The organism is Sciscionella marina DSM 45152 (genome assembly GCF_000379465.1).
Lineage (GTDB): Bacteria > Actinomycetota > Actinomycetes > Mycobacteriales > Pseudonocardiaceae > Sciscionella > Sciscionella marina.
Genome location: NZ_KB905380.1, coordinates 113,761 through 169,896, shown reverse-complemented (window position 1 = coordinate 169,896; position 56,136 = coordinate 113,761). Strand labels below are relative to the sequence as shown.

Genomic DNA, 56,136 nt, shown 5'->3' with positions numbered 1-56,136 from the left:
GCCACCGCGCAGCTCGGCGCCGTGCTGGTGCCCACGAATCCGCGCTCGACGGCGGCGGAATTCGCGCACGTTCTCGCCGATGCGCGGCCCCGGATCTCCATCGCGACCGTGGAAACCGCGCTGGACGCGCCGAGGCTCTCGCCGGAGGAGATCGTGCTTCCGGGCGCGGAGGTTCCCGCGGCACCGGTCGAAGCCACCGATCCGGCCGCCATTCTCTACACCTCGGGCACCACGAGCCTGCCCAAGGGCGTCATGGTCACCCACGCCAACTACCGCGCGGTCGGGTGGGCCGTGGCCGAACATCTGGCCCTCACCGCGGCGGATCGCTGGTTCATCGCGCTGCCGCTGTTCCACGCCAACGCCCAGTACTACTGCACGATGTCCGCGCTGCTGCGCGGTGCCTCGGTGGCCCTGGCACCATGGTTCTCCGCCTCCGGCTGGGGCACCCAGGCCGCCCGGCTCGGTGCGACGCTCGGCAGCCTGTTCGCGGCGCCGATCCGGATGATCCTGGCCAATCCACCGACCGGGGAGGAGGCCGTGCTGCGCACGGTGTTGTTCGCGCAGAACCTCGCCGAGGATCAGGCCGCCGAGTTCGAACGGCGGTTCGCGACCAGGCTGGTGCAGATCTACGGCATGACCGAGACCGTGCTACCCACGATGAACCCGGACAGCGCCGATCGCCGGTGGCACAGCATCGGCCGCCCGCTGCCCGGTGTTTCCCTCGTGCTGGCCGGCGCGGACGGCGCCCCCGTTCCGGACGGGCAAGCCGGCGAGATCCGGGTGCACGGGGTGCCCGGCGAGACCATCGCGGCCGGGTACTGGTGCGATCCCGCGGCCACCGAGGCCGCGTTCGGCGGTGGCGTGCTGCGCACCGGGGACCTAGCGCACCGGGACGCGGACGGGTTCCTGTACTTCGTGGACCGCGCGAAGGACATGATCAAACGCGGTGGGGAGAACGTCGCCACCGGGGAGATCGAACGGGTCGCCGGGGAACATCCCGCGGTGGCCGAATGTGCCGCGGTCGGTGTCTCGGATCCGGTGTACGACGAGGCGATCCTGCTCGCCGCGGTGCTCGTACCGGGGGCCGAGCTCGGCGCCGAGGAACTCATCGCCTGGTGCCGGGAACGGCTCGCCGCTTACAAGGTGCCCGCACAGGTGCGGTTTCTGTCCGGCCTGCCGCGTACCAGCGTCGGCAAGATCCGCAAGGGCGAGCTACGCCGAACAGAGGAGTCGCCATGACCCAGGAAATCCCGTACACCAAGGGACTGCACCGGCTTTCCGAGCAGTGCTGGGTCTGGCTGGTGCCGGACGGTTCCTGGGGCTGGAGCAATGCCGGACTGGTCACCGGTGAGCGTGAATCCCTGCTCGTGGACACGCTGTTCGATCTGGGACTGACCAGGGAGATGCTGGACGGGCTCGCGGCGATCACCGCGGAGCATCCACTGTCCACTGTGGTCAATACGCACGCCAATGGGGATCACTGGTTCGGCAATGAACTGGTCACCGGCGCGGAGATCATCACCTCCGCGGCGACGGCGGCGGAGATGCCCGACAACGGCCCGGAGCTGCTGCAGGGTGTACTCGGCCAGGACGGCCCGATCGGCCGGTTCGGCAGGCACATCATGGGGCAGTTCGACTTCGAGTCGATCACGCCGACCTACGCCACGAGGACCTTCACCGAGCAGTTGCGGCTGGATATCGGCGGCACCACGGTGGAACTGCACTGTCTCGGGCCCGCGCACACCGAGGGGGACAGCGTGGTGCTGGTGCCCGGAGAAGGCGTGCTGTACGCGGGGGATCTGCTGTTCATCGGCGGCACCCCGATCAGTTGGGCCGGCCCGGTCACCAACTGGATCGCGGCCTGCGATCGGATGCTCGCCATGGACGCCGACCGCATCGTGCCCGGGCACGGACCGGTGACCGACAAGAACGGGGTGCGGGAGGTCCGCGACTACCTCGAGTGGGTGCACACCGAGGCCGTCGAACGGCACCGGAGGGGGATGTCCGCCGAGGACGCGATGCGGGACATCTCGCTCGGCCGGTTCGCCGAACTCAATGAACGCGGCAGGCTCGCGCAGAACATTCTCGCCGTATACTACGAACTCGATCCCGGGATGGAACGGGTGGACACTCGCGAGGTGTTCCGCCGGATCGCCGAACTGGAGGGATTCTCCTGACCGGCGACAGGCGGTGCGCGCTCAGCGGTGCGGGGTCAGCACGACGATGGGAATCGGCCGCTCGGTACGGTGCTGATAGGCCGAATAACGTCCTCGGTTGACGGCGTCGCACTTGGCGAGCAGGGCCGCATGACGGTCGTCGTCCCGGGACACGATCTCCGCGGTGGCGGGCCTTCGTCTCCGGCCGATCTGGATCTCGCATTCGGGTTCGGCCCGCAGGTTGTGCAGCCACGCCGGGGATGTGCGGGCGCCGCCGTCGGAGGCGACGACGAGGTAGGCGTCGTCCTCGCGCGCGTAGACGAGCGCGGAGGTGCGCGCTTGGCCGGAGCGTCGGCCGATCGTGCGCAGGAGCAGGGTCGGCATGCCGAGCAGCCGGTGCCCCAGCGCGCCGCCGGTCTTCTCGTAGATTCGCTGATGGGTGCGCAGGACCGCGAGGTAGAGGTCGGCCATTCGTTCTCCCGGTGACGGGTTCCCGGCGAGACTCTACCCGGTACGAGCGAATGTATCCGATGTCTACATCGCGGCCGATGGGCGGGTCACCCGGTCTGGCCGCTTCCCGGGCTGGCGCTGCCGTCGGCGGTGTAGGAACGGGCACCGGTGCCGGCGAGCGCACCGCCGTCGACGATCAGGTACACCTCGCGGATGGCGCGCCCGGCGAGGAAGTCCTCGAGGATTTCGCGCGTTCCCGCCGCGTAGCGCGCCTGCGCCGAGAGGGTGGTTCCGGAGACGTGCGGTGTCATCGCCTCGTGCGGCATGGTCCGCCACGGGTGGTTCGCGGCCGGTGGTTGCGGGTACCAGACATCGCCGGCGTATCCGGCCAGCCGTCCGGACTCCAGGGCCTCGACGACGGCGTCGCGCACCACGATCTCGGCGCGTGCGGTGTTGACGATGTAGGAGCCCCGGCGCATCGAGCCGATCAGCTCCGCGTCGAACAGGTGATGGGTCTGCGGATGCAGCGGAGCGTGAATGGAGACCACGTCGACCGAACCGGCGAGTGAGCGGGCATCGGGATGGTAGGTCAGCCCGAGTTGTTCCTCCAGTTCGGTGGGCAGTCGATGGGTGTCGAAGTAGTGCAGGCGCACGCCGAACGGGGCGAGGCGGCGCAGCACGGCCTGGCCGATGCGGCCCGCGGCGATCACTCCGACATCCATCCCCTCGAGGTCATAGGCCCGCTCGACCGAGTCGGCGATGTTCCAGCCGCCGGTGGCCGCCCAGTGGTGCGATGGGAGCAAATTGCGCACAAGCGTGAGGATCTGCATCACCGCGTGCTCGGCGACACTGATGCTGTTGCTGTAGGTCACCTCGGCGACGGTGATCCCCGCTTTCACGGCGGCATCCAGGTCCACGTGATCGGAACCGATGCCCGCGGTGAGCGCCAGCTTCAGCTTGCGCGCCTTGGCGATCCGTTCGGCGGAAAGGTAGGCGGGCCAGAACGGCTGGGAGATGACCACATCGGCGTCCGGCAGTTCCCGCTCGAACTCCGAATCGGGGCCGTCCTTGTCGGAGGTGACGATCAGTTCGTGGCCCTGGGCTTCGAGGAACCCGCGCAGTCCCAGTTCTCCGGAGACCGAGCCGAGCAGCTGCCCGGGGGTGAAGTCGATCGCCGAAGGAGAAGGCTGGGTCTGGCCGTCCGGATAGTCGCCGAGTGCCGGGATCGAATCGCGGGCGTAGACCGGCGGGTACCCGGTCACCGGATCCGGGTAGAGGACACAGAGAACCTTGGCCACGATGACTCCTCGCTACGAGCGGTGCGGAACGGCCGGAACCCGCGAAACCCTTGCGGTACGGCTGCTTTCAGTCTCGCGCGAGCGCACGGAGTTGTCCAAGACACAGTGTCGAACGGCCGATAGGCGGCACCGATCGAGACTCAGCCGGGCGGGCAGTGCAGCGCCTCGGTGATGCCGGTGCTCCGCGCGGTCGCGGCGAAGGCGCTGGTCAGCACCGATCCCGGCTCGGCCGCACTGGTGACCAGTCCGATGAGCGCGGAGACGGGCGGATCGTCCAGCCGGAACAGTGCCGCGCCCGGTGGCGGCCGCAGCGAACGCAGCCAGCCGCCCGGGAGGATACTCGCCCACCGTCCGGTGCCGACGTGAGTGAGCAGGGCGACCACGGAGTCCGTCTCGATCTGCGGGGTCACCGCGAAGCCCCGGGCGGCGAGCGCGTCATCGATCAGCTGGCGGCCGCGCATTCCCTTGTGCAACAGGCAAAGCGGCAGTTCCACCGCATCCGGCCAGCCCATCGCCTCCCGGCGTCCGGTCAGCAGGCCGCTGCCGGCGAGCAGGACGTGCTGCTCCTCGTAGAGCGTCGTGACCGTGAGGTCGGTGGTGTCCTGGCCGCTGGTGTAGATGATCCCGGCGTCCAGTTCGAACCGGCGCACCCGGTCCACGATATCGGCTGAGCGCAGGCTCGTCTCGAGGCGCACGCGCACCAGGGGATGTTCCGCGCAGAACGGGTCGGTGAGCAGCGCGACCGTGCCGGAAGCCGCCGGGATCACCCCGAGCCGCAGCTCGCCGGACAGGCCGGTCTGCAGCGCCGTGACCTCCTGCTTGAGCGCATCGTGGTCGGCGAGGATACGCCGCGCCCACAGCACCAGCCGCTCGCCTTCGGGGGTGAGGCCCTCGAAGTTGTGCCCGCGCCGAACGAGCGGAACCTTCAGCTCCTGTTCCAGTTTGCGCACCGCCTCGGACAGCGCGGGCTGGGACACGTAGCAGGCCTGCGCGGCGCGGGCGAAATGGCGCTCCCTGGCCAGGGCGACGAAGTATTCGAGTTGGCGGAACAGCATGAGCCGCGGTATTCAGCCGGTGCCCATGGGGTGACCCGGCGATCCGCCGGGATTCACCGGATCGATAAGCATGCCGCGACTATAGCGGCCGGGAACGCCGATCCCGGGCCGTGACCCCGGGGGTGTGCCATGCGGAGGGCAGCAGCGCGGAACGGATTCTCCGCCGCCAGGTGCCCTTGGCCGCGGTGACCACGTCGCGGCGCAGTGCGGCGAGATCCGGGAGACGCACAGGGGCCAGCTCGATCCCGGTCGCGGTACGCAGCAGATGGTCGGCGAGCGCGGGATTGCGCGCGAGGACCGGGCCGTGCAGGTAGGTCGCGAAGATCCGACCGTGCACCGCTCCTTCGGTCCCGTCGCCGTTCCCGGTGCCGGTGGTGACCCGCGCCAGCGGCCGGGTCCCCGGTCCGCGTTCGGTGATCCCGGCGTGGTTCTCGAATCCGGTCAGCACGGAATCGGTGAGCCCGAGCGCGGGATCCGCGCAGCCGGTCACCTCGCCGATCGATCGGTGGCGTCCGGGCCGGGTGGCCAGGTCGAGCAAGCCGAGGCCCTCCTGGTGTGCGCCCGAGGCGTCCACGGTCGTGGTGCCGAGGATCTGCAGTCCCGCGCAGACGGCGAACACGGTGCTGCCGTGCCCGGCGACCGCGGGGAACGCGCTCGCCCGCAGCAGCCTGGTCGCCTCGGCCTGTGCCACGTCCTCCCCGCCGCCGAGCAGGTAGATATCGCAGCCGAGCGGGACCGGCGAGTCGCTGGGCACCTCGAGGATCTCGGCGGCGAGCCCGCGCCAGTGCAACCGTGCGGCGAGCACGGTGGCGTTACCGCGATCCCCGTAGGTACCGAGCAGATCCGGTAACAGCGTGGCGATGCGTACCGCCGATTCGGTGCTCACCGGGATCCGTCCCCGGTGCGCCTGCGCAGCTCGGCGAATCCGGAGTAGTCGCTGACCAGATACACCGGTCCGGGTTCGAGTGCGGTGAGCGCGGCGAGCGGATCCGGTTCGGTGCCGTGCGCGATACCGGCGTAGCTCAGCCGAACCCCGAGATCGGCGGCCCTTGCCCCGGTGGCCAGCACCGTGTGCCCGGCGAGCCGTTCGAAGGGCACGTCGTAGAGCCAGGATGTGTCCCGGCCGTCCGCCTCGTTGGCGTTGATGGAGATGATCACCGGGGCGGGGTTCGCGGCGAGGATTTCCAAGGTGGCCGCCCAACCGGCGGGGTTCTTCGCGAGGATCATCCGTGCGGTGTGCCGTTCGGTCCGGATCGTCCGATAGCGGCCCGCGATGTCGTGCACCCGGTTCGCCGCCGCGGCCGCGCGCTCGACCGGAACGCCGAGCAGCCGGGCCGCGGCGACCGCCATCGCCGCGTTCTGTTCGTTGACCCGGCCGGGAAGCACCGGCCGCAGCGGCACCGGCTGCTCCTCAGGGGTCCGCAGCATCGTATCGGGATCCTCCAGGGTGAGCCGCCACTCGGGATCGGGGCGCTCGGTCCGGCAGCGCGCGCACGCCCAGTGCAGCGGGCTCCGTTTGGCCAGCCGATGCCCGCAGGCCGGACAGTTTCCCGTGTCCCCGTCCCATCCGGAGCCCACCGAAACCCAGACCACGCGCGGGAAGGCGGCGGCGATGAACGCGACATAGGGGTCCTCGCAGTTCGCCACGATCCTCAGGGCGGGGAACGAGTCCGCGAGGGCACGCAGCCTTCGTGCGGTGTCCCGCAGTTCTCCCGCCCGGTCGAGCTGGTCGCGGCTGAGGTTGCCGAGCACCACCGCGACCGGGTGCACCCGCTGCACCGCGATGGGCAGGTACAGCTCGTCGATCTCGACGACCACGGTCGGCGCCGGATCGGTGGCCAGCACCCAGGTGAGCCCGTCGAGCATGTTGGCCCCGGTGTCGTTGCTGGCCACCGGGCCCTCGGCGCGCAAAGCGGCGGTCAGCATCGCGGTGGTCGTGGTCTTGCCGTTGGTCCCGGAGACCAGCACGATGCGCCGGCCGCAGGCGAGCTCGGCAAGGCAGCCGGGATGCAGCAGCAGGGCGATCCGGCCGCCGATCACGTGCCCGCCGAAACCGGCGATCCGGGAGAGCCAGGCGACGAACCGCCCGGCGCCGACCGCGAACCGGGTCCGGATCGAGCGGCGCATGTCCGGTTTGCCGGTCTCGCTCCGTTGGGCGCGCTCGAGGGTGGCGGTCATGGCCCCATCGTGGCGGTGGGCAGGTTAGCGGTCGGCAAATCCGGGGTGAGTGTTCGGTTCGGAGGTGACGCCACGGAGCAACAGGGTGAACACCGGCGGGCTGGAGCTGGTGAGCCCGAGCCGCCCGCCCTCGGCCTCGGCGAGGCTGCGCGCCAGGGCGAGCCCGATGCCGTGTCCCCGGCCGGAGCGACGGGTGAACAGGGTGTTTTCCGCGGTGCTGATCCCGGCTCCCTCATCGGCTACATCGATCGCGACCGCCTCGCCCGCGTCCCGTACGCGCACCGTGACCGCGCCCCGGCCGTGCTCGACCGCGTTGTCCAGCAGCACCGTGAGCACCTGGCGCAGCGCCGCGGTGGAGGCGAGCGGCACCGCAACGGCGGGGTCCTGCCGGATGTGCAGCGCGCGGCCGCGTTCGGTCAACTGTCCGCCCCAGCCCGAGCGCACCTCGGCGAGCAGCGCATCGAGATCGACCTGCGCGGCGTGCGGGCGAGCGTCCCTGGCGAGGGCGAGCAGGTCGTCGATCGTGCGCTCCAGCCGGTCGGTGTCCTCGATCGCGGCGCGCAGCGTGGCACCGGGATCCGCGGGCGGGGTGTCCAGTGCGGCCTCCAGCCGTAGCCGCAGGCCGGCCAGCGGGGTGCGCAGCTGGTGCGAGGCGTCCGAGGAGAACGCCCGTTCCCTGGCCACCAGATCACCGAGCCGGGAAGCCGTGCTGTTCAGCGAGCCACCGACCGAGTCGATCTCGGCGATCCCGGAGTGTTCCGCGCGGACGCTGAAGTCGCCGTGGCCGAGCCGTGCCGCGGTGGTGGAGAGCTCCTCGAGCGGCCGGGCCAGCCGCGCGGCCTGGCGTCGGGCCACCACGTAGACGACCCCGATCGCGACCACGGCGAGCCCGGCCATCACCAGCCAGGTCAGCCCGGCGCGCTGGTAGACCTCGCCGCTCGGGGTGGCCGCGCGCACCACGGCGGCGACGCGCCCACGGTCCAGTACCGGTACCGCAACCACGAAGTCCCCGCCCACCACATCGGACTGAGTCTCCCCGTCGCCCGCGCCGGTGACCACCGGATCCGGATCGTGCGGACCGGGACCGAACAGCCAGCGCCCACCGGTGCCGTACACCGCGACGGTGGTCCCCGCATCGGTTCGCGGCAGCCGGGGAACGGGATGCCCGGGCACCGGCTGCGCGGAGACCACCAGCGCTGCCACATCCGCGGCCCGTTCGAGTTCGGTCTTCTCGTCCCCGGTGTAGTAGCGGATCAGGCCGATCGCGAGCGGCACGCCGAACAGGCCGATCGCCAACAGCGCGGAGAGTACGGTCAGCCCGATGATGCGGTTACGCACCCGGATCGCCTTCGGCCGCATCGGATGGCGGTTCGATCCGGTAGCCGTGCCCGCGCAGCGTGCTGATCTGTGGTGCCGCGCCCGCTTCGGCGAGTTTGCGGCGCACCGCGGCGATGTGCACGTCCAGGGTCTTGGTCGAGCCGAACCAGTGCTCATCCCACACATCCGCGAGCAGGGTTCCCCTGCTGACCGCGACTCCCGGTTCCGCGGCCAGCCGGGCGAGCAGGTCGAACTCCTTCACGCGCAGCTCGACCTCGCGGTCACCGAGCCAGACCCGGCGCGCCGCGGTGTCCACCCGCAGCCGCCCGACCACGAGCATCTGCTGGGACTCGGTGCGTGAGACGCCGCGGCGCAGATGGGCGCGCACCCTGGCAAGCAGTTCCCCGAGCCGCACCGGTTTGGTCAGGTAATCGTCGGCGCCCGCCTCCAGGCCGACGACCACGTCCATCTCGTCGTGCCGCGCGGTCAGGATCACCAGCACACACCAGGGCAGCCGCGCCCGCAACCGGCGGCACACCTCGACCCCGTCCAGGCCGGGCAGGCCGAGGTCGAGCAGCACCAGTTCGAAGTCCCGTTCGCCCGCGATCCGCAGCGCGTCTTCCCCCGTCAGGGACCAGCTGACCTCGTGGCCGTGCGCGCGCAAGCTCGAGCGCAACACCGCACCGATGGTGTCGTCGTCCTCCACGATCAGCAAACTCGCCACGGGCAGCAGGGTACTCAGCCGCACCACGGTGAATGTGAAACGCGGCAACGGGTCCGGTTCACCGGCAGGCGGGCGAACCGGCGGCGTGGTCGTGGATACCGGCCTCCGCGCCGACGGCGAGCCGTCCGGGACGCAGCACCGCGAACTTCGCGCCGAACGCGAGACCTTCGGGCGTCCGCCGGTAGGTGGCCAGGGTGCGCAGGGGTTCGGGTCCGGTGCGGGCGGCGGTTTTCTGGTCGACCGTGGTGACCGCACAGCGGATGGCCGGTTTGGCGTAGCCGAGTTCGGCCTCGCCGACGGTGATCCGCAGGGCCGTGTCCTCGAGGTCCGGTCCCGCGCAGCCGTCGAGGACGATGTTGGGGCGGAACCTGCTCATCGGCACCGGAGGACTGCCGTTCGCGACGATGCGCCGGTTGAGTCGGTTCAGCGAGGCCGTGGACAGCAGATGCACCGGGCAGCTGTCCGCATAACCCGAGGTGCCCGGGGTGCGTCCATCGGTGACGCGCGCGTGTTCCGGCGGCACCCGCACCAGCCTGCTGGGCGCACCGAGTACCGCGGTGAGCCAACGGGCGGCCGCGGCGCCCTGGTCGATTCCGCGATACTGGTCGCCGAAGAGGCTGACCGTGCGGCGCGGGCCGTCCCGGTCCACGGTGATCGGGACCGGTTCGAAGCCCTCGGCATACAGGGCGAGCCGGTGCCCGTCCGGGTCGATCTCCGGGCGGATCAGGGCCAGGCGCGGGTCCCGGCGCTGGGAGCGGAACACTCCCTCGGGTGAGACGACCATGAAATCGCGGTCGTTGGCGAGCCCGGCCGCGGTGAGCCGTGTGGCGGGCAGCTCGAGGCCCGCGCAGCCTTTCACCGGATAGGTGAGCAGCGCGGCGATGGTGATCATGCGTTCCCTCCTCGTTCGGAGAGCAACGCTAGTGCAGATGCGGCGCAACACGATGGCAAATATTGCGGCTCTTATCGGCTGTTCGGCAATAATCGGATCATGGATCGTATCGACCGCGCAATCGTGCATCAGCTGCGCCAGGATGCCCGGCTGACCAACACCGAGCTCGCCGACCGGGTAGGGCTCACGCCGGCGCCGTGCCTGCGCCGCGTGCGGAGGCTCGAGGAAGCCGGCGTGATCACCGGCTACCACGCACACGTCGACCCGGATCGCATCGACCGCGGTTTCGAGGTCTTCGTGAACGTCAACCTGGCGGCCAAGGACCGGTCCACTGTGGAGCGATTCGAATCGGCCGTGGCGTCCTATGACGAGGTCGTGGAGTTCCGGCGGATGTTCGGGCTGCCCGACTATTTTCTCCGCGTGGCCACCGCAGATCTGGCCTCGTTCGAGACCTTCGTGACCACCAGACTCGAGGACGTTCCAGGGATCGCGACCGTGGATTCGCATCTCACCATGAAGAACATCAAGTCGGCACGCTGGAGCTGAGGCGCGCCAGATTTCACCTGCGCTGCAACGGTTTCGCGTTGTCGGCGATGAAATTTCGCAACGCCGGAACCGCCCGGGGAACGGGAACGGCTGCCGAAGAGCCCCGATCCGTTCGGTATCGGGGAGTATCTGATCGGCATGCGGCTGGAGAGCTACCGCATGGACGACTTCCTGCCCGCCGTGGAGCCCGGCGGGTACGAGCCCGCACCTGCGAACTCACGATCGGCGGGCTGACCCCGACCATGGCCGGGTGGCCGGACGCCGTGCCCCGGATCACCCCCATCCGGCCGTACCGGGTTTTCAACGAACGCCTCGCCGTCCGCAAGGAGTCCTACGACACCTCGACCCGCCGTCCCGGCCCCGATCTCGCCGTTGCGCTGAGGAGTTTCAGCATCCGGGAACAATTGTTTCCGTGATCCGTTTCCGAGCATGGTGTGCCGAACGGAAATCGTGCCATTGACGCGGGAGCAGAAAATGTCGTTGACCGAAGTGATCGATGCGACCAAAGAAGCCGTGACGCGGGACGCCGGTGCCGCGGCCGCCCATTTCAGCGTGACGCACGAACTGCGCGCCGGAACCCGGACCGCCGTCGACGTCCGCGCCCGTGGGCATGCCTTCGGCGTGGACGAACCCGCTACGCTCGGCGGCACCGACAGCGCGGCGAACCCGGTGGAGTATGCCCTCGCCGCGCTCGGCTCCTGTCAGGTCATCACCTATCAGTTCTGGGCGGCCAAACTCGGAATCCCCATCGATTCCATCACGGTCACCGTCGACGGCGATATCGACCTGCACGGGTTTTTCGGATTCACCGATTCCACTCGTCCCGGATTTTCCGACATTCAGGTGCGCGTCGAACTGAACGGGCCCGCCGAAGCGCAGCGGTACGAGGAATTGCGTCGTCAGGTCGACGAACACTGCCCGGTACTCGACCTCACCAGGAATCCGACCCCGGTCACCACGACACTGGCCTGAGCGTTCAGTCCTGTTCGTCGACCGGATCGGGCAGGGTCCATCGGTCGCCGCGGCGCGGGTGGATGTAGCCGTAGTAGTACAGGTAACCGATCGCGAAGATACCGAGTGCGATGGCGACCGGAACCCAGTCGGTGAGCAGGTTCTCGTACACCACGACGACCATGGCGGCGAGCAGCAGCAACGGCGGGACCGGCCACAGCGGCATGCGATAGGGCGCCTTCGCAGTCCGCCCGCGTACCCGGCCGGTGAACGCGCCGATGCCGACCAGAATGTAGGTGATCACGAGGCTCGCCCCGGAACCCAATAGCAGCACGGGAAACGGCACGAACCAGTATACGAGTGCGGCGATCACGGTGACGGTGATCGTGGCGGTGAGCGGGGTGCGCAGCCGCGGGTGGATCCGGGACAGCGGCGTACCGACCCGGTCGGGGAGCGAGCGGTCGCGCGCCGCGGAGTAGAGCAGCCTGCCGATCTGCAGCATGATCGCGATGACCGCGTTGATCACGGCGAGCGCGATGCCGAGGCTGACCGCGATGTTCAGCGCGCTACCGCCCCTGGCGAGCAGGAAGTAGTTCATCGGGGCGTCCGCCGCGATCAGGTCCATGGTGTCCGGTGTACCGAGCAGCACCGCGATCAGCGGGATGAGTTCCGCGGCGACGGTGATGGCCAGCGACCACAGGATCGTCTTGCCGATGGTCTTGCTCGCCTGCTTGGTCTCCTCGGCGTAGTAGACGGCGGTTCCGTAGCCGTTGTAGGCGAAGATCGCGGTCGCGGTGAAGGACACGACCACCCCGGCCGCGGCCGCGGTCAGGGTGCCGTTCGGTGCGGCCGTCTGCGCGGTCCAGAGTGTGGCGATCGGCTGGTGCGCGTTGGCGAATCCCAGCACCGCGAGCACCGCGAGAGCGAGCAGTTCGAGCACGAGGAAGGTGCCGGTCACGATCGCGTTGGTGCGGATGCCGAGCACCGCGATCGCCCCGGTGACCAGGATGACGACCACGCCGATCCATCGCCCGCTCAGCGCGGGCCAGGCGGCGCCGAGGTAATCCCCGGTACCGGCGGAGATCACCCCGATGATCAGGATCCCGGTCACGAAGGTGAGTACATAGAGCGCGAAACCGGTGGACTTGCCGACCGTGCGCGCCACGAAGGCGTACTCCCCGCCGGTGATCGGGAACGCGCTGGAGAGCTCGGCATAGCAGAACGCGACCAGAATGCCGACGACCGCGGCGATGAGGAACACGACCGCGGCGGCTCCGCCGACTCCCTTGATCACCGAGGGGACGATGATGAACACGCTCGAGGCAGGAGTCACCGAGGACAGGGTGATCAGCATGTTCTCTTTGAAGGTCAGCGAGCGGGCGAGGTCCTGCCGGTAGGCTCCGGTCCCGGTCGCGCTGGTGGGTTGCTCGACCATCACGACACCTCCGTGGTGTGTGCGGGGAGTTTATTGACACAAGAGTCAAGACCCTAAGATGGCGTCATGTCAATACAACCGGGCAATACTTGACTTTATTGGCGTCGATGTCAGACGATGATTGGCATGGCGCGTCCGAGTAACAAACCGGTGCGCCGCGAGCAACTGGTCGGCGCCGCGACGAGAGCGATCGGCCGGCGCGGTCTTTCCGGGCTACGCGTCGCCGATGTCGCGGAGCAGGCCGGTGTGGTTCGCGGCTCGGTGCACTATTACTTTCCCGATCTCGCCGAGCTGCTGCAGGAGGTCTACCGGCAGGCCGTGGAACGGTTCTGTACCAACAGGATCGAGCTGGCCGAGACCTTCGGGGACGCGCGCGACAAGCTGGTCGCCGTCGCCCGTGGCGGGATCCCGTGGAGCGCTGATGACGAACTGGTCAGCGTGCTCTACGAGTTCACCGCGACCGGCAGGCAGGATCCGGTGCACGCCGTGGTCTCGGAGAGCCTGTTCGAGCGGCAGGCCATGATGTACACCGCGATCCTGGAAATCGGGCGGGTGCAAGGACATTTCCTGCGCACCGGGTCCGCCAGAGACATCGCGGCGAACCTCGTCTGCCTGGAGAACGGGTACGGCTTGGAGATCTTCTCGCGCAACGCCGCCATCAGCCCGGAACGCGCCTTCGGCCTGATCCTGTCCTATGCGCGGGATGCCACCGGATGCACCGAGCTGTTCCCCGAGCGGGTATCCCACGAGAAAGGTGACCGGGAATGACACAGACTCGCACGCCGGCCGGGGATCCGAGGGCCCGCGAGCTCGGTATCCGGTTGGACGGCGAGCCGGGAACGTGGAACGCCATCACGGATGTTCCCGGGGTCGAACTCGGCTATCGCACCCTTGTCGAAGGGGAAGGCTCGCTGATGCCCGGTTCGGGACCGGTGCGCACCGGAGTCACCGCCATCCTGCCGCGCGGCCGGGACGAGGTCGGCACACCGTGTGCGGCGGGCCGGTACTCGCTCAACGGCAACGGCGAGATGACCGGGACCGCGTGGATCGACGAGACCGGATCGCTGACCCTGCCGGTCACTCTCACCAACACGCATGCCGTGGGGACCGTGCACCGGGGCGTCATCGACTGGGTGGCGCGCGAACATCCCGGGATCGCCAGGGAATGGCTGCTTCCCGTCGTCGCCGAAACCTGGGACGGCTATCTCAACGACATCAACGGCGCCCACGTGCGGACCGAACACGTGGCCGAAGCCATCGGATCGGCCGCGGCCGGTCCCCTCGCCGAAGGGTCCGTCGGTGGCGGCACCGGGATGTGTTGCTACGGCTTCAAAGGAGGCAGTGGCACCGCCTCCCGGACCGTTCGCCACCACGGGGACGGTTACACCGTCGGTGTGTTCGTGCAAGCCAATTTCGGCGCTCGCCGTGAACTCACCGTCGCCGGGACCCCTGTCGGAAACCGGCTGCTCGACGACAATCCGATGGAAGACGGCGAATGGCTCGCCACCCCGGGAGCCGGTTCGGTCATCGTCATCCTCGCCACCGACGCACCACTGCTTCCCGGGCAGTGCACCGCGCTCGCCAGGCGGATCCCGCTCGGCCTCGCGCGCACCGGAACCTCCGGGGGGCACTTCTCCGGAGACCTGTTCCTGGCCTTCTCCACGGCCAATCCCGGCGCCCTCACCAGTAGCATGACCGGCGCCGCGGCGTACGAACAACTGCGCTTCATCCCGTGGGGGAGCGTGGATCCGTTCTACACTGCCACCGTGCAGGCGACCGAGGAAGCCGTGCTGAACGCGCTGATCGCGAATGCCGAGATGACCGGCCGCGACGGTCACCGGATCCCCGCGCTGCCCCACGACCGGCTCGCGAAGCTGCTCGGTGCCGCGGTCTGCTGACCGCCGCGCGGTGTTTCTCCGGTCACTCGGCGGCCGTTCGTTCTCGCCGTGGGCTTTTGTCCGTGCCGGGCAGTCCGTAGCTCGCGACGACGTGTTCGAAGCCGGCGGCGATGAATGCGAGCAGGCATCAGAAGATCAGCGCGAGTGCCGCCCCGTCGGACCGGGTGCGTGCGGCGGTCCATACAGCAAGGTGGACGAGGAAGGTGCCGGATACGCTACGCAGGAAGGGCCTCGCGGCCCAGGCCGTCCCGCCTGCGGTGAGCACACCGCCGGTCTGCACGAACCGGGTGAACAGTTGCCCCGACTGCGTAACGGTCCCGCCTTCGATTCGGCGACCATTGCCTGCGCGTGCGGGCCTTCGGCGATGGACAAGGGCATCGGTTCGACTCCTTCGCCGGATCCCTGGACCGGGCTCAGCGAATCTGCCGTGTGTTACCGGCTCATCACGCCGTGGTGACCGGCCGGTCAGGTCTCGCCGCCTGCCGATGACCCGCCCCGTGAGGCGGGCTGCGGTGTCTGTTCCGCGATCATGCGCAGTGCCTCGACATGCCGGAGGAACCGCTCGCGCCCTTCCTCGGTGGCCCGGACCGTTGTCTTGGGAACCCGGCCGAAATACGTGCGGCGCTGCGCTACCTGGCCGTCGTTCTTGAGCGTGGTCAATTGCTTGGACAGCGCGGAATCCGATAACGACACGGAGTCTCGTAGAAAAGCGAAATCGCACCAGTCCACCGAGCCGAGCACCGACATGATCGCCAGCCGGGTCGGATCCGACAGCAGACGGTCCAGTCCCGGTGTCTGCCCAGGGGAGGCCGTCATCGGGCCGCCGGTCGCGCGGACCGTGTGGTGAGCGACTGTCCGAGCGCGAACAGCGCGGTGAACACCAGCCCGCACAGCACCCCCATCACGGTGTTCGGATAGCCGGGAAGGCCCACCGCGTTCGCGATCGTATGCGCGAAACCGGTGCCATAGTGCAGAAGCAGCCATGTGACGGCCGCGTCCACGAACAGCGCCAGTCCGAAGACCCGTGGCAGTAAGGATTTCCGGGCCTCGACGCCGCGAATCCGGCTCAACGGAGCCGAGCGGAGGACGAATCCGGCGACCAGCACCACGACGAGCGCCGCCAGCACGAAGACCGCGATCAGCTTGCTCCCGCTCACACTCACGAAGTCATTGCTCGCCCCACCCGCGACGGCGAGCACGAACATCGCCGCGTACACCCACCAGGGCAACCGGGCCGCCCGCCGCGCACGATCCTGTTGCGCCTCGGCGATCACCAAGGCTTCCGCCGCCTGTCGTTCGTCCATCACAGCTCCTTTGACTACTTGCCTATCTGGAATATAGTCACTGCTTTCCAATTAGGCAAGTAGCCGTGGGCTGGCCGAGGAGCGGAAAGGCGCACCTTTTCCGGCGACATGGTGCTGCCGTGCGCCCACCGTCGCGCACTCATCCATCACAGCGGCTGGGAAGTCCGGACATACAACGGCTGGCTTTGAAGTCACCCGTCCGAATTTCATCCCACCCGAATATCGTCATGCTTCATGCGGTGGCGCGGGCATCGGTCGTGTCCTGGTGCGCGCGTTCTGAACGGGCGGACCGCTCAGTCCAGGGCGGCGGCGAGCTGGGCGCCGCGGGCGGTGATCGCCTCCATATCGCCGGGCACCCCGGGTTTCCACGGTGGTACCAGCGGATCACGGTCGGTATCGGTGTAGCGCGGGATCACGTGCAGGTGGAAGTGGAACACGCTCTGCCATGCCTCGGCGCCGCAGCAGTTGAGCAGATTCACTCCGTCCGCGCCGAGCGTGCCGATCACGGCTTTGGCGATCCGCTGCGCGGTGAGTGTGACGGCGGTCAGGTCTTCGGCGGCGATCTCGAGCAGGTCGTTGCTGTGCCGCTTGGGAATGACCAGCAGGTGCCCGTCCGTACCGGGATTACGGTCCATGAAGGCGTAGGTCGAGTCGTCTTCGGTCACTCGCGCATGCGGGACATTACCGGTCACGACACCGCAGAACAGGCACTCAGCACTCATGTCGGCCGAGCATAGTGCCCGCGGAGTCGCTCGATGATGTGCGGCCGGATCCGTTTCGGCCGTGTTTATCGCTGGTGACTGTGGTAGACATTTCGATAGTCAACAGCGTAGACACGCGATAATCGGAAGGGGTGGGGCAATGGCACCGGCGAAGGGGCGGTCCGGTTCGCGCCCCCGGCGTCCGCGGGACAGCCTGAGCCGGGAGAAGATCCTGGCCGCGGCCGAGGAATTGGCCGCGGAGGGAGGTTTCTCGGCGCTGACCTTCCAGGCGATCGGGGACAAGCTGCGGGCCCATCCGACCTCGATCTACCGGCATTTCCGGGACAAGGACGAGTTGCTGCTCGAACTGGTCGATTCGCTGCGCGCCAGGTCGTATTTCCACGATCTGGTGGCGACCGATGACTGGCTGGACGACATCCGCCGGACCGGTCAGCTGATCCGGGCGCATTATCTGCGTTATCCCGCGTTCGCACTGGAGATGGCCATGCGGACGACCCGGCGTCCCACGGAGTTCCACAATGTGGAGTTCACCCTGGACGCGTTGCGCCGCGGTGGGATCCCGGACGATGAAGCGGTGGTGTTGATGCGGGCGATGGGGAACTTCCTCCGCTCGATCGCGAGCGCGGAGGCCGCTTACCGGGCCATGGACGAATCGCTGCGCCAGCGGGACGAGGTGGCCTGGCAGCTGGAGTACCGGCAACTCGATCCGGGGGAGTACCCGAACATCACCCGGGTCGCGGACAAGCTGCTGAACCTCGGGGACCCGATGGGCTTCGAGACCGCGCTGGAGTTGGTGCTCGAAGGGATCGCCGCGCACGCCCGCGCGGCGACCGGGCAGTCAGCCGACTGATCCACGCAGTGCCGTGACCATTCCGGCGATGAGCCGAGCCTGTCCGGGCAGCGCGGGCAGATCGATCCATTCGTGCTCGGCGTGCGCACCGTCGCCGAGCGCGCCGAGCCCGTCGAGGGTCGCAATGCCGAGCGCGCTGGTGAAATTGCCATCCGAGGCGCCGCCCACGTGCGCCTCCTCGACCGGTTCGAGGCCGAGCTCGACCGCGACGGAGCGGGCCAGCTCGAGCAGTTTCCCGGTGTGGCCCGGTTCCAGGGGATAACGGTTGACCCCACCCCGCACCTCGAGGGCGATCTCGGCGTTCTCCGGTGCCAGTCCCCGGATTTCGGTGTTCACCCGGTCCAGCTCGCTCGCCGTCCAGCCGCGCACGTCCACGTCGAGTGTCGCCTGCGCGGCGACGGCATTGATGGCGCTGCCCGCGTGAGCCACGGTCGGGGTGACCGTCGTCCGGTGTTCGGTATCCGCGAGTCCTTCGATGCGCGGAACCAACCGCGCGAGTTCACTGAGCGCGTTGATCCCGGACTCCGGTTCGAGCCCGGCGTGCGCGGCCCGGCCGGTGAGGTGCACGCGGTAGATCCCCGCGCCCTTGCGTGCGGTCTTGACCGCGCCGTGCTGGCTCGGCTCCAGCAGCAGCACCGCTTCGTAGTCCGCCGCCACCCGTTCGATGAGCGCGCGCGAGGTCGCCGAGCCCTGCTCCTCATCGCTGGTGACCAGGAATCCGACGTGTCTGGTGTCCTCGGTGATCTCCAGTGCCTCGATTCCCAGGACCAGCCCGGTTTTCATGTCGAAGATCCCCGGACCGGTGCCGCGTCCATTGTGGACGGCGAACGGCCGCCGTTCCAGGGTGCCCAGCGGCCACACGGTGTCCACGTGGCAGAGCAGCAGCACCTTGGGATCCTTGGCCTGCCACAACAGATGGGGCATGCCGTCTTCCTCGATCACGGTGCCTGCCGAGCCGAGCACCGGTGCCAGCCATTGCCGCAGCAGGGTGAAGCAGGCGCGCACGCCCGCAGTGTGCCCGGTCGGTGTCTCGATCCCGACCAGCTCGCCGATCCTGTGCACCATCCGCTCCGGATCGAGGTCCGCGGACCTGATCCGCTCAGTCCAGGAATGCTCCGCGCCGCTCGCCACAACCGTCCTCCACCCTGATCAGAACTGTAGTCAATGTCATTGACTATGACATCGGGATGTCGCTTCGATCAAGCATCGGTACTGTTCGTAGCGCTGATCGTCGTTGTCAGTAGTCATGACTATAAAGTTGTCTACTAGGGTTGCTGTTTCGCTCGCGAATGGCCACACTGAGCCGATCGACAGCTCATGCGAGCCGACCCGAGAGGCCCTCAACGATGAGTATCAGCACCGGGAGTCCACGCTCAGTGGTCCGCAGGCTGGCGTGCCTTTCCGTCGCGGTACTGCTGTCCGGTCTCGCCGGATGCGCGGGCGGCGCCACCGCGGGTTACCGGGAACCGCCGCCGAAGCAGGTGCGTTCCGGTGGCAGCCTGGTCATCGGTTCCGAGCAGGAACCCGGTTGTGCCGATTGGATCGGCAGCTGCTCGGGATCCGTTTTCGGCACCTATGTCATGCAGGTGCAGACGATGCCCGCGGTTTTCCAGTACCGCCCGGTGAACGGGGGCTGGCGGCCGGTGGCCACGGATCTGATGGCAGCCGAACCGAGCACGACGGTGGTCGGCGGGAAACAGCGGATCGTATACCGCTTCAACCCGAAAGCCGTCTGGTCGGACGGGGTGCCGATCGGATCGGCGGATCTCAAGTACACCGCGCTGCAGGTCCGGGACGGCGAGGACATCCTGGACAAGACCGGGTGTTCGCTGATCGAGTCGGTGTCCACACCGGACGCCAAGACCGCGGTCGTCACGCTGAAACGGCCCTATGTGGATTGGAAAGCGCTTTTCAGCGGATTCGGCAATGTGCTGCCAGAACATCTGCTCGCCGGGCAGGACCGGGACAAGGCGATGCGGGACGGCTACAGCTGGAGCGGCGGGCCGTGGAAGATCGCCGCGTGGAAACGGGGTTCCTCGGTGACCCTGGTGCCGAACGACCGGTACTGGGGCAAGCGCCCGAAACTCGACAAGGTCACCTTCGAATTCACCGCGAACACCTCCTCGCAGTTCCTCGCGTTCCGCAGCGGACAGCTCGACGCCATCTACCCGTCGCCACAACTGGAAGCGATCAACGAGGTCGAGGAAGGGATGCCGAACGCCCGGCTGGCGCTCGAGGCCAGGACCACGAACGTCGAAGCGCTCTGGCTCAACAACGCCGCTTTCCCGTTCGACAGCCTCGCGGTCCGTAAGGCGTTCGGCCACGCGGTCGACCGCAAGGCGCTCGTCACCCGGCTGTACGGAAAGCTCGGCGTACGGACACCGGTGCAGACGTTCTGGCCGGGCAACAATGCCGAGTTCGGTGGCGACTCCTTCGCCGGGTACCGGCGGGATCTTCCCGAGGTGGACCGGCTCATGCGTGCCGACGGATGGGCCAGGAACGATCGCGGAATCTGGGCCAAACACGGACGCGAGGCGCGATTCACCCTCGTCTCGCTTTCCGGTGACACCCGGCGCCTGCTCGAACAGCAGATCATCCAGAGCCAGGTCAGGCAGGCGGGCTTCGAAATGACGATCGACAACAAGACCCCCAGCGAGCTGTTCAGTAATACCGCACCCAAGGGCGCGTTCCAGGCAGGACTGTGGACGCTGATCGCCACCAACCCCACGGATACCTTCCAGAGCGACCGGATCCCCAGCAAAGCCAACGGAGAGGCCGGCCTGAACTTCATGCGGGTGCGGGACGCCCGGGTCGATGAACGGCTCGGCAAGGTGGATAGCACGCTTGATCCGGCGCGGCGCAAGGAATACAGCAAACAGGCGGACGCGGCACTCGCCGACGGCGCGGTGTCCCTTCCGCTCGACGATGTGCCGAGCATTCTGCTCACCAACAGAAAGATCGGTGGTCCGGTCAGCATCAATCCGGTCGAGGGCCCGTTCTGGAACCTCAACGAGTGGGGATTGATCGAGGGCTGAGGCACACATGCTGAAATTCGCGGCGAAACGCTTCGCCTATTCGCTCATCGTCGTGTTCATCGCCTCGTTCATTCTGTTCTGGGCGGTGCGCGCGACCTTCGATCCGCTAGCCAAAGTCCGGTTGAGCCACGATCCTGGCGCCATCGCCCGTGAGACGAAGCGGCTCGGTCTCGACCAGTCGATCGTGCAGCAATACTTCACCTGGCTCGGCCGGTTCCTCACCGGGGACTGGGGAGTCAGCTCGGCCACGAACGAGCCGGTGTTCTCGGTGATCGGCCGGGCGCTCGGCACCACCGCGCAGCTGCTGCTCTGGGGCCTGCTGCTCGCCGTCCTGGTCGCGGCCGCCGTCGGCGTGTACTCCGCCATCCGGCAGTACTCGATCGGCGATGTGGCACTGACCGGGCTCTCGTATCTCGGTCTCGCCATGCCCCCGTTCTGGTTCGGCCTCGTCCTGATCGCGGTCGTATCGCTTGCCCCGCAACAACTCTTCGGCTGGCAGGAGCCGCCGTTCTTATTCGTGGGCCTGCATTCCCCGGACTCCTCCGGGATCGGTCTCGACTACTTCCGCCACTTGGTGCTGCCGGTGCTGACCTTCACCGCGCAGCTGATCGGCAACTGGAGCAGATACCTGCGCAGCTCCATGCTCGGCACGCTGCGCAGTGACTATGTCCGCACCGCGCGCGCCAAGGGAGTGCCACGTCGCCAGGTGATCCTGCGCCACGCGGTACGCAACAGCCTCGGTCCGTTCATCACCGTGGTCGCGCTCGATGCCGGTCTGCTGTTCGGTGGGCTCGTGGTCACCGAGCAGGTGTTCGCCGTGGACGGCATGGGGCGGCTGTTCTTCAGCTCGATCCAGGCCGGTGACGCCTTCGTGCTCGTTCCCTGGATGGTCGTCGTGGCGCTCGCGGTGATCCTGTTCAACCTGCTCGCCGACTTCAGTTACGCGTGGCTCGATCCGAGAGTGAGGCTGCGATGAATCCGACGGGTACCGCCGCTCCGGTACCGGGGAACAAGCCGTCCGGTCGCGGGTTCCTGCGGCGGTTCCGGCGGCACCGGTTCGCCATGGCCGGTCTCGCCATCGTCCTGGTGCTCGCTTTCTGCTGCTATTTCGCGAACATCGTGGCACCGTTCGCGCAGAACGATCAGCACTTGCTGCTCGGGGCGACGCCACCGTCCTGGCGGCACCTGCTCGGCACCGATCAGCTCGGCCGCGACTATCTGACCGAGATCCTGTACGCGGGCCGGCTTTCGCTGACCATCGGCCTGTCCGTAGCGGTACTGTCCACAGTGGTCGGTACCGTTCTCGGGGTCATCGCCGGGTACGCGGGGCGCTGGATCGGCGAGGTGGTCATGCGGATCACCGACCTGTTCCTCGTGGTTCCCCCGCTCGCGGTGCTCGCCGTGGCGCTGCAGGGACTCGGGCGCTCGTACCTGATCATCGTGCTGGTGCTCGCGGGGATCGGCTGGACGGTGATCGCGCGGGTGGTGCGCGGGGAGGTGCTGGCGCTGCGGGAACGTGCCTATGTGGACGCCGCCCTCGTACTGGGCGCCTCGCATCTGCGGATCGTGCTGCGGCATCTGCTGCCCAATCTCGCCGGGGTCGCCGCGGTCAGTGTCTCGGTGAACGTCGCCACCTCGATCATCCTCGAATCGACGCTCAGTTTTCTCGGCTTCGGCGTCCGCCCGCCACAGTCGAGCTGGGGCAACATGCTCAGTCAGGCTTCCGGATATGTCGGGACTCCACAAGGATATCTGCTCTATTTCCCCGGACTCGCCATCCTGATCACCGTGCTCGCGGTCAGCTTCGTCGGCGACGGATTGCGCGATGCCTTCGATCCGAGGAGGAAACAGTGACCGCACAGAATCCGCCGCTGCTGATGGTCGAGGATCTCAGCATCGCCTTCGGCACCGAGGAGGGCACCGCGAGGGCGGTCGAGCAGGTCTCGCTGCGTGTGGAAAGCGGACAGGTGGTCGGCCTCGTCGGCGAATCCGGCTCGGGCAAGAGCGTGGTCTCCGCGGCGATACTCGGACTGTTGCCGAACACCGCGCGGGTCACCGGCTCGGTCCGGTTCCAGGGGACCGAACTGCTCGGCCGTACCGAATCGCAACTGCGCGAACTGCGCGGCAACGAGATCGCGGTGGTGTTCCAGGACGCGCTCAGCGCGCTCAACCCGGTCCTGAAGGTCGGCGATCAGCTGGCCGAGGCGATCCGGGTGCACGACCGGAGCCTCACGAAAAAGCAACTGCACGAGCGGGTGGTGGAACTGCTCGATCTGGTCGGCATCTCCGCGCCGGAGCAGCGCGCCGGGCTGTATCCGCACGAGTTCTCCGGCGGTATGCGGCAACGGGTGCTGATTGCCATGGGCATCGCCAATGAACCGCGGCTGCTGATCGCCGACGAACCGACCACCGCGCTCGATGTGACCGTGCAGGCACAGATACTCGAGGTGCTCGAGCGGATCCGGGACCGCACCAGTACCTCGATCCTGTTGATCACCCACGACCTCGGGGTGCTCGCCGGTCTCGCCGATCGCGTGGTGGTCATGTATGCGGGCAGCAAGGTGGAGGACGGTCCGGTCGAACCGATCTTCTACCGGACCGCGCACCCGTACACCAGGGGGCTGCTCGCCTCGCTGCCACGGGTGGACCGCCGAACCGACCGGACGAGCAGGCTCTACCGCATACCCGGGCAGCTGCCGAACCCGCACTCCCGCCCGGAGGGCTGTGTGTTCCACCCCCGTTGCCCGCACGCACAAGCGGCCCGCTGCGACCGCGAGCGCCCGCAACCGAGCGTGGTCGGGGACGGGCACGTCGCCGCCTGTCTGCGGATCGAGGAGATCGGATGACTGCGCCGGTACTGGACATCCGCGATCTGGTGAAGGAATTCCCGTTGCGCGGCAAGGCAGGACCCAAACAGACCGTGCACGCGGTATCCGGTATCGATCTGACCGTCCGGCGTGGGCAGACCCTCGGCCTCGTCGGAGAGTCCGGCTGCGGGAAGAGCACCTTGGCCCGCTGTGCGGTGCGGTTGACCGAGCCGAGCTCCGGAACCGTCGAGCTCGGTGGCGCCGACTTGTTCGCGATGAAGGGCCGCGCACTGCGGGCAGCACGACGACAATTGCAGATGGTGTTTCAGGATCCGTTCACCACCCTGGATCCCACGATGACGATAGGCGGCATTCTGCGCGAGCCGCTCGAGATCCACGGCATGCACCGGCGCCGCAGGGACGAGTACGTCCGCGAACTGCTCGACCGGGTCGGACTCGATCCTGGCCACGCGCACCGGTATCCGCACGAATTCTCCGGCGGTCAGCGTCAGCGCGTCGGGCTGGCCAGGGCACTCGCCGTGGAACCGAGTGTCCTCGTGCTGGACGAGCCGTTGTCCGCGCTGGACATCAGTGTCCAGTCCGGGGTGCTGAATCTGCTCGAGGATCTGCAGGAGGAATTCGACCTCGGCTACCTGTTGATCGCGCATGATCTCTCCGTCGTGCGGCACACGAGTACCGAGGTCGCGGTGATGTATCTCGGGCGGATCGTGGAACGCGGGCCGGTGGACGCGGTGTACGACGGCGCGCTGCATCCCTACACCCAGGCGCTGCTCTCGGCGGTGCCGGTGCCCGATCCACGCGCCGAACGCCGCCGGGAACGCATCGTGCTCACCGGCGACGTACCGCAGGCCACCGATCCACCGTCGGGCTGCCGGTTCCGCACCCGGTGCCGGCTGGCCACCGAGATCTGTGCCAGCACGGTGCCCGAACTCGTCGAGCACGACAGCGGCCACCGGGTCGCCTGCCACCATCCGCGAACGATTTCCAGCTAGGAGGACAACGATGTCAGATCAGGCGCACCGGTTCGCGGTTCCGCATCTGCTGACCGCGCGTGCGACCCGGGGCAGCGCGGGCCGGACATTGCTGGTGTACCAGGGAGAGCAGCACGCCAGGGGTGTGGTCGCGGACCTGATGACAGGGGAGCGGCCCGCCGAACTCGATTTCCCGGTTTCCCCGGAGTCGATGCTCACCGGGGACGGGGAATGGCTGCTCCAGCTGGACGACGAGAACGGTTCCGAACTCGGTCACCTGTGCGCGATCCCGGTGTCCGGCGGGGAATCCGTCGACCTCACCCCGGACCGGCCGCCCTATGTGGTGCGCGGCCTCGACGTCAGCGCGGACGGCGGCGCGGTACTGCTGACCGCGGTGGACGAGGACGGCTTCCACCTGATCGTCATCCCGTTTCCCTGGGAGCGGCCGAAATGTGTCTACTCCTCGCCGCACGAGGCGTGGTGGGGCCGGATCTCCGCCGATGGCACGCTGGCCTCGATCGACAGCACCGATCACGGTCCCGGTGTCCGCCGAACCGCGGTCACCGTGATCGATGTGGCGAAGGCCGAACCGATCGCGGTGCTCGACGACCTCCCGGACGGACCGGTGCGGGCGAGCTGCTTCGCCGAACGGCGCGGCGATCCACGGCTGCTGGTGACGACCGAACGGACCGGGTACGCGCGCCCCGCATTGTGGAACCCGGTCACCGGGGAACGCCGGGACTTCACGCTTCCCGGACTCGACGGGGAGGTCGTGCCGCTGGACTGGTGTGCCGCCACCGGCCGGATCCTCGCGGTACACGTGGATGACGGGATCCACATCGTCGGCGAGATCGACATCGAATCCGGCGAGCGCACCGTGCTGGCCGCGCGGGACGGCAGCTATATGCAACCGGACGTGGCCGGGACCTTCCCGTTCACTGTGCGATCCTGGTACCTCCCGGACGGTTCGGTGGTTCTCGCGCGGTCCCGCTGGGATCTGCCGCTGCATCTGACCCGGGTGGCGGACGGCACCCATACGGTCCTCTTCGAACCTGCCGAGGTCCCGCACGGGCAGCGCTTCAGCTCGCACCTGATCACGAGCAGGGACCGTACGAAACTCCAACTGTGGGCGGCATTCCCGGAACACGCCGAACCACGCGGCACCGTCCTTTCCGTACACGGCGGCCCGAATCTGGTCACCGTGGACGGGTATTCGCCGGACGCGCAATCCTGGCTCGATGCGGGGTTCGCCTATGCGGCGTTGAACTATCGCGGATCGGTGACTTTCGGCCAGCGGATCCGCGAGGGGTTTCTCGGGGCGCTCGGGGAACGCGAACTCGAGGACGTCGAGGCCGCCATCGCCTGGCTGCGCGGCCGGGGCGCGGCCCGTCCGGAGTCCACGTTCATCACCGGCGCCTCCTACGGCGGATTCCTCACGCTGATGTCGCTGGGCAGGCTGCCCCACCTGTTCGCGGGCGGGCTCGCGGAAGTGGCCATGGCCGACTGGAAAGCGGCCCACGACGACCAGAACGCGGCGCAGAACTACGTGTGGCAGCAGTGGCTCGGCGGTGAACCGGACGAGTTCGAGGACCGGATCCGACGGTATTCCCCGATCACCTATGTCGAGCGGGTCACCGGCTCGGTATGGCTCAACCAGGGGGTCTACGACACCCGGACCCCGTCCGGTCAGGCGCAGAAATACGCCGACGCGCTCGCGGCCACCGGTGCCGATGTGGTCCTGGACTGGTTCGAGGCGGGCCACGAATACGAATACAGTGTCCTCGCCAGCGCGCGGGCGCACCGCCGCAAACTCGAGCTCGCCGAACGGACCCTGCGCGGTCGGCGGTGGGCCGACTCACGGTGAGACCACGGCCGCGCCGGATATCGTTGCAGTGAACGGAAAGCAGAGAGAGGAACCATACGTTGACCGAATACCGGATCGCTTCCATCCCCGGCGACGGAATCGGCAAAGAGGTGGTACCGCAAGGGGAACTCGTGCTGCGCACGGCCGCGGAGCGCTACGGGTTCACGCTGCGGTTCGACCGGTTCGAGTTCGCCAGCTGTGACTACTACCTGGAACACGGCAGCATGCTTCCCGGGGACTGGAAGGACCGGATCGGTTCGCACGACGCACTGTTGTTCGGCGCGGTCGGCTGGCCGGGGAGCGTGCCGGACCACGTCTCGCTGTGGGGCTCGCTCGTACAGTTCCGCCGGGAGTTCGACCAGTACGTCAGCCTGCGCCCGGTCAAGCTCATGCCCGGTGTGCGCGCCCCGGTGAACACCGCGGAGGAGATCGACTTCGTGGTGGTGCGGGAGAACACCGAGGGCGAGTACTCGCAGATCGGCGGGCGCATCTTCGCCGGAACCGAGCGGGAGTTCGTCACGCAGGAAACCGTGCTGACCCGCATCGGCACGGACCGGATCCTGCGCTATGCCTTCGAGCTCGCCAGGCGCCGCGCCGTGCGGCACGTGACCTCGGCGACGAAGTCCAACGGGATCGCCATCTCCATGCCGTACTGGGATGAACGCGCCGCCGCGATGGCCGCCGAATACCCGGATGTGGACTTCGACAAGTTCCACATCGACAATCTGGCCGCGCAGTTCGTGCTGCGCCCGGACTTCTTCGATGTGGTGGTGGCGTCCAATCTGTTCGGCGACATCCTCTCCGACCTCGGGCCCGCGCTGACCGGCACCATCGGCATCGCTCCCTCGGCGAACATCAATCCGGAACGGGGTTTCCCTTCGTTGTTCGAGCCGGTGCACGGTTCCGCCCCGGACATCAGCGGCAAGGGCATCGCCAATCCGGTCGGCCAGATCTGGGCGGCCTCGATGCTGCTCGATCATCTCGGCCGGCGGGAAGCGGGCGCGGCCGTGCTGCGGGCGATCGAGGAAGTCCTCGCCGATCCGGCACTGCGCACCCCGGACCTCGGTGGCGCGGCGAGCACCGAGGTCTGCGGGCAGGCGATCGCGGACGCCGTTCGGTGACGGGAATTCGCCGGGCTGACCGGGAAACGTTCATTCCGGGGTGCACCGCGCTCGACGTCACCCTGGATACCGGCGTCACCCTCCGGGTGGCGACCGGGGGAGACGGTCCGCCGCTGCTGTTGCTGCACGGACATCCGCAGACCCATGCCACCTGGCGGGAGGTGGCGCCGGAGCTGGCGCGGCACTACACGGTGATCGCCCCGGATCTGCGTGGTTACGGGGATTCCGGGAAACCGGCCAGTGATGCCGAGCATGCGCCGTACAGCAAACGTGCCATGGCCGCCGAACAGGTGGAGTTGATGCGGCTGCTCGGGCACACCGAATTCCCGGTTGCCGGGCACGATCGGGGTGCGCGGGTCGCCCATCGGATGGCGCTCGATCACGAGGACGCCGTGCGCCGGCTCGCCGTGCTCGACATCGCCCCGACCGCCACGATGTGCCGGCGAACCGACCGGGTGTTCGCCACCCGTTACTTCTGGTGGTTCTTTCTCATTCAGCCCGCCCCGCTGCCGGAGACGATGATCGCCGGTGCCACCGAGGAATATCTGCGCTCTCATCTGCGCGGGCAGAGCGGCACCGAGGGTGTGCCCGCGCCGGAGCTCGTCGAGGAATACCTGCGCTGCTACCGGGATCCCGCCACGGTGCACGCGGTATGCGAGGACTACCGTGCGGCGGCCGGGATCGACCTCGAACACGACGAGACCGACCGGCGCAGCGGGAAGTTGTTGCGCAGGCCGCTGCTCGCATTGTGGGGCGAGCACGGCACCGTGGGCCGGTTGTACGATGTGCTCGACACCTGGCGGGAGGTGTCCGCGGCCGAGGTGACCGGGAGCTCCTTGCCGTGCGGGCACCTCGTCCAGGAAGAGCGGCCCGGGGACCTCACCGAACGATTGCTCGCCTTCCTCACCGTGCGTTAGCCGGTACGCATCAGCGGGATCCGGGCTCCAGCACCAGTTTCCCGCGCGGATGACCGTTCTCGCCGAACCGGTGTGCCTCGGCGACCTCGGTGAGCGGGAAGGTTCGTGCGACCGGGAACGGGATGAACCGCTCCGATTCGATCAGCGCAGCCACCTCGGTGAGGGCATGGAACGCGCGGCCGGTTTCCCCGGTACTGAACCGCACCCCATGTTCTTGCGCGCCAGGGAAATCGGCGATCGTCAGGACCCGGTCCGCGCCACCGGAGAGCTCGATGAGCTCCGGGAGTACACCGCCTCCCGCCGCATCGAGCGCGGCACCGACACCGTCCGGGGCGAGCGCACGAACCCGTTCGAGGAGGCCCTCGCCGTAGGCAATGGGTTCCGCCCCGAGGGAGCGGATGTACTCGTGGTTCGCCGGGCTCGCGGTGCCGATCACCCGCGCACCGCGCAGCACGGCGAGCTGGACCGCGGCGCTGCCGACGCTTCCGGACGCGCCGTTGATAAGCAGCGTGGTCCCGCCGGCGACGCCGAGCTGGTCGAGGGTACGGGTGGCCGTCTCGACGGCGGAGGGCAGCGCGGCGGCACTGGGAAACTCGATCGCGGCCGGGATCGGGGCGTAGTGGGACAGCACCGCGAACTCGGCCTGGGCCGGTCCCTCGCCGGACAGGCCGAACACCCGATCGCCGACGGCCACATCCGTGACACCGGCACCGAGCTCGTCGACGACCCCCGCGGCCTCGTAGCCCAGGGTCTGCGGGAGCTCGCCACCCATCAGGCCCGTGCGCAGTTTCCAGTCGAGCGGGTTGACACCTGCCGCGTGCACCGCGATCCGGACCTGGCCGGGACCGGGATGCGGGGCGGGGAGGTCCGTGAGTTCCAGGACCTCCGGACCGCCGAACCGGCTGAAACGGACTGCCTTCATCGTTGCTCCGATCTCATTCGATGGTCATGCGGGTTATTCATCTGCAACGAGGATGACCTTGCCGAACTTCCCGGGACCACCGAGCCGGGCATAGGCGTGCGCGTGGTCGCCGAGAGGAAAGGTCGTGTCGACCGGAATCCGGAGGCGTTCCCGGGCGAGCAGCGGAACGACGGATTCCCGGATGGTAGCGGCGAGAACGGCTTTCTCGGCGGGGGCGCGGCCGCGGATGGTCGTCCCGATCAGCCGGCCGCGGGCGAGCATGAGGTCGAACATGCGCAGCGGGACCGTGGCCCCGGCCTGGACACCCACGATGACGATCCTGCCGCGGCGGCGCAGCAGTTCGACCCGGTTCAGGCAGTCCGGGCCGCCGACGAGTTCGACGATCACGTCGTAGGGGCCGTGCTTCGCTTCCTCGCCCGGGGTGACGACATCGAGCCGGGTCCCGTCCGGGGCGAGCGCCCGCATCCGCTCGTGCAGTTCGGTGCGGCGCACGCTCGCGACGGTGTGCGCCCCGGACTGCGCGGCGACCTGCACCATGGCGGTTCCCGCGCCCCCGGCCGCTCCGGTGACCAGCACCCGGTCACCCGCGCGCACCTCGGCCAGCTCGACCAGGCTCTCCCAGGCGATGCTGAAAGCCTCCGGGAAACCCGCGGCCTCGACCCAGGACAGGGCGGGCGGAACCGGGAGCAGCAGTTCGGCGGGGACGGTGATCCGCTCGGCGTGCCCGCCACCGCCGACCAGCGCCATCACCCGGTCTCCCACGCCGACCCCGGAGACGGCGCCGCCGATCGCCTCGACCGCACCGGCCACCTCGAGGCCGGGCACATCGGCGGGCCAGCCGGGCGGCGCCGGATAGTCCCCGCGCGCCTGCTGCAGATCGGCGGCATTCAGCCCGGCCGCCCTGATCCGCAGCAGGACTTCCCCCGGTCCCGGAACCGGATCCGATCGCTGCATCAACCGGAACTGCCCGTTCGAGTCGATCACCACTGCACGCACAGCCGGAGATTACCGCCCTCGGGAAACGGGCTCCGTGCCGACTTAACATGAAATCTTTACACCTTTTGGCGGGACTCGTACGAGCCGGAATTCCCTACCGTCGTAGTACCCGGATGCCGGATCACCGGGGTGCCCCGTGGCGAGAGGAGACAACGATGTCATTCGGCCGACGGACCTACGGACTGGCGGTAGCGCTCGTGTTGGCGGCTACCGGTATCACGGTGCCCATCGCGCAAGCGACTCCCTCGGCCCAGCAGGCGCGGGCGGGCTTCACCGACGACTTCGACGGACCGGCCGGGGCGGGCGCGGACGGTGCGAAGTGGCAGAACGAGACCGGGGACGGAGTCGACAACCACGAACGGCAGTGGTACACGTCCGGCACTGCCAACGCGGCCCTGGACGGCAAGGGGAACCTGGTGATCACCGCCAAGAAGGAGAATCCGGGCGGATACCAGTGCTGGTACGGCGCCTGCCAGTACACCTCGGCCCGGCTGAACACCGCGGGCAAGTTCACCATGAAATACGGGCATGCCGAGGCGCGGATGAAACTGCCGAGGGGGCAAGGAATGTGGCCCGCGTTCTGGATGCTCGGCGAGGACATCGGTTCGGCGGGCTGGCCGAACTGCGGCGAGATCGACGTGATGGAGAACGTGGGCTTCGAACCCGGCTCGGTGCACGGCACCCTGCACGGCCCGGGGTACTCCGGGGACAAGGGACTCACCAGCACCTACTCGCTGCCGAACGGTCAGGCGTTCGCCGACGATTTCCATACCTTCGCGGCGGACTGGTCCCCGGACGCGGTCAAGTTCTCCGTGGACGGCAAGGTCTATGCCACGAAAACCAAGGCCGACGCAGGCGGCAACCGGTGGGTCTTCGATCATCCCTTCTACTTGATCCTGAACCTGGCCGTGGGCGGTGACTGGCCAGGAGATCCGGACGCGAACACCCGGTTCCCGCAACAGCTGGTCGTCGACTACGTGCATGTGAGCTGAGCCAATGGCCTTGGGGATCTCAATGGCCTTCCGGATTTCCCGGAGAATGGATCTTCGGGGCGGCCATTCCGGAGTGTGAGTATCGGGAGCATGCCTGACAACGAACTCGGCCAGCCGGTGGGGCAGCTCCTTTCCGGCTGGGCACCGCGCCTCGCGCCGTCCGCCCCGGTCCTCAAGGGCCGCTACTGCCGCCTGGAACGGCTGGACTCATCCCGGCATGCGGAGGAACTGTTCGAGGCGGATCGGCACGACACGACGGGGGAGAGCTGGACCTACCTGCCCTACGGCCCGTTCGGCACCCTCGCCGACTATCGGCGGTGGGTGGAGGGCGTTCAGGACGGCGAGGATCCGAGGTTCTACGCGATCGTGTCCACCGAGCGGCCGGAGGTGCGCGCGGTCGGCGTGCTGGGCCTGTTGCGGATCCAGCCCGAGTTCGGCGTGATCGAAGTCGGCCACGTGCACTATTCCCCGTTGCTGCAACGGCATCGTGCCGCGACCGAGGCGCAGTACCTGCTCGCCGCGCACGTGTTCGAGGAGCTGGGTTACCGGCGGTTCGAATGGAAGTGCGATGCGCTCAATGCCGCGTCCCGTGCCGCGGCGCAGCGGCTCGGATTCTCCTACGAGGGCACCTTCCGCCAGGCGGTCGTGGTCAAGGGGCGCAACCGGGACACCGCCTGGTACTCGATGATCGACAGTGAATGGCCGGGCATCCGGGACCGATTCGAGGCCTGGCTGCGTCCGGAGAACTTCACCGGGGAGGGCCGCCAGCGATCCTCGTTGGGTCCGGCCTGATCCGGCCGGATCACAGCCGCCGCGGTACTCCGCGAGCCCGCGCGGTCGGCTCCGCTCCGCTCGGTGGTGTGCAGGGACCGAACAGCGTCTCGGACACGACCGCCGCCGAGCTGCCGGACAGGGAGAAAGCGAACCATTCGACGGTGGCGCCGCTCGCAGTACAACGTTGCAACGAACAGTCCCAGGCGATGCCGATACTTTGACGGCCAGACGGCGCTCAGCTACGTTCAACGTTGTAACGCCGCGCGCAATCGAAGGGTGGCATGGACGTCAGGCTCAGGGATGTCGCCGAGCGGGCCGCCGTCTCGGTGAAGACCGTGTCCAATGTGGTCAACGGTTCACCGCGGGTCGCGCCGGACACGCGCAGCCGGGTGCAGCAGGTGATCGAAGAGCTCGGGTACCGGCCGAACCTCTCCGCGCGGCATCTGCGGCAGGGGCGCACCGGCACCATCGCCTTCGCGGTGCCCGATCTGAACGTCCCGTACTTCTCCGAACTCGCCTCCTCGGTGATCGCCGAGGCGAAGCAACGCTCGGTCACGGTGCTGATCGAGGACACCGGGGGAGACCGGGCAATGGAGAGCACGATCGCGCAGGGATTCAGTTCGAGCCTCATCGACGGGGTCATCCTCAGCCCGCTCGCGTTACGCCGCGCGGATCTCGCCCGGACCGGGCGGGTGCCGTTGGTCCTGCTCGGTGAGCGGGACTATGCCAAGGCCATCGATCACGTGGTGATCGACAACGTCGCCGCGGCCCGAGAGGCCACCACGCATCTGCTCGAGCTGGGCAGGAACCGGATCGCCGTGATCGGCGTGGACGACCAGGAAACGGGGCGTCAGCGGGTGATCGGCTACCGCGAGGCGCTGGCGGCTCGCGGGATCCCGGCCGAGGCGGAACTGATGCCGGTCACCGGGGGGTTCACCAGGGCCGCCGGTGCGGAGGTGATGCGCCGGTTGCTCGCGCTGCCCGAACCACCGGATGCGGTGTTCTGCTTCAACGATCTGCTCGCCCTCGGCGCTCAGCGGGTGCTGCTGGCCTCGGGACGCAGGGTGCCCGGGGACGTGGCGATCGTGGGTTTCGACGACATCGAGGACGGCAGGTACGCGACCCCGAGCCTGACCACCGTGGCGCCGGACAAGACGCAGATCGCGCGGCTGGCGGTCACCCTGCTGCTGGACCGCATCGAGACCGCGGAACCCGGACGGCAACCGGTGCTCGCCCAGGCCGGGCACGAACTGGTGATCAGGGAAAGCACCTCGGCGAACAGGACCAAGGAGTGAGGACGACAGTGCACCCGCGACCGCAGCTGACCCGGGAACAGTGGATCGATCTGTGCGGGGAATGGGAGTTCGATTACGACGACGCCGATCGTGGCCGGGACGAGCGCTGGCAGGAGCGCACCGGCGGGCTGTCCGCGCGGATCACCGTTCCGTTCCCGCCGGAGTCCGCGGCCAGCGGCATCGGGGACCGGGACCCGCATCCGGTCGTCTGGTACCGCAGGCGGTTCACCCTGCCCGAGGGTGAACCGGACCGGCGGTGGCTGCTGCATTTCGGTGCCGTGGACTACCGCGCCACGGTGTGGGTGGACGGCCGGCTGGTGGCCGAGCACGAAGGCGGCCACACCCCGTTCGGCGCCGACATCACCGCGGCACTGCGCGAGGACACCGCGGAGCACGTGCTCGTGGTGCGTGCCGAGGACCAGCCGGCGGATGCGAGTCAGCCGCGCGGGAAACAGTACTGGGGCAAGCATCCGCAGGGCATCTGGTATCACCGTACGACCGGGATCTGGCAGCCCGTCTGGCTCGAACCCGTGGCGCAGCGGCACATCGAGTCGGTGCACTGGATCCCGGACGCGGCGCGCGGCAGCCTCGGACTGCGGGCCCGGATCGCCGGGAACACCGGGGAACCACTGAATCTGCGGGTGCGGGTCAGCCTCGAAGGGGAGACCCTCGCCGAGGACAGCTACGGCGTCACCGGTGACACCGTCGAGCGCGCGATCGTGCTGAGTGCCGCACGCATCGGTGAGGACCGGGACCGTCTCTTGTGGACACCCGAGCGGCCGACCCTGCTGACCGTGGAGCTGACGCTCTGCGCGGGGCAGCGGGTGCTCGACGAAGCGGGCAGCTACGCGGGGCTGCGCGATGTGGGCGTCGACGAGCGGCGATTCCTGCTCAATGGGCGGCCGTATTTCCTGCGGATGGTGCTGGAACAGGGATACTGGCCGGAATCCCATCTCGCCGCCCCGAGCGAGGACGCGCTGCGCCGTGAGGTGGAACTGATCAAATCGCTCGGTTTCAACGGCGTACGGATCCACCAGAAAACGGAGGATCCGCGGTTCCTGTACTGGTGCGACCGGCTGGGCCTGCTCGTGTGGGACGAGATGCCGAGCGCGTTCGTCTTCGACCAGGAGACCGTGGTCCGGACGACCCGCGAGTGGTCGGAGGTGGTGCGCCGGGATGCCAGTCACCCGTGCGTCGTCACCTGGGTCGCGTTGAACGAGAGCTGGGGAGTGCCCGCGATCGCGAGCGATCCGGCGCAGCGGGAGCATGCCCTTTCCCTGTACCACCTGACCAGATCGCTCGACCCGACCCGGCCGGTGATCTCCAACGATGGCTGGGAACACCCGAAAAGCGATATCTGGAGCATCCACGATTACGCGCCCTCCGGGGCCTCGCTGCGGGAACGCTACGGGACCGCCGAGGCCGTCGCATCCGTGCTCCGGGACGGACAACCGGGACCGCGGCGGGTGCATCTCGGGGAGATCGGGGGAACTCGGCGGCCGGTGATGCTGACCGAATACGGCGGCCTCAGCTATGTGCCGAACGCGGGGGAAGAGTGGTTCGGCTACGGCACGGTGGACTCGCCCGAGGAATTCCTCGCCCGCTACCGCGAACTGACCGAGGCTCTGCTGGACAGCCCGGAGGTGGCCGGGTTCTGCTACACCCAGTTCACCGATACCGAGCAGGAAACGAACGGTCTGCTGCGCGCGGACCGCTCGGCCAAACTCGACGCGGCGGCCCTGCGCGCGATCAACACCAGGGCGGCGCGGTCCACGCCGCAGGAGGAACTGGCGGAGGCGGTGAAATCGCCACGACCGGAGTCCTGAACCCTAGGGCCACAGCCGGATCGCGCCCTGCCAGGTGCACCAGCCCGCAAGCGCCAGCCAGGCGAGTCCCCAGACGAACGCGGGAACCCGGGTGAGCCCGGCGAGCGTGTCCGCGTCATCGCGTTTCATGGCCCTGGACAGTATCCGTGGCACCAGCACATCCATCAGCACGCCCTCGAAGCCGGTCGCGATCAGCAGCCAGGCAACCAGATAGGCGAGCGCCACGATGAGCCAGGACCAGGCGAACAACACCACGATCGCGAACAGCGCACCGATGAGCAGCACGGTGACCACGGTTCGGGTGCCCTGTGCGGCGGCCAGCACGAGCAGGCACAGCGCGAAGCCACCGGTGAGCGCCCAGGCCGCGTGCCCGGTGGCGAGCAGTTGCGCGGCGCCGAGCCCGAGCAATGGCGGGAAGCAGTACCCGGCGAAGGCGGTGAGGGCGTGCGCGAAGCCGCCGCTCGGGACATGCCGGGTGTGGCCGCTCTTGCTGCCGGTCAGCTGAATGTGCTGCACGCCGCCACCACTGAGCACGGCGAGGGCGGCGTGCCCGAACTCGTGCGTGAGCGTACCGAGCACGTTGATCATCTGCAGCCAACGCGATCGCGGCCAGGCGACCACGAGCGCGATCGCGGCGGTCGCCGCGACGACCGGGACCTCCGGTGCGGGGGAGACGGCCGTGATCCGGGCGGCGACGTCGAGCATGGCCGTTGTCTATCAGATGGGCCAGGACAGGCTAGGGTGCACCTTCGGGAGATTCGCTTCGACGAGCCGAGAGGGACAGCACGTGACCACGCGCCGAGTACTCGTCACCGGCGCCAGCGGTTCGGGTACCACCACCCTCGGCCGGGAGCTCGCAGCGGATTGGGAAGTGCCGCACGCCGATGCCGACGACTACTTCTGGATTCCCACGGATCCGCCGTTCACGCGGAAACGCCCGGAAACCGAGCGGGTCGAGCTGATGCGGGCGGTTTTTCTGCCGCGCGCCTCCTGGGTCCTGTCCGGATCCCTGATGGGCTGGGGTGATTCGCTGATCCCGATGCTCGACGCCGTGGTGTTCCTGACCCTGGCGCCGGAGATCCGGATGCGCAGGCTGACCGAACGGGAAACGATCCGGTACGGCGGCGCGGACACGAAGGCTTCCCGGGAGTTCCTCGACTGGGCACGCGGCTACGACGATCCCGGTTTCGCCGGGCGCAATCTGGCCGGGCACGAACAGTGGCTGGCTCGAGTTCCCTGCCCGGTGTTCCGGCTCCAGAGCCGGGATCCGGTCACCGAACTGGCGGACTCCGTGACCCGGTGGCTGGACACCGAACCGGCGCGCTGAGCGGGTTCGGTCACTGGTGCAGTGCGACGGTGAGCAGCACCGCGGCGTCGGTGAGGGCGGTGAGCCCGTGCCGCTGCGGCGGGATGGCCGCGAGGTGCCCGTTCTCGAGGACCCAGGCGTCCTCACGGGTGTGCAGCCGTACGGTTCCGGTCACCACATAGAGGGTCGCGGCGATCGGCGAATCGTGCTCGTTCAGCTCCTCTCCCTCCAGCAGGGCGATGAGCGTGGCGCGTTGCGCGGTCCCGGAGACCAGGGTGCGCGCCGCGCGCCGGGCGGGATGCTGGTGGGCCTCCGCGAGTATGGCCGGTGCGAGGGTGCCGACGGCGGTGACGGCCGGATGGTGAGTCATCGGTTGCGCTCCCAACCACAGGGCGGACAGCTGCTCTCAGCATGCCATTCTTCTCCCGCGCCGCAACACGGGCGAAATACCGGCACGGAACCGGTCTGGCATGCTCACCGGTGGACCTGTGGAAGCCGATACGAGGGGATGGCCGCGGCGTGCTCGATTGCTCCGCCTTGCCGAAAGCCGAACTGCATGTGCACATCGAGGGCACCTTCGAACCCGAGATGGTGTTCGAATTCGCCCGGCGCAACGAGATCGCCCTGCCCTATGGTTCGGTGGCGGAGCTGCGGGACCGGTACCGTTTCACCGATCTCGGCTCCTTTCTCGAGGTGTACTACGCGAACATGGCCGTGCTGCGCACCGAGCGGGATTTCCGTGAGCTGGCCACGGCCTACCTGCGGCGCTGTGTGGCCCAAGGGGTACGGCGCGCGGAGATCTTCTTCGACCCGCAGGCGCACACCTCCCGTGGTGTCCCGCTGCGCACCGTGGTCGACGGGCTGGTGCAGGCACTCGAATCGGTTCCCGAGGTCTCGGCCGAGCTGATCCTGTGTTTCCTGCGCGACCAGCCCGTCGCGGCGGCCGAGCAGACGCTGCGGCTCGCCGAGCCCATGCTGGACCGGATCATCGGCGTGGGCCTGGATTCCGCCGAGGTCGATCACCCGCCGCAGGACTTCGCCCCGGTGTTCGAACGGGCCCGCGCGCTCGGCCTGCGTACCGTGGCGCACGCCGGTGAGGAGGGACCGCCGAGCTATGTCCGTGAGGCGCTGGATTCCCTTGGTGTGGAACGGATCGACCACGGTATCCGGGCGCTCGAGGACGCCGGTCTGGTGGCCCGGCTGCGCGCGGAGCGGACCCCGCTGACGGTGTGCCCGCTGTCGAACGTGCGGCTCGGCTGCGTGCCGGACCTTGCCGCGCACCCCCTGCCGCGGATGCTGGACGAGGGACTGATGGTCACTCTCAACTCGGATGACCCCGCGTATTTCGGCGGCTACGTCGCGGAGAACTTCACCGCGGTCGATGCGGCGTTCGACCTCACCGGGACACAGCTGCGCGAGCTCGCGGCGAATTCGCTGCGGGCCAGCTTTCTCGGGGAGTCCGCGCGAGCGGAGTTGCTCGCCGAACTGACACCGTAGTCCGTCCCGCCGAGCCGGAACCGGGTTGACCCTCCCCTCTCGGACTAGCCGTCGTGTACGGTTTCATATACGATCTGGCGATCAGCTGCCCGGTTCGGCGTGACGGCTCTGGGGTAGCCCTCCCGCTGCGCGCAGGGTTTCGACGCAGTTATCGGACAAGGGAGTCTGGACATGTCCCAGCTTGCCGGCCGGCGCGCCGAACGGCGGGTCGCCATCGCCACGGTGGTCGGCACCACCGTCGAGTGGTACGACTTCTTCCTCTACGCCAGTGCCGCGGGCCTGGTTTTCAAGCAGGCGTTCTTCGCCCCCGCCGGACCAAGCATCGGTATCGTGCTCTCGTTCGCCACGGTCGGCATCAGCTTCCTGTTCCGGCCGCTCGGCGCGTTTCTCGCCGGGCACTTCGGTGACCGGCTCGGCAGGCGCGCGGTACTGGTCACCACGCTGATCGGGATGGGCGGGGCGACCACGCTGATCGGGCTGCTGCCCTCGTATGCCTCGATGGGCATCGCCGCGCCGATCCTGTTGGTGCTGCTGCGAATTCTGCAGGGCGTCTCGGCGGGCGGGGAATGGGGCGGTGCCGTGCTGCTCGCGGTCGAGCACGCGGCCCCGGAACGTCGTGGGCGCACCGGTGCCTTCCCGCAGATGGGGGTGCCGATCGGGCTGTTGCTGGCCAACGGGATGCTCGCGCTGATGGGGGTGCTCGCCCCCGGGGACGCGTTTACGGCCTGGGGTTGGCGGATCCCGTTCCTGCTCAGTTTCGTATTGGTGCTGTTCGGTTATCTGGTCCGGCGCACCGTGCAGGAGAGCCCGGTGTTCGCGGAGATCGCGCAACGGCGCCAGCAGGCCTCGGTTCCGATCATCACCCTGTTCCGCAGGCACGCGCCGCTGGTGCTGCTCGCCGCATTCACCTTCGCGGGGAACAACGCGGCCGGTTACATGACCACCGGTGGCTACATCCAGAACTACGCCACCGATCCGGACGGACCGGTGCGGCTGGCGCGGGGACCGGTGCTGCTCGCGGTGACCGCGGCGGCCGCGCTGTGGCTGCTGACGACCTGGGCGGGCGGGGTGGCATCGGACCGGTTCGGCAGAAGGAACGTCTACATCCTCGGCTGGTTTTTCCTTCTCGCCACGGTATTTCCGATGTTCGCTCTGGTCGACACGGGGAACATCTGGTTGCTGTTCTGCGGTCTCTGCCTGTTCACCGTCGGCATCGGGCTGACCTACGGGCCACAGGCGGCGTTTTTCGCCGAGCTCTTCCCGGCCTCGGTCCGGTTCTCCGGGGTGTCCATCGCCTACGCGCTCGGCGCGATCATCGGTGGCGCGTTCGCGCCGACCATCGCCACCGCACTGGTGCAGGCGACCGGAACCACGGTCTCGGTGGGTGTCTATCTCGCCGGGATGGCGGTGCTCGCGCTGATCGCCACGCTGTTGTTGCGCGACCGGTCGGGAATCGACCTTGGCCCGGACAACGAGGCGGAGCAGGCGAGCGGGGCGGTCCGCGGCCGTTCCGCGATCGGGCGCTAGCCGGACCGCCCCGAGCCGTGGTCGTGCTGGAACCGCAGGAAGGCGTCCAGGGTCGCGGTGCGGTGCCTGCGGGCGGCGAGCTCCACCTCGATGGGATCGGCACCGTCGGCGATCAGCTCGACGATGTGCTCGTGCTCGGCGACCGATTCCACCGCCCTGCCGGGCACGAAGCTGAACGTGGAGTCGCGCAGCATCCGCAGCCTGCTCCAGCCGCGCCGCACCAGATCGGTGATGTGCTCGTTCGGGCAGCGGCCGAACAGGATCGCATGGAACTCCTCATTGAGTTCGGTGAACCGGCGCGGGTCGAAATGCTCGAGGCTGTCCCGCAACCGCTTGTTCACCGCGTGCGCCCGGGCGAGGTCCTCCTTGGTGAGCAACGGCGCGGAGAATCCGGTCGCCGCGCCCTCCACGACCGCGAGGGTCTGCATCGTCGTCACGTACTCGCCCTCGTCCACCAGGGCGACCTGGGCGCCGATGTTCTTCTCGAAGGTCACCAGCCCCTCGGCTTCGAGGCGGCGGATGGCTTCCCGGACCGGCACCGTGCTGATGCCGAGTTCGCCCGCGATCTGGCTCAGCACGAGACGGTAGCCGGGAGTGAAGCGGTGCGAGACGATGCGATCGCGGAGCCACTCGTAGGCCAGTTGGGACTTGCTGTTGGCCGGTACCTCGGTGGTCATGGCTCCTCGTTTCGCTGGTTCGGCACTCCATCATGCCCGAGCGGCGGGGTCCGCTGAGTGGGGCACGCCCTCGATCTTGAGATCAGATATCTCATCGTATACGATTTGACCATGACGTACGACGCCGTCCGTTCGCCCACCGAAGGCTCTGTTCCAGCCGGGGACCCGGTCCGGCACCCGCTCGTCGGGCGCCCGGGCAAGGTGATCGGGCTGCACCTGAACTATCCCTCGCGGATCGCCCAGCGTGGCAGGGCTCCGGCCAAACCGTCGTACTTCCTCAAACCCGTGACCTCGCTGGCGATCACCGGGCAGACCGTGGAACGCCCGCCCGGTGCCGAACTGCTGGCCTTCGAAGGGGAGATCGCCCTGGTCATCGGGAAAACCGCGCGCCGGATCACGCCGGAGCAGGGCTGGTCGCACGTGGCCGGGGTGACCGCAGCCAACGACCTCGGCGTTTACGATCTGCGGGCCGCCGACAAGGGCTCGAATCTGCGCTCCAAAGGCGGCGACGGCTACACCCCGCTCGGCCCGGAGCTCATCCCGGCCGCCGGGATCGACCCCGCCGCGCTGCGGGTGCGCACCTGGGTCAACGGCAAGCTCGAACAGCAGGATTCCGCCGGTACCGTGGTGTTCCCCTTCGCCGAACTGGTCGCCGACCTCTCCCAGATGATCACCCTCGAACCCGGGGATGTGGTGCTGACCGGGACACCGGCCGGTTCCTCGGTGGTGGCGCCCGGCGATGTGCTCGAGGTGGAGGTGGATGTCCCGGACAGCGAGCACCGCAGCGGGCGGCTGCGCACCACCGTCGCCGAGGGCACGCATCCGCTTCCGGAGTACAGCGCGCAACCCGTCGTGGACGATCACCAGCGGGCCGAAGCGTGGGGGAGCCGGGAGGCCGCCGGACTGCCCGCGCCGTTCGAACTCACCGGGGAACTGGTGGCGAAACTGCGCACGGTCGGGGTGGCAACCCTGTCCGCGCAGCTGCGCAAGCACGGCTACAACCAGGTCTCGATCGACGGGGTGCGCACCAACCAGCCGGGCCGGAAGCTGATCGGGCGGGCCCGCACACTGCGGTTCGTCCCGGCCCGCGAGGACCTGTTCCGCGAACACGGCGGCGGGTACAACGCGCAGAAGCGGGCCTTCGACGCGCTGGGCCCGGGCGATGTGCTCGTGGTCGAGGCGCGCGGGGAACGCGGCACCGGAACGGTCGGCGACATCCTGGCCCTGCGCGCCCAGGTCAACGGCGCGGCGGGGATCGTCACCGACGGCGGGGTGCGGGACTGGACCGCGGTCGCCGAGCTGGACATCCCCACCTTCTCCGCGGGCCCGCATCCGGCCGTGCTCGGGCGCCGCCATGTGCCGTGGGACCGCGACATCACCGTGGCCTGTGGCGGCACGAGCGTGCAGCCGGGTGACGTGATCGTCGGTGATGACGACGGGGTTCTGGTCATCCCGCCCGCGCTGCTCGGCACGGTGCTCGAGGCCGCGATCGAGCAGGAGGCCGAGGAGGAGTGGATCGCCGCGTGCGTCGCCGAGGGGGCCGCCGTGGACGGGCTCTACCCGCTGAGCGGGCAGTGGCGGGAACGGTACGAAGCAGAGCGCACAACCAGGAAGGAATCCGAATGAGCAACCGAGCAGGTGCCTGGCGTACCCGCCCCGAGCAACTGACCGGATCGATCGCACCGGTGGTCACCCCGTTCACCGCTGAGGGCGAGGTGGACCACACCTCGCTGGCGAATCTCGTCGAATGGCAGCTCAAGCAGGGTTCCGACGGGGTTTCCATCGGCGGCTCCACCGGTGAGCCGAGCGCGCAGACGGTCGCCGAACGGGCGGAGGCGATCCGCACCGTGGTCAAGACAGTGGACGGGCGCGCCCCGGTCGTTCCGGGCACCGGTTCGGCCAAACTGGACGAGACCGTCGAGCTCACCGGTGCGGCCTACGATGCGGGCATCGACGCGGCACTGATCATCACGCCGTACTACGCGCGCCCCACCCAGGAAGCGCTGTACGTCTGGTACTCCCGGATCGCCGCCGAGTACCCGGATCTGCCGATCATCGCCTACAACGTGCCGAGCCGGACCGCGGTGGAGATCGCCCCGGAGACGGTCGCGCGGCTGCACCGGGATGTGCCGAACTTCGTGGGTGTCAAGGAGACCACCAAGGACTTCGAGCACTTCTCGCACGTGATCAAGGCGGCGGGCCGGGATCTGCTGGTGTGGTCCGGGATCGAGCTGCTGTGCCTGCCACTGCTCGCGCTCGGGGGCACCGGCTTCGTCAGCGCCACCGCGAACATCGCCCCGGCGGCCACCAAACGGATGTACGAGGCCTTCCACGCGGGACGGCTCCAGGACGCGCTGGACATCCACTACGGCCTGCATCCCCTGGTGGACCTGATCTTCGTGGAGACCAACCCGGCGCCGGTGAAATGGGTGCTGCGCGAACGCGGACTGATCAGCTCCGAATACGTGCGGCCGCCGCTGATCACGCCGACCGAACCGGGCAAGGAGAAGATCCGCGCACTGCTCGCGGACGGTGCGGACTATCTGTCACCGGTCGAGCACGACGACACCATCGACGGAGGGGAATGAGCATGGCCGTGCAGCACGTGCCGGAGAATCTGCCGGAGCGGATCCAGCACTTCATCGGTGGCGAGTTCACCGACAGCATCGACGGGGATACCTTCGGCGTCCTGGATCCGGTCTCCAATGAGAACTACCTCGAGGCGGCGGCGGGAAAACAGGGCGATATCGATCGCGCCGTCGTCGCGGCCCGCGCCGCCTTCGACGAGGGCCCCTGGCCGCGGATGCTGTCACGGGAACGTGCCCGGGTGCTGAACCGGATCGCGGACATCGTGGAGTCCCGCGACGAACGGCTCGCCGAACTGGAGACCTTCGATTCCGGGTTGCCGATCACCCAGGCGCTCGGCCAGGCACGGCGCGCCGCGGAGAACTTCCGGTTTTTCGCGGACCTGATCGTGGCCCAGTCCGATGACACCTACAAGGTGCCGGGCAAACAGGTCAACTACGTCAACCGCAAACCGAAGGGGGTCGCCGGGCTGATCACGCCGTGGAACACCCCGTTCATGCTGGAGAGCTGGAAACTGGCGCCCGCACTGGCCTCCGGTTGCACGGTGGTGCTCAAACCCGCCGAGTTCACCCCGCTCTCGGCGAGCCTGTGGCCGGAGATCTTCCGCGAGGCCGGGGTGCCGGACGGGGTGTTCAACCTCGTCAACGGAATCGGCGAGGAAGCCGGCGACGCGCTGGTCAAACACGAGGACGTGCAGCTGATCTCGTTCACCGGGGAGTCCGCGACCGGCAAGCTGATCTTCGCGAACGCCGCGCCCACGCTCAAGGGTCTTTCCATGGAGCTCGGTGGCAAGAGCCCGGCCGTGGTGTTCGCCGACGCCGATCTGGACGCCGCGATCGACTCGACCGTGTTCGGAGTGTTCTCGCTGAACGGGGAGCGCTGCACCGCCGGCAGCCGGATCCTGGTGGAGCGAGCCATCTACGACGAGTTCGTCGCGCGGTATGTGCAGCGGGCGGAGAACATCGAGGTCGGCAATCCGCACGATCCGGCGACCGAGGTCGGCGCGCTGGTGCACCCGGAGCACTACGCGAAGGTGACCGAGTACATCGAGATCGGCAAGACCGAGGCGAAACTGGCCGCGGGCGGGGGCCGTCCGGCCGGGCTGGAATCGGGCAACTACGTGGCGCCGACCGTGTTCGTGGATGTGCCGCCGAGCGCACGGATCTTTCAGGAGGAGATCTTCGGCCCGGTCGTGGCGATCACCCCGTTCGACACCGACGAGGAGGCGCTGCGGCTGGCCAACGACGTCCGTTACGGGCTCGCCGCGTACGTATGGACGGCGGACCTGGAACGCGCGCACAATTTCGGGCAGGGCATCGACGCGGGCATGGTCTGGCTCAACTCGCACAACGTGCGGGATCTGCGCACTCCCTTCGGCGGGGTCAAGGCATCCGGCCTCGGGCACGAGGGCGGTTACCGGTCTCTGGACTTCTACTCCGACCAGCAGGCCATGCACATTTCGCTGGCTCCCGTGCACACCCCGAAGTTCGGCGTCGGAGAAGAGGACCGAGGATGAGCGACACCCCACCCGACATCCTCCGGTGCGCCTACCTGGAGCTGGTGGTGACCGATCTCGCCGCTTCCCGGGAGTTCTATGTGGACACTCTGGGGCTCGTGGTCACCGAGGAGGACGAGAACGCGATCTACCTGCGTTCGCTCGAGGAATTCATCCACCACAATCTGGTGCTGCGCAAGGGGCCGGTGGCCGCCGCGGCCGCGTTCGGCTTCCGGGTGCGCACCCCGGAGGACGTAGACCGTGCCCAGGCATGGTTCGCCGCGCGCGGCTGCCGCACCGAACGCCGCGCGGACGGTTTCGTGAAGGGGATCGGCGACGCGGTCCGGGTCACCGATCCGCTCGGTTTCCCGTACGAGTTCTTCTACGAGGTCGAGCACGTCGAGCGGCTGGCCTGGCGCTACGACCTCTACACCCCGGGCGCCCTGGTGCGGCTGGACCACTTCAACCAGGTCACCCCGGACGTGCCGAAGGGGCGGGAGTACCTGGAGGAACTGGGTTTCCGGGTGACCGAGGACATCCAGGACGAGGAAGGCACCACCTACGCGGCCTGGTTGCGGCGCAAGGACACCGTGCACGACACCGCGCTCACCGGCGGGGACGGGCCGCGGCTGCACCACGTGGCGTTCGCCACCCATGAGAAGCACAACATCCTGTCCATCTGCGACAAACTCGGGGCGCTGCGCCGGTCCGACATCATCGAGCGCGGACCGGGACGGCACGGCGTCTCCAATGCCTTCTACCTCTACATCCGCGATCCGGACGGGCACCGGGTGGAGATCTACACTCAGGACTACTACACCGGTGACCCGGACAATCCCGTGGTGACCTGGGACGTGCACGACAATCAGCGCCGGGACTGGTGGGGCAATCCGGTGGTGCCCTCCTGGTACACCGAAGCCTCCGCGGTGCTCGACCTGGACGGCGAACCGCAGCCACTGCAGCAGCGCACGGACAGCAGCGAGATGGCCGTGACGGTGGGCGCCGACGGGTTCTCCTACACGCGCAAGGACGAGAGCTCGGGCTTCAAACTCGGCAATTCGTTGTGACCCGCACCGGCGCGCACTGAGGAGAGTTCGTGCAGTTTCACCACCATGGATACGTGTCCGGCGATCCCCGGGTGCAGCCAGCGGCCGGTACCGGGATCGACCGGCCCGCGGAGCTTCCCGACGAGGTCGACGTGCTCATCGTGGGCAGCGGCCCCGCGGGGATGATCGCGGCCGCCCAGCTGGCCCAGTTCCCGAGTGTCGTCACGCGGATCGTCGACCAGCGCCCGGGGCGGCTCGAAATCGGCCAGGCGGACGGTATCCAGGCGCGCAGCGTGGAGACCTTCCAGGCCTTCGGGTTCGCCGGCCGGATCGTCGAGGAAGCCTACCGGATCACCGAGATGGCCTTCTGGAAACCGGATCCGGAGCATCCGGAGAACATCGTGCGCGCGGCGCTGGCACCCGATGACCCGGAAGGGGTGAGCGAGTTCCCGCACCTGATCGTCAACCAGGCGCGGGTGCTGGACTACTTCGCCGAGTCGGCGCGCAACGCCCCCGCGCGCGTGGAACCGGATTACGGCTACGAGTTCGTCACCCTCGATATCGCCGGGCAAGGGGAGTACCCGGTCACCGTGACCCTGCGCCGGGAGGGGGAACCGGAACGGACCGTGCGCGCCAAGTACGTGATCGGCTGCGACGGGGCGCGGAGCAGGGTGCGCGAATCGATCGGGCGCGAGCTCACCGGGGATCGGGCCAACCACGCCTGGGGCGTGATGGATGTGCTCGCCGAGACCGATTTCCCCGACATCCGCACCAAATGCGCGATCCAGTCGCACGACGGCGGCAGCATCCTGCACATTCCGCGCGAGGGCAACCATCTGTTCCGGATGTACGTGGATCTCGGCGAGGTGCGCGAGGACGACGGCGGGGCGGTGCGGAACACCACGCAGGAGGAGGTGGAGGCGCGCGCCAACGTGATCCTGCATCCGTACACGCTGCGGGTGAAGCACGTCGCCTGGCGCAGCGTGTACGAGGTCGGGCACCGGCTCACCGACAAGTTCGACGATGTGCCCGCCGGACTCGTGGGCGCCCGCACGCCCCGGGTGTTCATCACCGGGGACGCCTGCCACACGCACAGCGCCAAGGCGGGGCAGGGCATGAACGTGTCCATGCAGGACGGCTGGAACATCGCCTGGAAACTCGGGCACGTACTGGACGGGCGGGCTCCCGGGACGCTGCTGGACACGTACTCCGCGGAACGCCAGGTGATCGCGCAGGACCTGATCGAGTTCGACCGGCGGTGGTCGAGCCTGATGGCCGCGAGGCCGGACGAGCTGGAGGATCCGGCCGAACTGGAGGAGTTCTACGTCAAGACCGCGGAGTTCCCCGCCGGGCTGATGACGCGGTACCAGCCCTCGATGATCGTCGGCGCGGACACCCACCAGGATCTGGCGCGTGGGTTCCCGGTCGGCAAGCGGTTCAAATCCCATCCGGTGACCCGGGTCTGTGACGGGAACCCGGTGCACCTCGGCCACCATCACCGCGCCGACGGGCGCTGGCGGATCTACGTGTTCGCCGACCGTCCCGCGGCCGGTGAACCCTCGGAGGCGACCGAGTTCGCCGGGTGGATCACCGGATCCCCGGACTCGCCGGTGCGCGCGTACTCGCCGCCGGACGGGGACCCGGACGCCTGGTTCGACGTGAAGGTGATCTATCAGCAAGCCCACACCGGCGTGGATCTCGGCCGGGTGCCACGGGCGCACCTGCCGAAGGTCGGCCCGTATCAGGTGGTCGACTACGAACTGGTCTACGCCGCCGGTCCGGACGAGGACATCTTCACCGCGCGGGAGATCGACCGGGACGGCGCGATCGTGCTCGTCCGCCCGGATCAGTATGTCGCCGGGGTGTTTCCGCTGCGGGCGACCGGGGAACTGGCGGCGTTCTTCGCCGGGCTCTGCGGGGTTGCCGAGAGCCGGTGACGGGCCGGTGATGAGGTCGGTGTGAAGCGTTCCGCGGACCCGGTAACGCGGACGCGGGCCGCGGCGACACACAAGATGAGCCGTTATCGAACGGTGACCTCCCTGGCCAGCCCGAACCCCGAAAGTCGATCCACCGTGCAGGAAATCATCGTCATCGCCGTCCTCATCCCCGTCTTCCTGGTGCTGGTGCTCGCCGGTCGTGGTCAGCACGATCACTGACACCAGCCTCCCGGTGCGGGGTGTTCACCGGCTCCGCATCCCGGGTGAGGTTCACTGGTGGGGTGGGCATCGATGGATTCGGGAAACCGCTGTGGTTCGTGCTGCTCGTGCCGATCGCCGCGCTGGTGCTCGGCTATGTCCGGCTGGCGCGCAGACACCGGTTGCCGGCTACCGGCCATGCCGGGGCCGTACTGGGGTTGCTCGGCTGTCTCGCGCTGACCATCGGGTTCGCCGAACCACTCGCACCGAACCCGGTGCCACGGAACCAGGGAGAGCTCACCCTGGCCCTGGACGGGGCACGCCCGGGCCACGGACTCGCCGCGGCGAACGGACTCGTCTGGACCACCACCCCGGGAATCGCGCTCGGCCTGGTGACCGGTTCATCCGCCATGACGGTCCCGCCGACACCGGAACGGGCACCGGTCCTGGCCGCGCTCGAGCGGGCAGGCAAGGAGCACGGCGCCGGGCAACCGGACATGGTCGCCGAGGCGCTGCGGGCGACCCGCTCGACGGTGCCCGCGACCCCGGTACCGGAGCGGATCGTGCTGCTCGGTGACGGTACCGGAATCGGGCCGGAGGAGTTCGCTTCGGCGGCGGAGTGCGCGCGGGCACACATCCCGGTGGACACCTTCCTCGTCGGTGCCGCGGACCAGGGCAGTCATCCGGACGCACTGCGCAGGCTCGCAGCGGTGTCCGGTGGGACCTCGGTCAAGGCGGACAGCGTTCCCGAACTCCAGGAGGCCTACTCCGCGCTGCGCGACCGGATCGGCTACGACGTGGTGCGCTCCAGTGTGAGCAGGCCGTTCCTCGGGATGGCGGTGGCGGCGCTGATCGCGGCCGCCCTGTTCGGTCTGTTCGCCGGCGAACGGGCGCGCGCTCATTCGGTGTCCAGGGGTACCGCGGCCTCCTGATCCGCGGCCGCCAGCATGATCATCATGGCCAGCCTGCGCTGTGGATCGTCCAGGCCGAGCGCGGTGACCTCGCCCATCCTGCGCAGCCGGTGCCGCACCGTGTTGGGGTGCACGTTCAGCCGATGCGCGGTGGTGGGCAGTTCGCCCTGGGCGAGCAGCCAGGCGCGCAGGGTCGGCAGATACTCGGTGCCGTGCGCGGCGTCGTGGCCGGCCAGATCGGCGATCGGGCCGCGGCTCGGAGTGCGCCCGGAGGCCGCGGCGGTGCGCAGCCGCTGCAGCACGATCCGGTCCCAGGACTCGTCGTAGCAGACCGGCGGAGTCCGCGGCGTGCTGCTGTGCAGTGCCAGGCTCTCATCGGCCTCCCGCCTGCTCGCGGCCAGCTCGGCGGGCAGCGCCGGGGCGCCGATCCCGGCCGTGGCATCGACGTGCGCGGGCAGGCTCGCGAACAGCTCGGCCAGCCAGTCCTGGGCGGGCGCGGGGTCGTCTCCGCAGGGCAGGACGGTGTAGACGCCTGCGCCGAACAGGGCACTGCGCCCCGGGCGGGACCAGCCGAATCCGGTGGTGGCGTGCTCGAAGGCGAGCATGATCGCGGCGTGCCGTTCTCCGCCCGCGTGCGCCTGCACGGCGATGACCCGCGCGGTCCCCGGCGGCAGGCCGAGCTTGCCGATCACCGCGCCCGGATCCGGCCCGGCCTCCAGCAGCTGGATCACCAGCTCGGACTCCACCTGCCGTTCCAGGTCGGCGCTCACCCGGGAACGCAGCAGGTGCAGCGCCACCGTGTGCGCGCTGTCGCACAGCAACCGCGAGGGTGTGCCCGTCAACGGCGCATCACAGGTCACCCAGAGCGAGCCGAGCAGTTCCCGGCCGGCCCGCACCGCGATCACCATCCGCCCGCGCAGCCCGTGTTCCGGGGCGGCCGGGACGAACAGCGGTGCATCGGAGTGCGTGAGGTGCGTGAACACACCGCGCTGCTCGAACAGTTCGCGGACCGCCTCGGGCACCCGCCTGCCCAGGATCGTCTCGTGCCGCACCGGATCGGCGTCGTGCTGCCTGCTGGAGTAGGAGATCACCCGGCAGAGCCGGTCCTCGATGGTCACCGGGGCGCCCATCGCGGCCGCGACCGTGTCGGCGAGGGCGAACAGGTCGCTCGGGCCGCGGCCGGACTCGGTCTCGCGGCCCTCGAAGACCATCCCGTACACCACCTCGGCGAGCTGGCTCCAGGACACCGCGGGATCGGCGGTCAGCACCGCGATCCGGTGCCCGGCCGCCGCGGCGCCCAGTTCCGCGGCCGTTTCCGGATCGGTGCGCACCACGAGCACCGCGGCCCGGGCCGCCTCGGCCAGCCGCACGGCCTCGGCCGGTTCGGGAACCCCGACCGCGAGGAACACGTCCCCGGTCGCGGGCATCTCCTCGGTGCCGTCGTGCATCGCCACGCTGCGCAGATCGGTCTCGCCCGCGGGCCGGGGCCCGACCAGCCGGGCGCCGTACCCGCCGAGCACGGTGATCAGGCGGTGCAGTTTCACCATCGGTTCCCGATCCTCCGTACCGGTAGAAATCCGACAATTCCGTTGTCATCGATTGTACGAATACGACAACGCCTCCGACGCCCCGGTCGGCCACGCTCGGTGTTAACCGAACGGCGTACAGACATGGAGGTGGCGAATGGCGGGGACGACCGGTGAGCCGAGGTCCGCGGTGGTGGTGGGGGCGGGAATCGTCGGCCTGTCCACCGCCTGGTTCCTGCAGGAGCGCGGTGTCGAGGTCACCGTGGTGGACCGGGACGGGGTGGCCGCCGGGGCTTCCTGGGGCAACGCCGGCTATCTGTCGCCGGGCCTCGCAGTCCCGCTGAACGAGCCCGGTGTGCTGCGCTACGGACTGCGCTCACTGCTCGATCCGGGTGCCCCGTTGCACGTGCCGATGACCCCGGATCCCGGACTGTGGCGGTTCCTGCTGCGCTTCGCCGCGCACTGCGGCTGGGGAAGCTGGACCAGGGCGATGCGGGCGAACCTGCCGCTGAACGAGGAGTGCCTGGAAGCCTTCGAGGTGCTGACCGCCAATGGGGTGGCGGCGCGGACCGAGCGGGCACCGATCACCGCGGTGTTCGAGAACGGCCGGGAGGCGGTCGGGCTGCTGCGCGAGTTCGAACGGCTCACCACGGCCGGGCAGGAGCTCGACTATGCCGCACTGACCGGGCCACAGGTGCGCGCGCAGCTGCCGCAGCTGTCCGAGCGCATCGGCGCGGGGATCCGGCTGGACGGGCAGTGCTACGTGGACCCGGGCGGGTTCGTCGCCTCGCTTGCCGATGCGGTGCGCGAACGGGGAGCGCGGATCCTGGCTCCGTTCGAGGTCGTCGAGGCGGGCCGGATCGGGGTGCGTACGCGGACTGGCGAGTTCCTCGGCGCGGACGCGGTGGTGCTGGCGACCGGGGCCTGGTTCGGCGGTCTCGCCAAGGACTGGGGTGTCCGGGTGCCGGTGCGTGCCGGGCGCGGCTACTCGTTCACCGTGCCGACCGAGGAACCGGTACCCGGTCCGATCTACCTGCCCGGGGTGCGGGTGGCGTGCACGCCGTACCAGGGCGCGCTGCGGGTGGCCGGGACCATGGAATTCCGCGGCCCGGACGATCCGCTCTACCAGGCCAGGATCGAGGCGATCATCGCCTCCGCGCGTCCGCTGCTCACCGGTGTGGACTGGGAGCGGCGGCACGACGAGTGGGTCGGACCGCGACCGGTGAGCCCGGACGGCCGCCCGCTGATCGGTTCGGTCGCGCCCGGTTGCTATGTGGCGGGCGGGCACGGCATGTGGGGTTTCACCCATGGACCGGTCACCGGGCGGCTGCTCGCCGAACAGATCACCACCGGCAAACAACCCGAGGTGCTGCGCGCCTTCGATCCGTTGCGGTGACGGGCAGAAACGCTGACAGGAGAGGAACAAGGTCATGTCCGTATCGCATCCCGAGAACGGGGCCGCGCTCGGTCCGGCGGAGCTCGCCGAACTGCACTGGCTGCGCTCGGAGAACGAACTGTTGCGCACCGAACGGGACGCGCTGGTCCGGCTCGCGACCGGATTCGCCAAGGATGTCGGGCTGCTGCGCGGAAGGGGAGAGGACCGATGACGACCTGGCTGAGTGAGCAGGACTATGCGCAGTTGCGCGCCGAACTGGCGGAGCTCACCGATGCCGGTGCCGCGGAGCAGGCCGGCGGCCCCGACCATCGCGGCGCGCGCATCCGCGCCTTGCGGGCACTGCTGGACGACGCGGTGGTGGGCACCCGGCCACCGGACGACGGGATCGCCGAACCCGGCATGGTGCTCACCGTCCGGTTCGACGACGATCCGGAACCGGAGACCTTCCTGCTCGGCGCCAGCGCCGGGGAGGACAGCGCGCTCGCCGCGTACTCGCCCGGATCACCGCTCGGCGCCGCGGTGCTCGGGGCCCGGCAGGGGGAGCGGCGTGCCTATCAGGTGCCCAGTGGGGCCACGGTCGGAGTGACCCTGCTTCGCGCGGTGCCCTACGGAGTGGATCACCGGCACTGAATGCCGCGCCGACCCGGGGCTCTCCGGAGAGGGGAACCCCGGGTGAACGCATGACCGTGCTCGCCGACGCTCGGCGGGACCGCACCGTTGGTCGCCTCGCTGCCGGTCGAGGTCACCGGGGACAGCCGTTCGCCCGCCTACTACCTGATCGCGGGTGCGCTGCTGGTACTGGTCGCCCTGCGCAGTTCCCCGGAGACGGCACGGGACCGGAACCGGCAGTGGACGGGGAGTCGGGTGTGCCGGTGTATTCGCGACTGGTTGCGGTCGTGATGGTGTGCGGCGGTATCGGGCTCGAGTTCATGTTTCCGGCCGGGGACACATTCCGGCTGGTGGGGGAGCTGGCACCGGCCCTGCCGATCGCCTTGCCCCGAGAGCGACACCACCCGAGCCACAACCGTTACCCCTCAACCATAATCCGGTGATCCAGCCGCGCTTGCCCGGTCCGATGGGGGCGTGGACTCCCCCGATGCGTCTTCGAAGGTGTGCGCGGTCGATTTCGCAGGCAGGACAAACGTCGGCCCAGCACGAGAATGCCGGAATCCACTCGGTTGTTCATGGTTTGCCGGAACCCGGTTGTCCGCAGGCCAGGTCTTTCCGTGGCCGTGCACCGGTGGTGAGGAAGTTCGTCACGGCGTCGTCGGCGCAGGTGTTGTGGTAGCGGAGATACGCGGTGTGCCCGCCCTGGTCCGCGGTGACCATCCTGGCCCGGTGGCCGAGGGCCGCGCGCATTTTCCGGGCACCGGGGAGCGGTGTCGCCGGATCGCGCAGATTCTGCATGATGAGCACGTTCGCCGGGCCGTGGCCGGTGATGTCGGCCCGTGGCTCCTCGCGTTCGGCGGGCCAGAATGCGCACGGGGTGATGTTCGCCCCGGCGGCACCGAACATCGGGTGCGCCCACCGTTGCGCCTCGACGTTTTTCCGGTAACTCCGCACTTTCTCCGGCCAGTCGGAGTCGTTGCAGGTCACGTGCAGCTGCGCGGCGAGGTAGTTGTCCCCGGGTATACCGGGCGCGGGCGGTGGAGCCGGATCGGCCGGTGGCAACGGTTTCCCGGTGTCGAGTGCCTGCCAGTCCGCCGCGAGGGAGGGCAGCTTCTCGTCGAAGTACAGGTTTCCGAACGTGAGCTGGCGGAAGGTCTTCCCGTTGATGCCCTGCGGGCTCGGCTTCGCGTCCAGTCGCGCGGCGAGTTCGAAGTACTTGGCCTTCACCTGCTCCGGTGTGTTGCCGAGGCCGTATCCGGGATGCGTCGCGGCGAATCTCGCGAAGTCGGGGAAGCGGTCCGCGAAGCCCTTTCCGAACCTCTTGGAAAGTTCCGCGTCCCAGCCGCCGGGGCCGGTGGAGCTGTCGAGCACGACCCGGTCGGTGCGCTCCGGGAACATCGAGGCGTAGACGGCGCCGAGATAGCTGCCGTAGGACCAGCCGAAGTACGAGGCTCTCGGTTCGCCGAGTGCCGCCCGCACCCGGTCCAGATCGCGGGCGGTGTTCGTGGTGTCGATGTGCGGAAGCAGCGCGGCGGTCCGGGATGTGCCGCACTGGCGCGCTAGCTTCGCGGCGGTTTTCGCGCGCGTGGTGACGTCGGCGGAATCGAGCGGGTACTCGGGAATGTTGCTCCAGTACTCTGCGGGAGTCGCACAGGTGACCGGGGTGCTGTGCGCGACCCCGCGCGGGTCCATCCCGATCGCGTCGTACTCCGCCAGCACGCTGCGCGGCAGGCCGAGATCGCGGAGCACGGCGGGAAAGGTGAGCCCTTCGCCGCCCGGGCCGCCGGAGTTGGTCAGCAGCACCCCGCGCCGGTTCTCCGGATCGGCGGCGCGCAGCCGGGAGATCGCGAGCTCGATCGTCCGGCCACCGGGATTCCGGTAGTCCAGGGGTACCCGGAGCGTGCCGCAATCGAGGCCCGGTTTCGCGGTGCCCGACGGACATTCGCCCCATTGCACGGTTTCCGGAGCACGAGCCGAAGCCACGGCAGGCGAAAGGGGCACCGCCAGTGCCGCGGCGAGGATCAGCAGGACCGGTTTGCGCATCAGCTCTGCTCCCCGGCGGTGAGCAGGACGCCGAGCCGGGCCATGACGTCCACTTGCGCGGGGTTGTAGATCTCCGCGAGGGCACTTCCGGTGATCTGTCTGGCGAACTGTTCGCCGCGCGGGGCATCGGCGGGCAGCGTACGCAGTCCAGGGTGCTCCCGATAGAGCGAGTGCACGAAGGAAACCATGCGCTCGGCCAGTTCCGCGCGGGTCCGCTCGTCGGCGTCGGCGGGCAGGTTCTCGAACTCGGTGGCGGCGGGATCGGCGACGGGATTGCGCATCAGGCCGGTGTAGGCCTCGATGCCTTTCGGGCCGAGCACCCGGCTCAGCACGGTGAAAAAGGAGCGCTCCGTCTCGGATATCGGCTGGTTCGCCGCCGCGGTGGCGAATTCCGGCGGCAGATCGGCGGGGACCGACTGCGCCAGGATGAGGCCGAGCTCAACCCTGGCGCGCTGTAGCCGTTCGATGGTGGCCGCGAGTTCGGCGTCGAGGGTGCGCAGCGCCTCCTCCGGATGATGCTCGGTCTCGCCCATCTCGGCGATCTGGGGCAGCGAGAAGCCCAGATCCACGAGGCGCTTGATCCGCAGCAGCCGGACCAGATGCGGCACGCCGTACTGCTTGTAGCCATTGGCGCGACGTTCGGGTTCGGCGAGCAGGCCCACCTCGTGGTAGTGCCGGACCGCCCGCAGGCTGGTGCCCGCGAGCTCGGCGATCTCCCGCGTGCTCCATGCCATGAGGTCACACTCCGTTCGGCCGTTCCGACCCCGCCATTCGAAACCATGCCGTCGCGGCATGGTCAAGGGCGAGGCCCGCGTCCGGCCGAAATGTCCTATGTCACGCTATTGCTCAGGTGAGATCGAGCGCGGCGCGGACGATGCTGTCGGTGTCGATGCCGTGATGGCGGTAGACGTCCTCGAGCGAACCGGACTGGCCGTACCGGGTCACGCCGAGCGCGGTGGTCGGCACCCGGTTGACGGTGGCGAGGAACGACAGGGTGTGCGGGTGCCCGTCCAGGACGGTGACCAGTGGCCTCGCTCGGTCGGCGGGGAAAACCTGGTCCAGGATCCAGGAATCGCTGTCCTCGTGCCCCTGGCGGGCGCGCACCGCGCGGTAGAGCAGGTCGGGGCTGGTGACGCAGATGGTCTCGGCGGGGATCCCGTTCGCTTCGAGCCGGTCGGCGGCGGCGAGCGCTTCCGGGGTCACCGCACCCATCGCGGCGATGCTGACCTGTGCGTTCTCGCGGCGCCGCAGTACGTAGGCCCCGGCGACGACCTGGCGCCTGCGGCGTGCGCGCGCCGCGGGGTCGGCGGGCAGCTCCGCGAGCGCCTGATCCACCGGGCGGGTGGACAACCGCAGATAGGCCGAGCTGCCCCCGGGTTTCCCGAGCTGCGCGAGAGTGGCGAGCAGGGTCCATTCGGTGTCGATGGCGAATGCCGGCTCATAGGTCACGCAGCCGGGCTGCTCCAGGCCGATCGAGGGGGTGGTGATCGACTGGTGGGCACCGCCTTCGGGGGCCAGCGAAACCCCGGACGGGGTGCCGATCAGGATGGACTGCCCGCCCGCGTAGATGCCGTAGGACCACGGTTCCAGGGCGCGTTCCACGAACGGGTCGTAGAGGATGCCGATCGGCAGCAACGGCTCGCCCCAGCGGCTCCAGGTGGCGCCGAGTTCGCCGAGCAGGCTCACCAGATTGGTTTCGGCGATCCCGAGCTCGATGTGCTGCCCGGCCGGTTTCTCCCGCCAGTGCAGGATCGTCTCGGCGTCGTCGGCGAACCAGTCGTGCTGCTCGTTCGGGGACCAGACACCGACCTTGTTCACCCAGCCGCCGAGATTGGTGGTGGAGCTGACGTCCGGGCTGACGGTGACCACTCGCCCGGCGGTTTCCGGTGCCTCCCGGGTCAGGTCGAGCAGTACCCGACCCAGCGCAGCCTGGGTGGTCGTGGTGCCGGACGGGGTACGCCCGATGTCCGCCGGTACCGGGGGAGCGGTCTGGGTCTCGGTTCGCGGGCGCTGCAGCCGTTCCGCGGTGCGCGCGCACAGAATCCGGGCCGCGCTGCCCTCCGGG

56 protein-coding genes (2 of these 56 cut by a window edge) are annotated in these 56,136 nt (G+C 68.8%); 34 read left to right on the top strand and 22 right to left on the bottom strand.

Annotated elements, in window-relative coordinates:
• Both A37U_RS0100750 and A37U_RS0100745 read left to right on the top strand, forming a co-directional pair.
• Positions 1-1,239 carry the 3' portion of a class I adenylate-forming enzyme family protein gene (locus A37U_RS0100750; protein WP_020494684.1) on the top strand. Its footprint begins 210 nt before the window's first position, so only the last 1,239 of its 1,449 coding nucleotides appear in the window; its start codon lies off the left edge, out of view; its stop codon occupies positions 1,237-1,239.
• Positions 1,236-2,177, top strand: coding sequence for an MBL fold metallo-hydrolase (locus A37U_RS0100745; RefSeq protein ID WP_020494683.1), 942 nt, complete (start codon positions 1,236-1,238; stop codon positions 2,175-2,177). The genes A37U_RS0100750 and A37U_RS0100745 overlap by 4 nt, the downstream gene beginning before the upstream one ends.
• Positions 2,178-2,198: 21 nt before the next feature.
• Here the strand turns inward: A37U_RS0100745 and A37U_RS0100740 are convergent, their stop codons facing one another.
• The 8 genes from A37U_RS0100740 to A37U_RS41815 all read right to left on the bottom strand — a co-directional run bounded on the left by A37U_RS0100740 (position 2,199) and on the right by A37U_RS41815 (position 10,070).
• Positions 2,199-2,627, bottom strand: coding sequence for a nitroreductase family deazaflavin-dependent oxidoreductase (locus tag A37U_RS0100740; RefSeq protein ID WP_020494682.1), 429 nt, complete (start codon positions 2,625-2,627; stop codon positions 2,199-2,201).
• 86 nt (positions 2,628-2,713) lie between these two features.
• Positions 2,714-3,904: an NAD-dependent formate dehydrogenase gene (locus A37U_RS0100735; RefSeq protein ID WP_020494681.1), complete on the bottom strand. Its 1,191-nt coding sequence runs from the start codon at positions 3,902-3,904 to the stop codon at positions 2,714-2,716.
• Positions 3,905-4,044: 140 nt separating this feature from the next.
• A complete protein-coding gene (locus tag A37U_RS0100730) occupies positions 4,045-4,959 on the bottom strand; it encodes a LysR family transcriptional regulator (protein ID WP_020494680.1) in 915 nt (304 codons plus the stop codon).
• A 79-nt stretch (positions 4,960-5,038) separates the two neighbouring features.
• The gene (locus A37U_RS41820) at positions 5,039-5,845 is read right to left on the bottom strand and encodes a type 1 glutamine amidotransferase (protein ID WP_020494679.1); all 807 of its coding nucleotides are present in this window, start codon (positions 5,843-5,845) and stop codon (positions 5,039-5,041) included.
• Positions 5,842-7,137: a Mur ligase family protein gene (locus A37U_RS0100720; RefSeq protein WP_020494678.1), complete on the bottom strand. Its 1,296-nt coding sequence runs from the start codon at positions 7,135-7,137 to the stop codon at positions 5,842-5,844. The genes A37U_RS41820 and A37U_RS0100720 overlap by 4 nt, the downstream gene beginning before the upstream one ends.
• Positions 7,138-7,161: 24 nt before the next feature.
• Complete coding sequence (locus A37U_RS0100715; protein ID WP_040586525.1) at positions 7,162-8,475, bottom strand: sensor histidine kinase; 1,314 nt, start codon at positions 8,473-8,475, stop codon at positions 7,162-7,164.
• Positions 8,468-9,178: a response regulator transcription factor gene (locus A37U_RS0100710; protein WP_026196757.1), complete on the bottom strand. Its 711-nt coding sequence runs from the start codon at positions 9,176-9,178 to the stop codon at positions 8,468-8,470. Before A37U_RS0100710 ends, A37U_RS0100715 begins: the two co-directional genes overlap by 8 nt.
• A gap of 58 nt (positions 9,179-9,236) precedes the next feature.
• Positions 9,237-10,070 (bottom strand): MOSC domain-containing protein, encoded by an 834-nt coding sequence (locus A37U_RS41815; RefSeq protein WP_020494675.1) that lies wholly within the window; start codon positions 10,068-10,070, stop codon positions 9,237-9,239.
• 99 nt (positions 10,071-10,169) lie between these two features.
• Here A37U_RS41815 and A37U_RS0100700 point away from each other — a divergent pair, with 99 nt between their 5' ends.
• The 3 genes from A37U_RS0100700 (at position 10,170) to A37U_RS0100690 (ending at position 11,588) form a co-directional block, all read left to right on the top strand.
• Entirely contained in the window at positions 10,170-10,616 is a 447-nt protein-coding gene (locus A37U_RS0100700) for an Lrp/AsnC family transcriptional regulator (protein WP_020494674.1), read from the top strand.
• 242 nt (positions 10,617-10,858) lie between these two features.
• Positions 10,859-11,032 (top strand): hypothetical protein, encoded by a 174-nt coding sequence (locus A37U_RS51215; RefSeq protein WP_020494673.1) that lies wholly within the window; start codon positions 10,859-10,861, stop codon positions 11,030-11,032.
• 58 nt (positions 11,033-11,090) lie between these two features.
• On the top strand, positions 11,091-11,588 hold the full coding sequence (locus tag A37U_RS0100690) for an OsmC family protein (RefSeq protein ID WP_020494672.1): 498 nt from the start codon (positions 11,091-11,093) through the stop codon (positions 11,586-11,588).
• A 4-nt stretch (positions 11,589-11,592) separates the two neighbouring features.
• On the opposite strand, the gene A37U_RS0100685 is transcribed toward A37U_RS0100690, so the two are convergent.
• Positions 11,593-13,002, bottom strand: a complete 1,410-nt coding sequence (locus A37U_RS0100685; RefSeq protein WP_020494671.1) for an APC family permease — start codon at positions 13,000-13,002, stop codon at positions 11,593-11,595.
• A 126-nt stretch (positions 13,003-13,128) separates the two neighbouring features.
• On the opposite strand from A37U_RS0100685, the gene A37U_RS0100680 reads away from it, so the two are divergent.
• The gene (locus tag A37U_RS0100680; protein ID WP_020494670.1) at positions 13,129-13,770 is read left to right on the top strand and encodes a TetR/AcrR family transcriptional regulator; all 642 of its coding nucleotides are present in this window, start codon (positions 13,129-13,131) and stop codon (positions 13,768-13,770) included.
• Complete coding sequence (locus A37U_RS0100675; protein ID WP_020494669.1) at positions 13,767-14,900, top strand: DmpA family aminopeptidase; 1,134 nt, start codon at positions 13,767-13,769, stop codon at positions 14,898-14,900. Before A37U_RS0100680 ends, A37U_RS0100675 begins: the two co-directional genes overlap by 4 nt.
• A 465-nt stretch (positions 14,901-15,365) precedes the next feature.
• Here the strand turns inward: A37U_RS0100675 and A37U_RS0100670 are convergent, their stop codons facing one another.
• From A37U_RS0100670 to A37U_RS0100660, 3 genes are all read right to left on the bottom strand, one after another.
• The gene (locus tag A37U_RS0100670) at positions 15,366-15,716 is read right to left on the bottom strand and encodes a winged helix-turn-helix domain-containing protein (protein ID WP_020494668.1); all 351 of its coding nucleotides are present in this window, start codon (positions 15,714-15,716) and stop codon (positions 15,366-15,368) included.
• A complete protein-coding gene (locus tag A37U_RS0100665) occupies positions 15,713-16,204 on the bottom strand; it encodes a hypothetical protein (protein WP_020494667.1) in 492 nt (163 codons plus the stop codon). Before A37U_RS0100665 ends, A37U_RS0100670 begins: the two co-directional genes overlap by 4 nt.
• 293 nt (positions 16,205-16,497) lie before the next feature.
• Positions 16,498-16,926, bottom strand: coding sequence for an HIT family protein (locus A37U_RS0100660; RefSeq protein ID WP_020494666.1), 429 nt, complete (start codon positions 16,924-16,926; stop codon positions 16,498-16,500).
• Positions 16,927-17,065: 139 nt separating this feature from the next.
• Between A37U_RS0100660 and A37U_RS0100655 the strand changes: the two genes are divergently transcribed.
• Positions 17,066-17,776, top strand: coding sequence for a TetR/AcrR family transcriptional regulator (locus tag A37U_RS0100655; protein ID WP_020494665.1), 711 nt, complete (start codon positions 17,066-17,068; stop codon positions 17,774-17,776).
• On the opposite strand, the gene A37U_RS0100650 is transcribed toward A37U_RS0100655, so the two are convergent.
• The gene (locus tag A37U_RS0100650; RefSeq protein WP_020494664.1) at positions 17,765-18,907 is read right to left on the bottom strand and encodes a M20/M25/M40 family metallo-hydrolase; all 1,143 of its coding nucleotides are present in this window, start codon (positions 18,905-18,907) and stop codon (positions 17,765-17,767) included. The genes A37U_RS0100655 and A37U_RS0100650 overlap by 12 nt on opposite strands.
• Before the next feature lie 215 nt (positions 18,908-19,122).
• On the opposite strand from A37U_RS0100650, the gene A37U_RS0100645 reads away from it, so the two are divergent.
• Genes A37U_RS0100645 through A37U_RS0100610 form a run of 8 tightly spaced genes read left to right on the top strand, consistent with a single transcriptional unit; the run spans position 19,123 to position 28,512 of the window.
• Positions 19,123-20,811: an ABC transporter substrate-binding protein gene (locus A37U_RS0100645; protein WP_157182559.1), complete on the top strand. Its 1,689-nt coding sequence runs from the start codon at positions 19,123-19,125 to the stop codon at positions 20,809-20,811.
• Positions 20,812-20,818: 7 nt separating this feature from the next.
• Entirely contained in the window at positions 20,819-21,787 is a 969-nt protein-coding gene (locus A37U_RS0100640; RefSeq protein ID WP_020494662.1) for an ABC transporter permease, read from the top strand.
• On the top strand, positions 21,784-22,665 hold the full coding sequence (locus A37U_RS0100635) for an ABC transporter permease (RefSeq protein WP_020494661.1): 882 nt from the start codon (positions 21,784-21,786) through the stop codon (positions 22,663-22,665). The genes A37U_RS0100640 and A37U_RS0100635 overlap by 4 nt, the downstream gene beginning before the upstream one ends.
• Positions 22,662-23,657, top strand: coding sequence for an ABC transporter ATP-binding protein (locus A37U_RS41810; protein ID WP_020494660.1), 996 nt, complete (start codon positions 22,662-22,664; stop codon positions 23,655-23,657). Before A37U_RS0100635 ends, A37U_RS41810 begins: the two co-directional genes overlap by 4 nt.
• Positions 23,654-24,631, top strand: coding sequence for an ABC transporter ATP-binding protein (locus A37U_RS0100625; protein WP_020494659.1), 978 nt, complete (start codon positions 23,654-23,656; stop codon positions 24,629-24,631). Before A37U_RS41810 ends, A37U_RS0100625 begins: the two co-directional genes overlap by 4 nt.
• A gap of 10 nt (positions 24,632-24,641) precedes the next feature.
• On the top strand, positions 24,642-26,474 hold the full coding sequence (locus tag A37U_RS41805) for an alpha/beta hydrolase family protein (RefSeq protein ID WP_020494658.1): 1,833 nt from the start codon (positions 24,642-24,644) through the stop codon (positions 26,472-26,474).
• Positions 26,475-26,533: 59 nt separating this feature from the next.
• Positions 26,534-27,595, top strand: coding sequence for a tartrate dehydrogenase (locus A37U_RS0100615; protein WP_020494657.1), 1,062 nt, complete (start codon positions 26,534-26,536; stop codon positions 27,593-27,595).
• Complete coding sequence (locus A37U_RS0100610; protein WP_020494656.1) at positions 27,592-28,512, top strand: alpha/beta fold hydrolase; 921 nt, start codon at positions 27,592-27,594, stop codon at positions 28,510-28,512. Before A37U_RS0100615 ends, A37U_RS0100610 begins: the two co-directional genes overlap by 4 nt.
• Before the next feature lie 10 nt (positions 28,513-28,522).
• Here A37U_RS0100610 and A37U_RS0100605 read toward each other — a convergent pair whose 3' ends face one another.
• Both A37U_RS0100605 and A37U_RS0100600 read right to left on the bottom strand, forming a co-directional pair.
• Complete coding sequence (locus A37U_RS0100605) at positions 28,523-29,434, bottom strand: NADP-dependent oxidoreductase (RefSeq protein ID WP_020494655.1); 912 nt, start codon at positions 29,432-29,434, stop codon at positions 28,523-28,525.
• Between the two features lie 33 nt (positions 29,435-29,467).
• Positions 29,468-30,430: an alcohol dehydrogenase catalytic domain-containing protein gene (locus A37U_RS0100600; RefSeq protein WP_020494654.1), complete on the bottom strand. Its 963-nt coding sequence runs from the start codon at positions 30,428-30,430 to the stop codon at positions 29,468-29,470.
• A 155-nt stretch (positions 30,431-30,585) separates the two neighbouring features.
• On the opposite strand from A37U_RS0100600, the gene A37U_RS0100595 reads away from it, so the two are divergent.
• The 4 genes from A37U_RS0100595 to A37U_RS0100580 all read left to right on the top strand — a co-directional run bounded on the left by A37U_RS0100595 (position 30,586) and on the right by A37U_RS0100580 (position 35,317).
• Positions 30,586-31,422, top strand: a complete 837-nt coding sequence (locus tag A37U_RS0100595; protein WP_020494653.1) for a glycoside hydrolase family 16 protein — start codon at positions 30,586-30,588, stop codon at positions 31,420-31,422.
• Between the two features lie 90 nt (positions 31,423-31,512).
• Positions 31,513-32,214: a GNAT family N-acetyltransferase gene (locus A37U_RS0100590; RefSeq protein WP_040586517.1), complete on the top strand. Its 702-nt coding sequence runs from the start codon at positions 31,513-31,515 to the stop codon at positions 32,212-32,214.
• A gap of 263 nt (positions 32,215-32,477) precedes the next feature.
• Positions 32,478-33,491 (top strand): LacI family DNA-binding transcriptional regulator, encoded by a 1,014-nt coding sequence (locus A37U_RS0100585; protein WP_020494651.1) that lies wholly within the window; start codon positions 32,478-32,480, stop codon positions 33,489-33,491.
• 8 nt (positions 33,492-33,499) lie between these two features.
• Positions 33,500-35,317, top strand: coding sequence for a glycoside hydrolase family 2 protein (locus A37U_RS0100580; protein WP_020494650.1), 1,818 nt, complete (start codon positions 33,500-33,502; stop codon positions 35,315-35,317).
• A 3-nt stretch (positions 35,318-35,320) separates the two neighbouring features.
• On the opposite strand, the gene A37U_RS41800 is transcribed toward A37U_RS0100580, so the two are convergent.
• A complete protein-coding gene (locus tag A37U_RS41800; RefSeq protein ID WP_020494649.1) occupies positions 35,321-36,022 on the bottom strand; it encodes a M50 family metallopeptidase in 702 nt (233 codons plus the stop codon).
• Positions 36,023-36,104: 82 nt separating this feature from the next.
• Here A37U_RS41800 and A37U_RS0100570 point away from each other — a divergent pair, with 82 nt between their 5' ends.
• A complete protein-coding gene (locus A37U_RS0100570) occupies positions 36,105-36,644 on the top strand; it encodes an AAA family ATPase (protein WP_020494648.1) in 540 nt (179 codons plus the stop codon).
• Positions 36,645-36,654: 10 nt separating this feature from the next.
• Here the strand turns inward: A37U_RS0100570 and A37U_RS0100565 are convergent, their stop codons facing one another.
• Positions 36,655-36,993, bottom strand: coding sequence for a cupin domain-containing protein (locus A37U_RS0100565; protein ID WP_020494647.1), 339 nt, complete (start codon positions 36,991-36,993; stop codon positions 36,655-36,657).
• A 110-nt stretch (positions 36,994-37,103) separates the two neighbouring features.
• On the opposite strand from A37U_RS0100565, the gene A37U_RS0100560 reads away from it, so the two are divergent.
• Positions 37,104-38,120: an adenosine deaminase gene (locus tag A37U_RS0100560; RefSeq protein ID WP_020494646.1), complete on the top strand. Its 1,017-nt coding sequence runs from the start codon at positions 37,104-37,106 to the stop codon at positions 38,118-38,120.
• 171 nt (positions 38,121-38,291) lie between these two features.
• Positions 38,292-39,647, top strand: a complete 1,356-nt coding sequence (locus A37U_RS0100555) for an MFS transporter (protein WP_020494645.1) — start codon at positions 38,292-38,294, stop codon at positions 39,645-39,647.
• Here A37U_RS0100555 and A37U_RS0100550 read toward each other — a convergent pair.
• Positions 39,644-40,324: a GntR family transcriptional regulator gene (locus A37U_RS0100550; protein ID WP_020494644.1), complete on the bottom strand. Its 681-nt coding sequence runs from the start codon at positions 40,322-40,324 to the stop codon at positions 39,644-39,646. The two genes, A37U_RS0100555 and A37U_RS0100550, sit on opposite strands and share 4 nt — an antisense overlap.
• 111 nt (positions 40,325-40,435) lie before the next feature.
• Here A37U_RS0100550 and A37U_RS0100545 point away from each other — a divergent pair, with 111 nt between their 5' ends.
• From A37U_RS0100545 to A37U_RS0100515, 7 genes are all read left to right on the top strand, one after another.
• Complete coding sequence (locus A37U_RS0100545) at positions 40,436-41,950, top strand: fumarylacetoacetate hydrolase family protein (RefSeq protein ID WP_020494643.1); 1,515 nt, start codon at positions 40,436-40,438, stop codon at positions 41,948-41,950.
• Entirely contained in the window at positions 41,947-42,912 is a 966-nt protein-coding gene (dapA, locus tag A37U_RS0100540; protein WP_020494642.1) for a 4-hydroxy-tetrahydrodipicolinate synthase, read from the top strand. The genes A37U_RS0100545 and dapA overlap by 4 nt, the downstream gene beginning before the upstream one ends.
• Positions 42,913-42,914: 2 nt before the next feature.
• Complete coding sequence (gene hpaE / locus A37U_RS0100535; RefSeq protein ID WP_083933115.1) at positions 42,915-44,426, top strand: 5-carboxymethyl-2-hydroxymuconate semialdehyde dehydrogenase; 1,512 nt, start codon at positions 42,915-42,917, stop codon at positions 44,424-44,426.
• Positions 44,423-45,472, top strand: a complete 1,050-nt coding sequence (gene hpaD / locus A37U_RS0100530) for a 3,4-dihydroxyphenylacetate 2,3-dioxygenase (RefSeq protein ID WP_020494640.1) — start codon at positions 44,423-44,425, stop codon at positions 45,470-45,472. The genes hpaE and hpaD overlap by 4 nt, the downstream gene beginning before the upstream one ends.
• Positions 45,473-45,501: 29 nt before the next feature.
• Positions 45,502-47,388 carry an FAD-binding monooxygenase gene (locus tag A37U_RS0100525; protein ID WP_026196752.1) on the top strand — a complete coding sequence of 629 codons (1,887 nt, stop codon included), beginning with the start codon at positions 45,502-45,504 and terminating at the stop codon, positions 47,386-47,388.
• A 21-nt stretch (positions 47,389-47,409) separates the two neighbouring features.
• Positions 47,410-47,607: a hypothetical protein gene (locus A37U_RS51205; protein WP_157182557.1), complete on the top strand. Its 198-nt coding sequence runs from the start codon at positions 47,410-47,412 to the stop codon at positions 47,605-47,607.
• Between the two features lie 62 nt (positions 47,608-47,669).
• Positions 47,670-48,518 (top strand): vWA domain-containing protein, encoded by an 849-nt coding sequence (locus A37U_RS0100515; protein ID WP_157182556.1) that lies wholly within the window; start codon positions 47,670-47,672, stop codon positions 48,516-48,518.
• On the opposite strand, the gene A37U_RS0100510 is transcribed toward A37U_RS0100515, so the two are convergent.
• Positions 48,485-50,044: a PucR family transcriptional regulator gene (locus A37U_RS0100510; protein WP_020494636.1), complete on the bottom strand. Its 1,560-nt coding sequence runs from the start codon at positions 50,042-50,044 to the stop codon at positions 48,485-48,487. The genes A37U_RS0100515 and A37U_RS0100510 overlap by 34 nt on opposite strands.
• Positions 50,045-50,180: 136 nt before the next feature.
• On the opposite strand from A37U_RS0100510, the gene A37U_RS0100505 reads away from it, so the two are divergent.
• From A37U_RS0100505 to A37U_RS0100490, 4 genes are all read left to right on the top strand, one after another.
• Positions 50,181-51,419 (top strand): NAD(P)/FAD-dependent oxidoreductase, encoded by a 1,239-nt coding sequence (locus A37U_RS0100505; RefSeq protein ID WP_020494635.1) that lies wholly within the window; start codon positions 50,181-50,183, stop codon positions 51,417-51,419.
• Positions 51,420-51,453: 34 nt separating this feature from the next.
• The gene (locus A37U_RS52500) at positions 51,454-51,630 is read left to right on the top strand and encodes a hypothetical protein (protein ID WP_020494634.1); all 177 of its coding nucleotides are present in this window, start codon (positions 51,454-51,456) and stop codon (positions 51,628-51,630) included.
• Positions 51,627-52,049: a GreA/GreB family elongation factor gene (locus A37U_RS0100495; RefSeq protein WP_020494633.1), complete on the top strand. Its 423-nt coding sequence runs from the start codon at positions 51,627-51,629 to the stop codon at positions 52,047-52,049. The genes A37U_RS52500 and A37U_RS0100495 overlap by 4 nt, the downstream gene beginning before the upstream one ends.
• An 87-nt stretch (positions 52,050-52,136) precedes the next feature.
• Positions 52,137-52,319: a hypothetical protein gene (locus A37U_RS0100490; RefSeq protein ID WP_020494632.1), complete on the top strand. Its 183-nt coding sequence runs from the start codon at positions 52,137-52,139 to the stop codon at positions 52,317-52,319.
• Between the two features lie 282 nt (positions 52,320-52,601).
• On the opposite strand, the gene A37U_RS0100480 is transcribed toward A37U_RS0100490, so the two are convergent.
• The 3 genes from A37U_RS0100480 to A37U_RS0100470 all read right to left on the bottom strand — a co-directional run.
• Complete coding sequence (locus A37U_RS0100480; RefSeq protein ID WP_020494630.1) at positions 52,602-54,071, bottom strand: alpha/beta hydrolase; 1,470 nt, start codon at positions 54,069-54,071, stop codon at positions 52,602-52,604.
• Entirely contained in the window at positions 54,071-54,805 is a 735-nt protein-coding gene (locus tag A37U_RS0100475) for a helix-turn-helix domain-containing protein (protein WP_020494629.1), read from the bottom strand. Before A37U_RS0100475 ends, A37U_RS0100480 begins: the two co-directional genes overlap by 1 nt.
• A 112-nt stretch (positions 54,806-54,917) precedes the next feature.
• Positions 54,918-56,136, bottom strand: the 3' portion of a protein-coding gene (locus tag A37U_RS0100470; RefSeq protein ID WP_020494628.1) for a transketolase-like TK C-terminal-containing protein. The gene runs 1,103 nt beyond the window's last position; the window shows 1,219 of its 2,322 coding nt (coding positions 1,104-2,322); its start codon lies off the right edge, out of view; its stop codon occupies positions 54,918-54,920.

Bases quoted from the DNA above. Each gene is read 5' to 3' on its own strand.
- A37U_RS0100745 (WP_020494683.1), top strand. From the start codon at position 1,236: ATGACCCAGGAAATCCCGTACACCAAGGGACTGCACCGGCTTTCCGAG.
- A37U_RS0100740 (WP_020494682.1), bottom strand. From the start codon at position 2,627: ATGGCCGACCTCTACCTCGCGGTCCTGCGCACCCATCAGCGAATCTAC.
- A37U_RS0100730 (WP_020494680.1), bottom strand. From the start codon at position 4,959: ATGCTGTTCCGCCAACTCGAATACTTCGTCGCCCTGGCCAGGGAGCGC.
- A37U_RS0100720 (WP_020494678.1), bottom strand. From the start codon at position 7,137: ATGACCGCCACCCTCGAGCGCGCCCAACGGAGCGAGACCGGCAAACCG.
- A37U_RS41815 (WP_020494675.1), bottom strand. From the start codon at position 10,070: ATGATCACCATCGCCGCGCTGCTCACCTATCCGGTGAAAGGCTGCGCG.
- A37U_RS0100700 (WP_020494674.1), top strand. From the start codon at position 10,170: ATGGATCGTATCGACCGCGCAATCGTGCATCAGCTGCGCCAGGATGCC.
- A37U_RS51215 (WP_020494673.1), top strand. From the start codon at position 10,859: ATGGCCGGGTGGCCGGACGCCGTGCCCCGGATCACCCCCATCCGGCCG.
- A37U_RS0100690 (WP_020494672.1), top strand. From the start codon at position 11,091: ATGTCGTTGACCGAAGTGATCGATGCGACCAAAGAAGCCGTGACGCGG.
- A37U_RS0100685 (WP_020494671.1), bottom strand. From the start codon at position 13,002: ATGGTCGAGCAACCCACCAGCGCGACCGGGACCGGAGCCTACCGGCAG.
- A37U_RS0100680 (WP_020494670.1), top strand. From the start codon at position 13,129: ATGGCGCGTCCGAGTAACAAACCGGTGCGCCGCGAGCAACTGGTCGGC.
- A37U_RS0100675 (WP_020494669.1), top strand. From the start codon at position 13,767: ATGACACAGACTCGCACGCCGGCCGGGGATCCGAGGGCCCGCGAGCTC.
- A37U_RS0100670 (WP_020494668.1), bottom strand. From the start codon at position 15,716: ATGACGGCCTCCCCTGGGCAGACACCGGGACTGGACCGTCTGCTGTCG.
- A37U_RS0100665 (WP_020494667.1), bottom strand. From the start codon at position 16,204: ATGGACGAACGACAGGCGGCGGAAGCCTTGGTGATCGCCGAGGCGCAA.
- A37U_RS0100660 (WP_020494666.1), bottom strand. From the start codon at position 16,926: ATGAGTGCTGAGTGCCTGTTCTGCGGTGTCGTGACCGGTAATGTCCCG.
- A37U_RS0100655 (WP_020494665.1), top strand. From the start codon at position 17,066: ATGGCACCGGCGAAGGGGCGGTCCGGTTCGCGCCCCCGGCGTCCGCGG.
- A37U_RS0100645 (WP_157182559.1), top strand. From the start codon at position 19,123: ATGAGTATCAGCACCGGGAGTCCACGCTCAGTGGTCCGCAGGCTGGCG.
- A37U_RS0100640 (WP_020494662.1), top strand. From the start codon at position 20,819: ATGCTGAAATTCGCGGCGAAACGCTTCGCCTATTCGCTCATCGTCGTG.
- A37U_RS0100635 (WP_020494661.1), top strand. From the start codon at position 21,784: ATGAATCCGACGGGTACCGCCGCTCCGGTACCGGGGAACAAGCCGTCC.
- A37U_RS0100625 (WP_020494659.1), top strand. From the start codon at position 23,654: ATGACTGCGCCGGTACTGGACATCCGCGATCTGGTGAAGGAATTCCCG.
- A37U_RS41805 (WP_020494658.1), top strand. From the start codon at position 24,642: ATGTCAGATCAGGCGCACCGGTTCGCGGTTCCGCATCTGCTGACCGCG.
- A37U_RS0100605 (WP_020494655.1), bottom strand. From the start codon at position 29,434: ATGAAGGCAGTCCGTTTCAGCCGGTTCGGCGGTCCGGAGGTCCTGGAA.
- A37U_RS0100595 (WP_020494653.1), top strand. From the start codon at position 30,586: ATGTCATTCGGCCGACGGACCTACGGACTGGCGGTAGCGCTCGTGTTG.
- A37U_RS0100590 (WP_040586517.1), top strand. From the start codon at position 31,513: ATGCCTGACAACGAACTCGGCCAGCCGGTGGGGCAGCTCCTTTCCGGC.
- A37U_RS0100585 (WP_020494651.1), top strand. From the start codon at position 32,478: ATGGACGTCAGGCTCAGGGATGTCGCCGAGCGGGCCGCCGTCTCGGTG.
- A37U_RS41800 (WP_020494649.1), bottom strand. From the start codon at position 36,022: ATGCTCGACGTCGCCGCCCGGATCACGGCCGTCTCCCCCGCACCGGAG.
- A37U_RS0100565 (WP_020494647.1), bottom strand. From the start codon at position 36,993: ATGACTCACCATCCGGCCGTCACCGCCGTCGGCACCCTCGCACCGGCC.
- A37U_RS0100555 (WP_020494645.1), top strand. From the start codon at position 38,292: ATGTCCCAGCTTGCCGGCCGGCGCGCCGAACGGCGGGTCGCCATCGCC.
- A37U_RS0100550 (WP_020494644.1), bottom strand. From the start codon at position 40,324: ATGACCACCGAGGTACCGGCCAACAGCAAGTCCCAACTGGCCTACGAG.
- A37U_RS0100545 (WP_020494643.1), top strand. From the start codon at position 40,436: ATGACGTACGACGCCGTCCGTTCGCCCACCGAAGGCTCTGTTCCAGCC.
- dapA (WP_020494642.1), top strand. From the start codon at position 41,947: ATGAGCAACCGAGCAGGTGCCTGGCGTACCCGCCCCGAGCAACTGACC.
- hpaE (WP_083933115.1), top strand. From the start codon at position 42,915: ATGGCCGTGCAGCACGTGCCGGAGAATCTGCCGGAGCGGATCCAGCAC.
- hpaD (WP_020494640.1), top strand. From the start codon at position 44,423: ATGAGCGACACCCCACCCGACATCCTCCGGTGCGCCTACCTGGAGCTG.
- A37U_RS0100510 (WP_020494636.1), bottom strand. From the start codon at position 50,044: ATGGTGAAACTGCACCGCCTGATCACCGTGCTCGGCGGGTACGGCGCC.
- A37U_RS0100505 (WP_020494635.1), top strand. From the start codon at position 50,181: ATGGCGGGGACGACCGGTGAGCCGAGGTCCGCGGTGGTGGTGGGGGCG.
- A37U_RS52500 (WP_020494634.1), top strand. From the start codon at position 51,454: ATGTCCGTATCGCATCCCGAGAACGGGGCCGCGCTCGGTCCGGCGGAG.
- A37U_RS0100495 (WP_020494633.1), top strand. From the start codon at position 51,627: ATGACGACCTGGCTGAGTGAGCAGGACTATGCGCAGTTGCGCGCCGAA.
- A37U_RS0100480 (WP_020494630.1), bottom strand. From the start codon at position 54,071: ATGCGCAAACCGGTCCTGCTGATCCTCGCCGCGGCACTGGCGGTGCCC.
- A37U_RS0100475 (WP_020494629.1), bottom strand. From the start codon at position 54,805: ATGGCATGGAGCACGCGGGAGATCGCCGAGCTCGCGGGCACCAGCCTG.